We start from the raw sequence: 57,671 nt of genomic DNA on the forward strand, positions 1-57,671 counted from the left end.
TGTTCCGGGAGTGGCTCACTGCGGCCCGCGCGGCCGGCGTCCTCAAGCACAGGTTACCGCCCTCGCCTCCACCACCCCCGACACCTCACCGGCCGCGGCGGGGCTCCCAGGGGCCCGGCCGCGGCCGTCGTCGTGTGCGTGGCCCCTGCCCCCGGCGCCGACGCGCACCACAAGAGGCGAGGCCCCACGCCCGTCCCTACGCTGAATGGGTGAAGCGCCCCGTTTGATCCGGTTGCTCCGGGCCGGAGCGGCGGGGTGGCCGGGTGGCCGTACCAGCCGAGCGAGGCGGGCCGTGATGAGTGACGCGAGCCAAGAGGGAGGACCCGCTACCCCTCCCAGGACCACTGCTCCCCGCTGGGCCGCACCGGCGAAGCCCGATCCACGGCGCTGGTGGGGCCTCGTGGTGATTGCGATCGCGCAGCTGATGGTGGTGCTGGACGCGACCATCGTGAACATCGCCCTGCCGTCGGCCCAGCGGGATCTGGGGATGTCGGACGCCAACCGGCAGTGGGTGATCACCGCGTACACGCTGGCGTTCGGCGGGCTGCTGCTGCTCGGCGGGCGGATCGCCGACCTGGTGGGACGGAAGAAGACGTTCATGATCGGACTGGTCGGGTTCGCGGTCGCGTCGGGGCTGGGCGGGGCGGCCACCGGGTCCGGGCTGCTGTTCGGGGCGCGGGCGCTTCAGGGCGCCTTCGGGGCGCTGCTGGCGCCGTCCGCGCTGTCGCTGCTCACCACGACGTTCACCATCGGGAAGGAGCGAAGCAAGGCTTTCGGGATCTACGGCGCCATCGCGGGCGGTGGCGCGGCCATCGGGCTGATCGCCGGCGGGCTGCTGACCGAGTACCTGAACTGGCGCTGGTGTCTGTATGTGAACGTGCCGATCGCGGCGCTCGCCTTCATGGGCGCGGCGGTGTTCCTGCACGACAAGCCGGAGCGGGGCCGGGTACACCTGGACATTCCGGGCGCGGCGCTGGGCTGCGGCGGCCTGGTCGCGATCGTGTACGGGTGCAGCGAGGCGGAGCCACGGGGGTGGGGCGACGGGCTGGTCATCGGGCTGCTGGCGGGCGGGGTGGCGCTGCTGGCCGCCTTCGGCTGGTGGCAGTCGCGGGCGCCGCATCCCCTCCTGCCGTTGCACATCGTGCGGGACCGGAATCGCGGCGGCGCCTTCCTGACCATGGGGCTGGCGGTCATCGCGATGTTCGGGATGTTCCTGTTCATGACCTACTACCTCCAGACCGTGCTCGGCTATTCACCGGTCCGGACCGGGATGGCCTTCCTGCCGATGGTGGCGGCGATCGTGATCGGCTCGACGCAGATCTCGGCGCGACTGCTGCACCGGATCCCGCCGCGCTTCCTGATGGTCCCGGGCGCGCTGCTGGCCGCCACGGGGCTCTTCACCCTGCGGTATCTGACGGCCGAGCCCGCGTATGTGTCGCATGTGCTGCCGGCCATGCTGCTCGTCGGGCTCGGCATGGGCCTGATCTTCATGCCGGTGATGGCGACGGCCACGTCCGGGGTGGCCCCGCACGACTCCGGGGTCACCTCCGCGACCGTCAACACGGCGCAGCAGGTGGGCGGTTCGATCGGTACGGCGCTGCTGAACACCATCGCCACCTCGGCGAGTGCGGTGTTCATCGCGGATCACCTGACGGACGCGGCCCGGAAGGGCGGCGGGCTCGGGCTCACCCCGGCGGTGCGGGACCAGATCGTCAAGGCCGGGGTGGTGCACGGGTTCAACGTGGCCATCGGGGTGGCGTCGGCGATCATGCTGCTCGCCGCGCTGGTCGCCGGTCTGCTGGTCAACGGCCGGGCGCCGAAGCCCGGCCGGTCCCCGGCGGCGGACGGCGCCGAGTCGGCGGACGCGGCGGTGTGAGCGCGGGCCGCGGCGGTCGGCGGAGGGGGTGAGCACAGGCTCGGTCCGGCGCCGAAATACCCGCGCGGCCACCCCTGCCCCGTCCAGTACGATATTGACGTTCCGTAAAGCAAATCCTCACTCACCGTAGCGACTTGGGAGCAGCCGGCAATGGCTCGACACCTCATCACCAGCGCCCTTCCGTATATCAACGGGATCAAGCACCTGGGCAACATGGTGGGGTCCATGCTCCCGGCCGACGTCTATGCCCGGTATATGCGGCAGCGCGGGCACGATGTCCTCTACATCTGCGCGACGGACGAGCACGGGACCCCCGCCGAGCTGGCGGCGAAGGACGCGGGCCAGTCGGTCGACGCGTTCTGCGCCGAGCAGCACGACAAGCAGAAGGCGATCTACGAGGGCTTCGGCCTCGAATTCGACTACTTCGGCCGGAGCTCGTCGCGGGAGAACGTGGAGCTGACGCAGCACTTCGCGCGCAAGCTGCACGAGAACGGATTCATCGAGGAGCGGGCGATCCGCCAGGTCTTCTCGATCGCCGACGACCGCTTCCTGCCGGACCGCTACATCGTCGGCACGTGCCCGCACTGCGGCTACGACAAGGCGCGCGGCGACCAGTGCGAGAACTGCACCCGGGTGCTCGACCCGACCGACCTGATCGACGCCCGCTCGGCGATCAGCGGCAGCGGTGACCTGGAGGTGCGCGAGACCAAGCACCTCTTCCTGCTCCAGTCGAAGCTTCAGCACGAGGTCGAGGGCTGGCTGGAAGGCAACGGCAGCAAGGAATGGCCGACGCTGGCCTCGTCCATCGCGCACAAGTGGCTGACCGAGGGTCTCCAGGACCGGGCGATCACCCGTGACCTGGACTGGGGCGTTCCGGTGCCGGCCGATGTGTGGCCCGAGCTGGCGGCCGAGGGCAAGGTCTTCTACGTCTGGTTCGACGCGCCGATCGAGTACATCGGCTCGACGAAGGAGTGGGCGGACGTCGACCCGGAGAACCGCGACTGGAAGTCGTGGTGGTACGAGGCCGAGGACGTCCGGTACACGGAGTTCATGGCCAAGGACAATGTGCCGTTCCACTCCGTGATGTTCCCGGCGACCCAGCTGGGGACCCGCGAGCCGTGGAAGAAGGTCGACTTCCTCAAGGCGTTCAACTGGCTCAACTACTACGGCGGGAAGTTCTCCACCTCCCAGCGGCGCGGCATCTTCACGGACGCGGCGCTGGAGCTGCTGCCGGCCGACTACTGGCGCTACTTCCTCATCGCCAACGCCCCGGAGTCCGACGACACCTCCTTCACCTGGGAGCTGTTCGCGTCCTCGGTCAACAAGGACCTGGCGGACACCCTCGGCAACTTCGTCAACCGGGTGCTGTCGTTCTCCCGGAAGCGGTTCGGTGACGAGGTGCCCGCGGGCGCCGAGGCCGGGGCCGCGGAGCAGAAGCTGGGCGAGGAGATCGCCGGGCTGCTGGCGGAGTACGAGGGCCACATGGAGGCCCTTCAGTTCCGCAAGGCCGCGGCGTCGCTGCGCGCCCTGTGGAGCGCGGGCAACTCCTACCTGGAGGAGAAGGCCCCGTGGCTGGAGATCAAGACCGACAAGGACGCCGCGGCCCTGACGCTGCGGACGGCGATGAACCTGATCCATCTGTACGCGATCGTCTCCGAGCCGTTCATCCCGTCGTCGGCCAAGGCGATGCGGGGTGCCTTCGCGCTGGAGAACGACACCGCGGTGTGGGTCGCGCAGGAGGAGGCGAAGGCGCTGGCCTCGGTGCCGGCCGGAACTCCCTTCACGGTGCCGCCGGTGCTCTTCGCGAAGATCACCGAGGACGACCTGGCGGCATACCGCGAGCGCTTCGGCGGCGCGGAGCAGTGATCCCCGCCTGACCGCGGACGTCTCCGCGGCCGGCACAGCACACCTGCACGCCCGTCCGGCCCTCGGGCCGGGCGGGCGCCCGCATGTGCGGGCCCCGACGGCCCGGACGCCACGGCTCAGGGCCGGGTCGGCGGGGATACGAAGGCGTGCAGTGACTTCAGGCCCGGCGTCGGCGGCAGCGGGACCGGGCGCCAGCCACGTGCGTAGGCCGGCGGCTTGCGCCCGTCGACCAGGACCGCGGCGGGCCGGGACGCGGCCAGCCGGGCCAGGCCCGCGGGGGTGATGCGGGCGTCGTGGCCCTGCGGCTGGCGGGACGCACAGCCCGCCTGGTACGCCACCCGTACCGCCTCCTCGCCGCTCACCACACAGGGCGGCCGCAGACCGGCCGCTTTCAGCGTCCCGGAGATCCGGCCGATACCGGTCTGGGCGCGCGCGGTGCTCCGCACCATCTTGTGCAGGATCGCCAGCTGGATGGCCTCATGGCCGGTCAGCGTGAGGACGAGGACGGCCACCGCCCAGGCGTGCCGGCGGCGCGGCAGCCGGGTCAGCCAGTACAGGAACCACGCGGCAGGCATCAGCAGCAGGGCGTAGGCGGGCAACAGGAAGCGCGGCGCGGCGTAATTCACCGTCAGCAGGTAGGGAGCGGCGAGGCAGAGGCCGGCCAGCGCCGGGACGACGAGCGGAGCCGGTCCGTTGCGGTGCAGCGGACCGACCGGATCGCGCAGCCGCACCGCGGGCCACACCGGGCCGTGGCGGTCCGGCTCGCCGACGGGCTCACGGCTGCCCGGCCGGACCGGCGCCAGCCCGAGCGGCTGCGGCCCCCCGCCGCGCTCCGCGGACGCCCACGCCGGACCGTACCGGTGCAGCGCGGCACCGGACTCACGGGCCCGCAGCGCCACCCATACCGCCCCGATGACCGCCAGGGGCAGCAGGAACCACCACACCGCCGTCACCGGGTGGTCCCAGGCCAGCTGGCAGGGGCGGCAGAGCGTCTTGCCCTGAAGCGAGCGGGCGTGGTCGTCGAAGGACAGATGCCAGCCCAGGCCGCCCTGGATCCGCCCGGCCTGCCGCAGCCGTGCCACGAGCCCGCCGTAGGACTGATACGCCTCCGCGACCCACTCGGCGCACCCCAGGACCAGCCCGGCCGGCAGCGCCAGCAGCACGGCGGGGCGCCGCCAGGACGGGACACACAGCGCCGCGGCGAAGAGCGGCACGGCCAGCCAGACGGCGTCGGTGGGGCGCATCAGCGCGGCCACGGCCACCGCGACGCCGAGTCCGGCCGCCGCGCTCCGGCCGCCGCGGGGGGCCAGTTGCCGGGACGGCTGCCGTACGGCGCGCAGAAAGCAGCCGGTGGCGACGAGCGCGGCGTAGGCGACCCACAGGTTGGGCATCGCCTGTGGGCCGTAGAAGAGCGTGATCCACAGACCGGCGAACAGCGCGCCGCCCAGCGCCGGTACGGGAGCGGGCAGCAGTCGCCGCCAGACGCACAGGCTGATCAGGAGCCCGGCGCCGGAGAGCACCGCCAGGTAGCAGTGCAGCACGGTGGCCGAGGTCGTGAGCACCGCGGCCGGAGCGAGGAGGAAGCTGACGCCGCGGGCGCGGGGGGCGCTGAAGAACGCGGCCGGCGTATGGCGGTCGACCTGGCTGACGTAGACCGTCTCGTCCCATCCCAGGCCGGGGGTGGTCAGGGCGCCATAGACCAGGAGGGCGGTGAAGGCGGCGGCCACGGCGGTGAGCCACCACAGGTCATGGGCCGCGACGGAGCGCGTCGCGCGGGCCCGCGGCCCCGGGCCGGCCGGAGCGGAGAGGAGGCTGGCTTGCTGCATGAGCACCACAGTGCGGGCGCTGCCGGAGCCCGGCCACACGAGTGGAGCGGTCGGGGCACCCGGGCCGCCACCCGGCGCCCGTTCCCGCGCCGGGACGGCCGGCCGCCGACGCCCGCTCGGCAAGCACAGAGGCCCCGGACGGGCCGGGGCGGCGTTTCACGTGAAACGCCGCCCCTCAGCCTGTCCGAGGCCCCTTGCCGTCAGCGGCGCCTACTTCACCGGCGGCTTGCGCAGGGAGAGGTGCAGCTCCTTGAGACGCGCCTCCTCGACCTCGCTCGGGGCGCCCATCAGCAGGTCCTGGGCGTTGCCGTTGAGCGGGAAGGCGATGGTCTCGCGGATGTTGGGCTCGTCGGCCAGCAGCATGACGATGCGGTCGACGCCGGGGGCGATGCCACCGTGCGGCGGGGCGCCGAACTTGAAGGCCCGGAGCATGCCGCCGAACTCGGCCTCGACCGTCTCCTTGTCGTAGCCGGCGATCGCGAAAGCCTTGTACATGACCTCGGGCTCGTGGTTACGAATCGCGCCCGAGGACAGCTCGGTGCCGTTGCAGACGATGTCGTACTGCCAGGCCAGGATGTCCAGCGGGTCCTTGGTCTCCAGCGCCTCCAGGCCGCCCTGCGGCATGGAGAACGGGTTGTGCGAGAACTCGATCTTGCCGGTGTCCTCGTCCTTCTCGAACATCGGGAAGTCGACGATCCAGCAGAACCGGAACTCGTCCTCGACGAAGTGGCCGGCGCGCTTGGCGACCTCGACGCGGACCGCGCCCATGATCTTGGAGACCTCGTCGAACTCACCGGCGCCGAAGAAGACGGCGTGGCCGGGCTTGAGGTCCAGGGCGACGACCAGCGACTTGATGTCGTCCTCGGTGAGGAACTTGGCGATCGGGCCGGTGAGGGCGTTGTCCTCGCCGACGCGGACCCAGGCCAGGCCCTTGGCGCCCTGCTGGACGGCGAAGTCGCCCAGCTGGTCGAAGAACTTGCGCGGCTGGTCGGCGGTGTCCGGCACGGCCAGGGCACGGACGTGCTTGTCGGCGAAAGCCTTGAAGCCGGAGCCGGCGAAGACGTCGGAGACATCCACCAGCTCCAGCTCGGCGCGAAGGTCCGGCTTGTCGGAGCCGTACTTGAGCATCGCCTCGCGGAACGGGATGCGCGGGAACGGGGAGGTGACCGTGCGGCCGTTGCCGAACTCCGTGAAGAGTTCGGTCATCAGCTTCTCGACGGGCTGGAAGACATCCTCCTGCTCGACGAAGCTCATCTCGACGTCGAGCTGGTAGAACTCGCCCGGCGAGCGGTCCGCGCGGGCGTCCTCGTCGCGGAAGCAGGGCGCGATCTGGAAGTAGCGGTCGAATCCGGCGATCATCAGCAGCTGCTTGAACTGCTGCGGGGCCTGCGGCAGCGCATAGAACTTGCCGGGGTGCAGACGGGAGGGGACCAGGAAGTCGCGGGCGCCCTCGGGGGAGGTCGCGGACAGGATCGGGGTCGCCATCTCGTTGAAGCCGAGGGCCACCATCTTGTGACGGATGGCGGAGATGACCGCAGTGCGCAGCATGATGTTGCGGTGCATCCGCTCGCGGCGCAGGTCGAGGAAGCGGTATTCGAGGCGCTTCTCCTCGTTGACGCCGTCGTCCGCGTTGATCGTGAAGGGGATCTGGTCGGCGGCGCCGAGCACCTCGACCTCAGAGACCTCGATCTCGATCTCGCCGGTCGGCAGGTCGGGGTTGACGTTGTCGGCACCGCGCGCGCTGACCTTGCCGTCGATGCGGACGACGGTCTCCTTGGTCAGCGAGCCGAGGGCCTCGTTGGCCGGCGTACCGGGGCGGGCGACGAGCTGGACCAGACCGTAGTGGTCACGCAGATCGATGAAGAGGATGCCGCCCAGGTCACGTCGATTGTGCAGCCAGCCGCTGAGGCGGACGTCGGTGTCGACGTCCGTGGCTCGGAGCTCGCCGCAGTTATGGGACCGGTACCGATGCATCGCTCATCCAAGTCGTCGCGAGTGTCGAGGTGAGGAGTTGTCGGGAGAGGGAGAGGAAAAGGAGTACGGGCTCTGCCGCCCGGTCGCTCTCCCCGTGGATCACCCGAAAGGCCACCCCAGGATTGACATAACCGCTCCAGGTTACCGTCCCGGCCCGCACGCCTTCGTTGACATATACGCATCAGCGCCGTGGGGACCGGCCCGATGCCTCCCGACTGGGACGATGGTCACGTTCCGGCTCGCTGGTGGGGTGCCGCCAAACACACCTAAAGTGAGGCAATGCGCACCGAGGATCTCCTGGCCGCCATCGCGACCGGCCTGTGGCGCTGGGACCACGCATCGGGACGGGTGACCCTCGACGCCGAAGCGGCCCGGCTGCTCGGGCTGCCCGCCGCACCGGCGGAACTGACCCAGGCCGCGGTGCGCTCCCGTTTTCATCCCGTCGACTTCGCCGAGATCAACGGGATCGTGCAGCTCGCGGTCGCCGAGCGGACGCTCGCCGAGGCGCGGCTGCGCATCGTGGACGAGCACGGGCGGGTGCAGCGCATCGTCCGCTCCCGCTCCCGCCCCCGGATCGTCGACGGCGACTTCGAGCTGGTCGGCACCCTCCAGGAGGTGCCCGAACCGCAGCCCGGGACCTCCGCCGCGCACACCCCGATAACCGGCGACTGGCGCCGCTCCCGTGAGGCGTTTCTGCTGGACGCGGGCCGGGCGCTGGCCGAGGCACGGTCCACCGCCGAGGTGCTGCGGGTCGCGGCCGGGCTGTCCATGCCGGGGTTCATGCCGGACGGGCTGGCGGTCTTCGGCATCGAGGGCGACCGGCTGCCGGTCATCGGCCAGCACGGCTACGCGTCCGGCGATGAGCGGCCGTTCGCCGACATGCCGCTGACGGCCGACCACCCGGCCGCCGAGGTCGTCCGCACCGGCCGGGCCAGCTATCTGCCCACCCCGGAGGACTACCGCCGCCGCTACCCCGCCACCTGGCCGCTGGCCGCCCGCTTCCGCCGGACGTCCTGGGCGTTCCTGCCGCTGGTGAACGCGGGCCGGACGATCGGCGCCTGGATGGCGGCGTTCGCCCAGCCGGTGGCGTTCACCCCCGATGAGCGCTCGGTGCTGACCACCGTCGCCCGGATGCTGGCCCAGGCGCTGGCCCGGGCCGGTATGCAGGAGGAACAGCAGGAACTGGCGCTGGGGCTCCAGCGCAGCATGATGCCGACGGTGCAGCCGGACATCCCGGGGATGACGGTCGCGGCCCGCTACGTCCCGACCGGCGGCGGGCTGGAGGTCGGCGGCGACTGGTACGACATGATCCCGCTGCCGTCCGGCCGGATCGCGCTGGTCATCGGGGATGTCCAGGGGCACGACGTACGGGCCGCGGGCCTGATGGGGCAGCTGCGGATCGCGCTGCGGGCCTACGCGTCCGAGGGCCATCACCCCGATGCGGTGCTCTCCCGCGCCTCCCGCTTCCTGGCCGGGATCAATGAGACCGAACTCCGCGGCGACGGCGCGGACCAGCGCTTCGCGACCTGCCTCTACATCGAGGTGGATCCGGCGACGGGGCTGCTGGACATCGCGCGGGCCGGCCACCCCGATCCGGCGATCCGGATGAGCGACGGCACGATGCTGGTCCGGCCCACCGCGGGCGGGCTGCCGCTGGGCATCGTCCCGGACGCCGACTACCCCACCACCCGGCTCGTCCTGGAGCCCGGCGAGACCATGATGGTGTGCACCGACGGGCTGATCGAGACCGGCGGCCACGATCTGGAGACCGGCTGGGCGCGGCTGCGCGACGTCCTGGAGGCATGGCAGGCCGACGAGGACGGCGAGAGTCTGGAGCGGCTGGCCGACGCGCTGGTCCAGGCCGTGCACGGGCCGCCGTCGCACCACACCACCGGGCCCCTGGTGGACCGCCGCGAGGACGACATCGCCGTACTGCTGCTGCGCCGCGAGGGCGCCGGCTGCGCGGTCGGCACCGGCGGCCTGCTGACGCCGCGGCCCGTCCGGCGCACCGTGCTGTCCATCGCCCAGGCCGAGCCGGAGCGGATAGCCGAGGCCCGCCGGCAGGTCCGGGACGTGCTGCACGACTGGGCCGACCCGGACCAGGTGGACTCGGCGGTGCTGATGGTCTCGGAGATGGTCACCAATGTCCTGCTGCACACCGACGGGGATGCCGTGCTGGTCGCCGAGATCACCGGTGAGCGGGGCGCCCGGCGTATCCGCGTCGATGTCGCCGACAGCAGCGATGAGCTGCCGCACCGCCGCAGCCCCGGCGAACTGGCGTCGTCGGGGCGCGGTCTGATGCTGCTGGAGCTGCTGGCCGGGGCGTGGGGCGTGGATCCGCGCGGGGACGGCAAGTCGACGTGGTTCGAGCTCTACGAGGAGGCGGCGGAGGCGGCGGGCCCGCTGTCGTCGGAGTCCGAGCCCGCGGCGTAGTGCACCCGTAGCTCGTGGAGCACGCCGGTCGCGGCGGCGGTCAGCGGTACGGACAGCAGCATGCCGAGGATGCCGGCGACGCTGGCGCCCGCGGTGATCGCCAGCATCACGGTCGCCGGATGCATCTGGACCGTACGGCTCTGGATCATCGGCTGGAGTACGTGCCCCTCCAGCACCTGCACGGCCAGGACGACGCCGAGCGCCCACAGCGCGATCACGAAGCCGCGGTCGGCCAGTGCCACCAGGATCGCCACCGCGCCGGAGATGAAGGCGCCGAAGTAGGGGATATAGGCCCCGACGAAGACCAGCGCGCCCAGTCCGACGGCGCCCGGCACCTGAAGGATCAGCAGTCCGACGGTGATGCAGATGGCGTCGATCAGCGCGATGAAGGTGGTCCCGCGCATAAAGCCCTCGATGCTCTGGAAGCCGCGGCGGGCCATCCGCTCCAGCTGCGGTGCCGAGGTGCCGGGCGCCCAGTCCCGCAGGGCGCGTACCGCCTTGTCGGAGTCGCGCAGGAAGAAGAACGTCAGCAGCAGGGCCAACACCGAGGCGGCGAGGAACTGGCCGACGACGCTGACGCCGGCCAGCAGCCCGGAGGCCGCGGTGCCGCCGAACTTGGCGACCAGCTCCTTGGACTTGGCGGCGAGATCGTCGAGTGAGGTACCGGCCGCTCCGAAGTGCTGGGAGAGGTCCCGGGCGGCGTTCCTGAGCGAGGCGATGATCTGGTCCCCGGTGTCGACCAGCGCGCTCACGACGATGTATCCGGCGCCGCCGACCACCACCACGAGGACCGCGCAGGTCAGTCCGGCCGCCAGGGAACGGTTGAGCTTCATCGCCACCAGCCGCCGGTAGAGCGGCCCGAGCAGCCCGCTGCCGAGCAGCGCCAGCAGTACGGGCGTCACGGCCGCGCTCAGTTCGACGCACAGCCATACCCCGAGGGCCAGCACGGCCGCGATCAGCAGCGCCACCAGACACCAGGCCGCGGCACGGCGGGCCTCGATCGGCAGCAACGGGCTGGAAGGCTGCGGCCGTTCACCCTTGGCGCCGGGCCGGTTCTCGTCCGAGTCGTTTCGCACCCGGACAGTCCACCATGGCGGCAGGCCCGGGGCGGCTCCGGGAAGACGCCGGGGGCGGCGTTTCACGTGAAACGCCGCCCGGCTGCCGAGGTGGCGTCAGCGCTCGCCGGCGGGGATCGTGCCGAGCCGGCCGGCCTGGAAGTCCTCGACGGCCTGCGCCAGTTCGGCGTGGGTGTTCATCACGAACGGGCCGTAATGCATCATCGGCTCGCGGATCGGCAGCCCGCCCAGCAGCACCACCTCGAAGTTCGGGCTGCGCGACTCCTGGGACTCGTCCGCCCGGATCGTGAGCGAGTCTCCGCTCCCGAACACGACCGCCTGCCCCATGCGGAACGGGCGCCCCTCCGCACCGGCCGTACCGCGTCCGGCCAGGGCGTAGCCGAGGGCGTTGAAATCCTTCCGCCAGGGCAGGGTCAGCTCGGCGCCCGGGTTCACCGTCACATGCATCATCGTGATCGGCGTATGCGTGACGCCCGGCCCCTGGTGGCCGTCGAGGTCACCGGCGATCAGCCGCAGCAGCGCGCCACCGTCGGCCGAGGTCAGCAGCTTGACGTTGCCGCCACCGATGTCCTGGTAGCGGGGGGCCATCATCTTGTCGCTCTTCGGCAGGTTCACCCACAGCTGGAGGCCGTGGAAGAGACCACCGGACATGACCAGCGACTCCGGCGGCGCCTCGATGTGCAGCAGCCCCGAACCGGCCGTCATCCACTGGGTGTCACCGTCGTTGATGACGCCACCGCCGCCGTGCGAGTCACGGTGCACAAAGGTGCCGTCGATCAGATACGTCACGGTCTCGAAGCCCCGGTGCGGGTGCCAGGGCGTGCCCTTGGGCTCTCCCGGCGCGTACTCCACCTCGCCCATCTGGTCCATCATGATGAACGGGTCGAGGTGCTTGTAGTCGATCCCGGCGAACGCACGGCGCACCGGGAACCCCTCGCCCTCGAATCCGCTCGGAGCGGTGGCTACGGCCAGCACGGGACGGGCGTGCGCCGCGACGGGCGCCGCCACACGCGGCAGGGTCAGCGGATTCTCAACGGTCACTGCGGGCATGACGGCCTCCTCGGTCACTAAAAACTTAGTTGAACAGTGAACAACCCGCAAGGCCCACGGCATTCCCGGCCGCATTTCCCCAGGTCGAGAGGGTTCCGGTGCGCCCCCGACACACTTCGGGCCGGCCCCTCGGAGGGACCGGCCCGTGACTCGACCGCGGCAGCGGCGGTCCCCCGCCGCATGCCGGGACGGCTAGCCGTACATCCGCCGCATCGCGAAGTCGACCATCTGCTCCACGGCCTTCGCGTCGAAGACCATCCGGTGGTCGCCCTCCATGTCGAGGACGAACCCGTAGCCGGTCGGCAGCAGGTCGAGCACCTCGGCGCCGGTGATCACGAAGTACTTGGACTCCTTGCCCGCGTACCGCCGCAGCTCCTTGAGCGAGGTGAACATCGGGATCACCGGCTGCTGGGTGTTGTGCAGCGCCAGGAAGCCTGGGTTGTCACCACGCGGGCAGTAGACCTTGGACGTGGAGAAGATGCCCTGGAAGTCCTCGGCGGACATCGAGCCGGTAGTGAAGGCGCGCACCGCGTCGGCGAGGGAGGGCGGGGACGGCTCGGGATACAGCGGCTGCTCGCCGTAACCCCCGGGGGCCGGTTGTTGCGGCGGGGGCGCTCCGTACTGCTGCTGCCCGGCACCGGCGTTCTGGTCGTAGCCGTACATGCGCCACAGCGTACTGAGTCGGCGATTCGCCGGGGGACGCTCGTCACAGATGGGCGGTAGGGGTTGATTCTTATTACCGGTGGGTAGCATCATCGTAGGTACTTGCTACTTGCTGGTATTGCGTTTGAGGTCCTCCCTCCCGAACCCTTACGGAGCCGTATCCATGGGGCACTACAAGTCGAATCTCCGCGACATCGAGTTCAACCTCTTCGAGGTGCTCGGCCGTGACAGCGTGTACGGCACCGGACCGTTCGCGGAGATGGATGTCGACACCGCCAAGAGCGTGCTGTCCGAGATCGCCCGGCTGTCCGAGAACGAGCTGGCCGAGTCGTTCGCCGACGCCGACCGCAACCCCCCGGTCTTCGACCCGGACACCAACACCGCGCCGGTTCCGGACACCTTCAAGAAGAGCTACCAGGCGTTCATGGACGCCGAGTGGTGGCGGCTGGGCATCCCGGAGGAGCTCGGCGGCACCACCGCGCCCCGCTCCCTGCTCTGGGGCTTCGCCGAGACCATCCTGGGCGCCAACCCGGCCGTGTGGATGTACGCGTCCGGCCCCGCCTTCGCCGGCGTCCTCCACGAGGAGGGCACCGAGGAGCAGCACCGCATAGCCCAGCTGATGGTGGACAAGCAGTGGGGCTCCACGATGGTGCTCACCGAGCCGGACGCCGGTTCGGACGTCGGCGCCGGCCGCACCAAGGCCGTGCAGCAGGCGGACGGCACCTGGCACATCGAGGGCGTCAAGCGCTTCATCACCTCCGGTGAGCACGACATGTCCGAGAACATCGTGCACTTCGTCCTCGCCCGCCCCGAGGGTGCCGGTCCGGGCACCAAGGGCCTGTCGCTCTTCATCGTGCCGAAGTACGACTTCGACTGGGAGACCGGCGAGCTGGGCGAGCGCAACGGCGCCTACGCCACCAACGTCGAGCACAAGATGGGCCTCAAGGCGTCCAACACCTGCGAGATGACCTTCGGCGCCAACCACCCGGCCAAGGGCTGGCTGCTCGGTGAGAAGCACGACGGCATCCGCCAGATGTTCAAGATCATCGAGTTCGCGCGGATGATGGTCGGCACGAAGGCCATCGCCACCCTCTCCACCGGCTACCTCAACGCGCTGGAGTACGCCAAGGAGCGCGTGCAGGGCCCGGACCTGGCGGCCTTCACCGACAAGACCGCGCCGCGCGTCACCATCACCCACCACCCCGATGTGCGCCGCTCGCTGATGACGCAGAAGGCGTACGCCGAGGGCATGCGCGCCCTGGTGCTCTACACCGCCACGGTCCAGGACGAGATCATCGTCAAGGAGGCCGCGGGCGAGGACGCGAGCGCCGCGATCCGCCTCAACGACCTGCTGCTGCCGATCGTGAAGGGCTACGGCTCGGAGAAGTCCTACGAGCAGCTGGCGCAGTCGCTCCAGACCTTCGGTGGCTCCGGCTACCTCCAGGAATACCCGATCGAGCAGTACATCCGGGACGCCAAGATCGACACCCTCTACGAGGGCACCACCGCGATCCAGGGCCAGGACTTCTTCTTCCGGAAGATCGTCCGCGACCAGGGCCAGGCGCTCACCGCGCTCTCCGACGAGATCAAGAAGTTCCTCGCCGACAACACCGGCGGCGAGGAGCTGGAGCAGGCCCGCGGCGAGCTGGCCAAGGCGGCCGCCGACCTGGAGGCGATAGTCGGCGCCATGCTGACCGATCTCGCCGCGACCGAGAAGGACGTCAAGTCCATCTACAAGGTCGGCCTGAACACCACCCGCGTGCTGATGGCCTCCGGCGATGTCGTCATCGGCTACCTGCTCCTCAAGGGTGCGGCCGTGGCCGCCGAGAAGCTGGCCGGCGCCCCGGCGAAGGCTGTGCCTGCCAAGGATGTGCCCTTCTACACCGGCAAGATCGCCGCGGCGAAGTTCTTCGCGCACAACGTCCTGCCGGGCGTCGGCGTCCAGCGCGGTCTGGCCGAGTCCGTCGACCAGTCGCTGATGGAGCTCGACGAAGCCGCGTTCTGAGAGGGAATTCCGCGGCCCGGCTGCGGCGTTTCTCTTAGAGGTCTCTCAGATTGACCGTTCAGACTGACGGGGCCCGCCTCTCTTCCCCCGGAGAGGCGGGCTCTGTCGTGTCCGGGGAAGTGAGCCGAATGCCAGGACATCGCAGCGGGCGCGCTTCCGTATGCCGGGACCCCGGCCCGTTACACCCGGAATCCACCACTCCGCAACGCTTCCCGGCCCGGAATGCAGAAATCCTGGCCGGAAGGGTGCGCAGTCGCGCCGCATGCGCACCGGGAATGGGGGGTCCGGCTCCTTATGCTGAATCCATGACCAACTCCGCCCGCTTCGATCGCGGCCATACCGACGACCTGATGACCTATCTCGCCGCCAGTCCGTCGCCCTACCACGCAGTGGCAAATGCGGCGGAGCGGCTGGAGAAGGCCGGTTTCCGGCAGGTCGCCGAGGTCGACGCGTGGGACGGCGAGAGCGGCGGCAAGTACGTGCTGCGCGGCGGGGCGCTCATCGCCTGGTTCGTGCCCGAGGGCGCGAACGCGGCCACTCCGTACCGAATTGTGGGGGCTCACACCGACTCTCCCAATCTGCGGATCAAACCGATTCCGGACACCGGCGCCCGCGGCTGGCGGCAGATCGCCGTGGAGATCTACGGCGGCACCCTGCTCAACACCTGGCTCGACCGCGATCTGGGGCTGAGCGGGCGGGTGACGCTGGCCGACGGCAGCCATCGGCTCGTCCATATCGACCGGGCACTGCTCCGGGTGCCACAGCTGGCCGTGCACCTCGACCGCTCGGTGAACTCCGAGGGCCTGAAGCTGGACAAGCAGCGCCACATGACGCCGATCTGGGGCCTGGGCGAGGTGGCCGAGGGTGGTCTGATCTCCTTCGTCGCCGAGGAGACCGGTGTGCCGGCCGACGACATCAAGGGCTGGGATCTGATGGTCCACAGCATCGAACCACCCGCCTACCTGGGCCGCGACCGCGAGCTGGTGGCCGGCCCGCGGATGGACAACCTGCTCTCCGTGCACGCCGGTACCGCCGCGCTCACCGCCGCGGCGGCCGCCGGGAGCGCCCTGAGCAGCATTCCGGTGCTGGCCGCCTTCGACCACGAGGAGAACGGCAGCCAGTCCGACACCGGCGCGGACGGCCCGCTGCTCGGCACGGTCCTGGAGCGCTCGGTCTTCGCCCGCGGCGGCTCGTACGAGGACCGGGCGCGGGCCTTCGCCGGCACCCTCTGCCTGTCGTCCGACACCGGGCACGCCGTGCACCCCAACTACGGTGAGCGGCACGACCCGGGCCACCTTCCGATGCCCAATGGGGGACCGATCCTCAAGGTCAACGTCAATCAGCGCTATGCCACGGACGGCAGCGGACGGGCCGTCTTCGCGGCGGCCTGCGAGCGGGCCGGGGTCCCGTGGCAGAGCTTCGTGTCCAACAACTCGATGCCGTGCGGGACCACCATCGGGCCGATCACCGCGGCCCGGCACGGCATCTCGACGGTCGACATCGGCGTGGCCATCCTGTCCATGCACTCGGCGCGTGAGCTGTGCGGCGCCGAGGACCCGTATCTGCTGGCGAACGCCCTGACGGCCTTCCTGGAGGGCTGAGTTGGAGTTCTCACTGCTCGGCCCGATCGCCGTGACGACCGGCTCCGCGGAGCTGTCGCTCGGGCCCGCCAAGCGGCGCAGTGTGCTGGCGCTGCTGCTGTTGCAGCCCAACACCACCGTCCCACTGGAGCAGTTGATCGACTCCCTGTGGGAGGACGAGCCACCCGAACACGCCCGTACGGTCGTCCAGGGGCATGTCTCGCGGCTGCGCGCCACGCTCGCCGAGGGCGGTGCGGAGGCGTACGGCATCGAGCTGACCACGCACGGCTCGGCCTATCTCCTGCGGCTGCCGGAGGAGCTGATCGACGCTCACCGGTTCGGTGAGCTGGTGGCGCTGGCGCGCCCCGAGGCAGCACCGGGCGATGCCGTTCCCCTGCTGCGCGAGGCGCTCGGCCTGTGGCACGGGCCCGCGCTGACCGGCACGGTCACCAGCCCGCCGTTCGCGGCCGCCGCCCATGCACTGGAGGAGCGGCGGCTGACGGCCGTGGAGGCGCTGGGGCGGGCGCACGGCGCGCTCGGCGAGCACGAACAGGCCGCGGCCATCCTCTACTCCGCGGCCGTCAACAACCCGCTGCGGGAGGGCCTGATCGCCGGGCTGATGCGGGCACTGTTCCGTACGGGACGGCAGTCCGATGCGCTGGAGTGGTTCCACCGCACCCGCCGGCTGCTCAACGAGGAGCTGGGCGTCGATCCCGGCGAGCGGCTGCGCGGCGCCTACGAGGAGATTCTGCGCGCGGAGGCGGCCGGCGGGGGACGGGCCGAGCCGGCGGGCGGGGCGCGAGCGGCGGGTGCGGCTTCCGCCGGGGCTCCCGGAGGAAGCCGTTCCGCGGCGGACCGTGGGCCGAGGCCCGTTGCGGGCGCGGAACGGGGACCCGTACCGGACGCCACCGGCGCGGTGGACGCGCGTAGCGGCGAGGCCGTGCCGGGCGGCGACGGGGCGCGGACGGACGGCGCCCGTGCCGGGTCCGGCTCGGGACGGGCCGGTGCGGCACCGCGGCTGCTTCCCCGGGCGCCGGCCCGCTTCCTGGGACGGGAGCAGGAACTCGCTGCCCTGACGGCCGTGCTGACGGACGGTGGGACCGGGGAGAGCCCACTCGCGGTCGTGGCGGGACCGGCCGGTGTCGGCAAGACCGCCTGCGCCGTGCAGTGGGCACATCTGCGTGCCGGATCCTTCCCCGACGGCCAGCTCTTCGCCGATCTGCGCGGCTTCGGCGAGGGCGACGAGGCACCGCCGGCCGAGATCCTGCGCGACTTCCTGCTGGCGCTCGGCACACCGCCGGAGCGGGTGCCCGGTTCGGCGCAGGCCGCGTCCGCGCTGTTCCGGTCGCTGGTCGCGGAGCGCCGGCTGCTGGTCGTCCTCGACAATGCGCGCAGCTCGGCGCAGGTACGGCCGCTGCTGCCCGGCGGCCCACACTGCGCCACGGTCGTCACCAGCCGCAGCCGTCTCGACGGGCTGGTCGCCACCGACTGCGCCCGGCCGGTCGGCCTCCAGACGCTCGGCCACGAGGAGGGCGCGGCGCTGCTCGGTGCCATGCTCGGCCCGGAGCGGGTCGCCGAGGACCCGGCAGCCGCACGTGAGCTGGTCGATCTGTGCGACGGGCTGCCGCTGGCGCTGCGGGCCGCGGCCGCCCAGCTGACCGCCCGGCCGCGCTGGCGGCTGGCCCGGCTGGCCGCGGCGCTGCGGGACGAACGCCGGCGGCTGGCGCTGCTGTCCGCGGAGGACACCGGCATCGCGGCGGCCCTGCGGATGTCCGTCGCCCGGCTGTCGGCCGACGACGCACGGTTGCTCAGCGCGCTCGCGACCAGCGCGGACGGACACCTCAACGCGTCGCTGGCGGCGGCGCTCGCCGGCTACGACCCGGAGCGCACCCAGGACGGCCTGGACCGGCTCGCGGAGATGCATCTGGTGGACGAGGAGGCCACCGATGTCTACACGATCAGCACGCTGACGCAGCTGTTCGCACGGGACGAGCGCGGGGAGAGCGGCGAAGGGGGCAAGCACGGTACGGGTGACGGAAGCAAGGGGAGCGACGGGCGCGGCTGAGCCGGTGGCCGCGCCTGTGCGGGCACGTTAGGCGCACGTTAGTGGCACGCCAGCGGCGGGCGGCAAGGTGGTGGTCACACCGCAGGACAGACCACAGGCCAGACCGCAGGGCGTAGCGCCGGCGCGGCACGGGCCACCGACCGGGGGAGACCGGAATGCCGCGCAGCCACCACCGCTCCGAGACCGTCATCGAGACCGGCGCCTCCCGGCCGTCCCGTGCGGTCCGCCGCCGTACGCTGCGGGTCGCCGCGGCGGGACTCACCGCCGTCGCCGCGCTCACGCTCACCGCCTGCGGCGGCCAGGACAACCCGCTCCAGACCGGCGCCGCCAAGCCGTACAACCCGACGCCGCAGGTCGCCGAGGAAACGGTGGCGAAGGGCGACGGCGGCCCCCAGGGCGGTCCCCGGCCCGACGGCGGCCGCGCGGAGCAGACCTCGGCCCGGCACGGCGGCTCCGGTGCGGGGGCCGGAGCGAACGGCACGGGGGACAGCGGCACCAGGGCGAACGGCAGTGGGGCGAGCACCGGCAAGGCGGGCAAGAGCGGCGACACCTCCGGCATCCGGCACACCGCCTGCGACGCCGCGAAGATCCAGATCGTCGCCAAGCCGCTGAAGCGGCCGGTCAACCATCTGCTGCTGGAAGCCACCAACACCTCCGGCGCCACCTGCGACCTCTACTACTCCCCCTACCTGCGCTTCGACGAGGCCCAGAGCCCGCTCGCCGAACTGCCGGACAGCAAGCCGCAGTCCGTGGTCACCCTCGCCCCCGGTCAGTCCGGCTACGCCGCTGTGAAGACCTCGTCCGCCGATGGTTCCGGCACGAACGGCCACACCATGACCTCGCTGTCCGTCAGCCTCCCCGGCCGCGACGGCAAGGGCAGCATCGGCGGCTCGAGGACGGTGGCACTGCCCGGCGGCTCCGTGTACCTCGACGACAGCGCCTGGGTGACCTACTGGCAGTCGGACATGAGCGCCGCGACGGCGTGGTGACCCCCGGCCGGTGACACGTCACTCCGCGCTCCGCGAGCCGTGACCCGGTGCCCGACAGACCGTCAGCCGTCTGACGCGGGCTGAGGAGACCGGCCGCAGAGCCCCCTTGAACCAGGGCGCCCGCATCCCCCAGCGGGCGCCCTTTTCGTTGTCCGCCGTCCGCTGTCCCGTCATGTCTCGTCCCGCGCCCCGTCCTGTCCCGTGCTCCTGACGTCTTTGCAGGTCACAGCCGTGCGTACGGCCGGGACATCCCAGGGGACGAGGAACCTCCGGGCCGCCACGATGCCCCGCTCCACGATGGTCTCCGCCGCCGTGAGCACGACCGTCCGGCGGCGCACCGACCGGCCAACCGGCCCTAAACGGAGGGGAATCGGCATGTACGAGCACAGCAGCACGCACCCGGCGGAGACCACCACCCCCACGGACCAGACCCCCGCCCGCACGACGCGTCGGCGGGCCCCGTTCCGCAGGACCGTGTGGCGCAGGGTCCTGCCCACGGTGGCCGCGGCCGGCATCGGCGTCACCGGGTTCGCGGGGCTCGCCCACGGCAGTGACGTGGGCAGCGCGACCACCGGCGGGCAGTCCACGACCGCCACCGGGCTCTCCCACGACGGCTCCGCCCGTGCCGGCTCCGTACGGCCGGCCGCCGCCGACTTCCCCACGTGGGGCACCCGTTGGGTGGTGCACGCCACCGCGGACACCGGCTCCCCCGCCGTCGGAATGATCAACAAGACGGCGCCGGGCCAGGACCGGATCACCGCCGACTACCAGGTCGACACCGGCCGCAAGGTCTGCGAAGGCAGCTCCTGCTCCACATTCATGGCACACCTCACCGGGCCGGTCAGCGGCTTCCTCAGCGTGGTCGCGGTGGACGTCCCGCAGGACCGGCTGCCGGGCGTGCCGGTCCAGGGCGGCGGTGGGCAGCCGCAGCCGCAGCCCGGCGGTTCGCGGGAGGAGATGCTGAACCGCGCCGCCACCTGGCTGACCGCCAACAATGGCGCCCAGGTCCCGTACAGCCAGGCCAAGGTCTGGAAGGACAGCTACCGCCAGGACTGCTCGGGCTATGTGTCGATGGCGCTCGGGTTGCCGACGCCCGGCACCAACACCGTGGGGCTGGCCACCGACCGCGGCCTCACCCGGCCCGTCTCGCTCGGGGAACTCAAGCCCGGTGACCTGCTCATCGACGCCTCCGGCGACAACAACACCCGCCATGTGGTGATCTTCGAGAAGTGGAACAACGACGCCCACACCTCGTACACCGCCTATGAGCAGCGCGGCGACCACGGCACCGACCACCGGACGCTGACCTACGGTCTGCCCGGCGGCGACGCCGAGTTCAAGCCCTACCGTCCGGTGAAGTTCGGCGACTGACGCCGACCGGGGCGCGAGGTCTGAGGACCGTGCTCGGCCACGGCCAGGCCCGGAAGATCTCACGCCGTTTCACGTGAAACGTCACTATCCGATCCGGGTGCGATCCGGATCGTGTCACGAGGGGCACTTCCGGCACAGGGGAGCGGAAGTGCCCCTCGCGCGCGCATGCCCGCTGTGCTGGAATGCGAGACGTGCCTGGCCATCAGAACCACGCCGATCATGTCCGCCGTAAGCCCTTGGCCCCGCTGCCCGACGAACTCTCCGGCCCGGTACGGGACTTCGTCAGCTCCTTACGCCGTATGCACGGCGAACTCGGCTACAGCCTGAAGCAGTTGGAGAGCCGACTGCCTGCCAGCCGCTCCTCGCTCTCCCGCTATCTGCGAGGTCAGAGCCTGCCCGACGAACGGCTGCTGGTGCAGTGGTGCACGCTCTCCTTCACCGGTGAGGACCGGCTGCCCGCCCTTGTCGACCTGCTGCACCGCGCCCAGGAGGCGGCGGACGCGGGAGCGCGGGCGACGGAGCGGGACGGTACGCCCGGCGGCAAGACCCGGGCTGATGCCGACGATTCGACCGGCGCAGGGACGGAAGGCGGGGCCGCGGCGACGGGCAGGCGGCGCCGGAGGCTGGTGCTCGCCGGGCTCGGGACCGCCGCGGTGCTCACCGCCGCAACGCTGGCCGTACCGGCACTGATCAGCTCCAACGGATCGCCGGACAGTGGCAGTGACGGCCGGGCGCCGGGCGCGCGGAGCGCGGCGTCGGCCACCGGGTCGGCCCGGCTCACCGTCCACAACGTCGAACGGGACTGTCAGCACCGGCGGACCGAGAACTGCGCACTCGGGCTGGCCCGCGATCCGTACCGGCTCTATCGCCGCTCCAACGTCGTGGGCCATGTATGGCACGACGACGTGCTGCGCGCGGTCTGCCGGATCGCCGACGGAATCACGGTCACGGATGAGGTGGGCGGCCACAGCAGCATGTGGTTCCGGGTCGAGCACGACGGCAGGCAGGTGTGGATGCCGGCCATCCGCATTCGCCCGGAACAGGTCGAGAACACCACGCTGCCCGGCTGCCCGGACTGACGCTTCGGCGCCCCGTTCGGGACCGGATCCTCGTCACCCAGAGGCTGATCTTCACCCCCGCCACGCACCGGGGCCACCCACAGACAGCACCTATGACCTGCGATAACGCCATATCGCCGGGCCCCCCGACAAACCCACCCTGGCGCATCCACCGGCAATGGATATCGTGGCCGTGCCATGACAGACACACCTCGCTGACACCGCAGCAACTCACTGGGGGAACCACCCATGACCGCACGCCGCTCCCGCCACCGCTCCGCCGCATACGCCGCGCTGGCCCTCGGGCTGGCCGGCTCGCTCGCGCTGACCGGCTGCAACAGCCACTCCTCGAAGAAGTCGAAGAAGTCGTCCTCCTCGTCTTCCAAGAGCAAGAAGCGCAAGATCATCGGCGGCGGTGCGGCCGCGGCGGGCGCGGGAGCGGCATCGCGGCGGGTGCCCGACTGCTACCCCAGCACGTACAAGGTCACGTTCTCCCAGCAGACCGGCCCGAAGAGCCATGTGGCCGTGAAGTTCAAGAACTCCACCAGCCGCGACTGCAAGCTCTACAACGCGCCGCTGCTCCGCTTCAACAACGCCAAGAAGCCGCTGCCGCTGCTCCAGGGCACGCCCGGCCACCTCGACGGCACCCGCATCACCGTGCCCGCCCACGGCTACGCCTACGCGGTCATCCCCACCAACACCGCGGCCACCAAGGGCACCGAGCAGAAGTCGGTGGCCATCGACTTCATGGGCATCTCGGCGAGCTCGGCCACGCACGGTCCGGCCACCGTCGACTTCGCGGAGAAGCGGCTCCACATCTCCGTCGGCAAGAGCAAGGTCACCAACTGGAGCTCCAGCATCCACGGGGCGCAGCTGGCGGGCGGCGTCGGCAAGTAGCCGCCGCACCGGCCGGCCCCGGAGTGACGGCCGGCGGCCGGCCGCGGACCGGGCCCGCTCGACGGGCCCGGGATCCTCGCTCCTACTCGGCGTCCAGCCCGGCCAGGACGAGCCCCAGCCGGGCCACCCCGCCCTCGGCGATCTCAACCGGGACGCCCCAGTCCTGCTGATGCACATGGCAGGCGGGGTACTCGATGTCCGGGGCGTCGTCGCAGGACGCGGCCATCGCCGAGACATGCAGCACGCCCTCGGTCATACCGTCCGCGAGCACCAGTTCCCGGGTGAGGTCGGTGCCGGCGCCCGCACCGTCGGCGAGCAGCTCCGGTGGTGTCGCGCTGACCAGCAGCCGCGTCGAGGGACCGTAGCGGGTGTCGAGCTTCTGGCCGGCCGGGGCCTGGAAGACCACCTCCAGCCGCAGCGCGCCCGGGGCGACCTCGGTGGCCGCGCGCTGGGTGCGATGCGCCACCGACTCGACGCGGATCGCCTCCTCCGGCAGCCGCAGCCGGGTCAGCCGGTGCCGCGCCGACTCCACCACCACGAGGTCGCCGTCGACGAGCACCGCGTCGGACGGCTCGCGCAGATCCTTCGCCAGCGTCGTCACCTCGCCGCTCGCGGGGTCGAAGCGGCGCAGTGCGTGGTTGTAGGTGTCCGCGATGGCGACCGAGCCGTCGGGCAGCGCGGTCACCCCCAGCGGGTGCTGGAGCAGTGCCTGGCCGGCGGCGCCGTCGCGGTGCCCGAAGTCGAACAGGCCGGTGCCGACGGCCGTCCGGATGACATACCCGTCGCCCGCTTCGGCGGGCTCCACCCAGCGGACCGCGCTGGTCTCCGAATCCGCGATCCACAGCCGGTCGCCGGCCGCCGCGAGCCCGGACGGCTGGGCGAACCACGCCTCGGCGGCCGGGCCGTCCACCAGGCCCTCGTTGGTGGTACCGGCCGCGACCTCGACCGTGCCGGCAGCCGGGTCGTACGTCCACAGCTGGTGCACCCCGGCCATCGCGATCCACAGCCGGTCCTGCCACCAGGCGAGGTCCCACGGCGAGGAGAGGTCCACCTCGCGCGCCGGGCCCGAGGTCGGCGAGCCCTGCCACCACTGCTTGCCGGTGCCGGCCACCGTCTCCAGCGCGCCGCTGTCGGGGTCGAGGACACGGATGGCGTGGTTGACCGTGTCGGCGACGGCCACCCTGCCGTCGGGCAGCAGCGCCAGGCCCTGCGGCTCGTTGAAGGAGTCCTCGGTCAGCCCGCGCTCGCCGGTGCCGATCCGGCGCAGCACCTGCTCACCGTCCGCCGCCAGCTCCACCAGCTGATGCCGGGTGGTGTCCGAGACCAGGAAGCTGCCGCCCGGCAGCCGGATCGCCTTGCCCGGGAAGCGCAGATCGGAGGCCACCGGCTCCGGCGGTACGTAGGGACCGTCGCCGCGGTGCAGGGTGCCCTTCGCCTCGTGCTCGGCCTCCAGCTCCTCGACGAGCTTCTCGATGGCGTGCGCATGGCCCTCGCCGGCGTGCTGGGCGACGACATACCCCTCGGGGTCGATCACCACGAGCGTCGGCCAGGCTCGCACCGCGTACTGCTTCCAGGTGGTGAGCTCGGGGTCGTCGAGGACCGGGTGTTCGACGCCGTAGCGCTCTACGGCGTCGACGACGGCCTGGTGCTCGGCCTCGTGCACGAACTTCGGGGAGTGCACGCCGATGATCACGACGGTGTCGCGGTGCCGCTCCTCCAGCTCCCGCAGCTCATCCAGGACATGCAGACAGTTCACGCAGCAAAAGGTCCAGAAATCCAGGACGACAATGCGTCCTCGCAGGTCGGAGAGGGTCAGATCCTTGTTGCCGGTGTTCAGCCAGCCGCCCTTGCCGGTCAGCTCGGGGGCGCGGACGCGTGCACGTGAAGCCATGTGGACATTCAACGTCACTCCGGTGCGTGCGCATTCCGCAGGGCCCGGAGGGAACACGTCAGCCATGCAGCGATCTCCCGGGGACGCGTCCCCGCGCACCGGCAAGTACGTGGTACGTGACCGCATCTTCGGCATCGGTGACGACTACTGGATCGAGGACGAGCACGGACGGCACGCCTACCTGGTGGACGGAAAGGCGCTGCGGCTGCGGGAGACCTTCGAGCTGAAGGACCCCGAGCGGCGGGTGCTGATCACCATCCGCAAGAAGATGCTCAGCCTGCGCGACACGATGACCATCGAGCGGGGCGACGAGCCGCTGGCCACGATCCGGCGCAAGCGGCTCTCGCTGCTGCGCAACCACTACCGCGTCCAGCTGGTGGACGGCACCGAGCTGGACGTCAGCGGAAAGATCATGGACCGGGAGTTCGCGATCGAGTACGACGGCGAACTGCTCGCCGAGATCTCGCGGCGCTGGCTGACCGTGCGCGACACCTATGCGGTCAACGTCGTCCGGGAGGACGCGGATCCGGCGTTGCTGATCGCCATCGCGGTGTGTGTGATCCGGCTGGCGGAGCGGGAGCGCGGGGAGGACTGAGAAGCACGCGTTCCGGGCGTACGGCGCACCCCTCTGCGGCCGGGAAACATCGGCCTACGATGGTCGTCCGAAAGCACTGCCGGGGTGCCCGTGCGCAGCGTAACTTAACTGCACAGACAGCAGCCCGCGTACGAACCGTCCGAGGGGTCCCGTGACCGTCCATCCCAGCCTTCAGTCCTCCATCGATGCCTGGACTCACTCCATAGAAGCGATAACCGAGCTGGTGACTCCGCTCGTCGAAGGCGAGTGGAACAGGGCGACGGGCCTCCCAGGATGGTCCGTGCGTGATGTGGTCTCCCATGTCATCGGCCTGGAATGCGAAATGCTGGGCGACCCGCGGCCGATTCACACGCTGCCGCGCGATCTCTACCACGTACGCAGCGAGTCGGCGCGTCGTATGGAGGTGCAGGTCGACGTCCGTCGGCACCACACCGCGCCGGAGATGCTCAGCGAGCTCGAATACACCGTCATCCGCCGCTCCCGGCAGCTGCGCAACGAGTCCCGTCAGCCGGACGCCGAGGTGCGCAGCCCGCTCGGCGAGGACCGTACGCTGGAATTCGTGCTTCAGCAGCGGGCGTTCGATGTCTGGGTGCATGAGCAGGATCTGCGCCGGGCGCTCGGCAAGCCCGGCAATCTCGACTCCCCCGGCGCGCATGTGACGCGCGATCTGCTGGTGAAGGTGCTGCCCGGCATCGTCGCCAAGCGGGCCCAGGCGCCCGCGGATTCAGCGGTGGTCTTCGACGTCAGCGGACCGCTGGAATTCCTGCGGACGGTCCGGATCGACGCCCAGGGCAAGGCCACCATCGACGGCAGCGTCTCGCTCGGTCCGACCGTGACGCTCGCCCTGGACTGGGACACCTTCCACCAGCTGGCCTGCGGCCGGGTGCGTCCGTCGGCCGTCACCGAGCAGATCAAGATCGACGGCGACGCCGAACTGGCAGCGGCGATCCTGGACCACTTCGCGGTCACGCCGTAGCACCAGGGGTGGGCGGACGGCGTCCCGGCGGGTCTCCGCCGCTCCGCGTCGCTGCCCGTGAGCCGGCCGGAGAACGAGAGCCGGCCCCGGAGTATGAGCCGTTTCACGTGAAACAGCCCTGTCCGTTCCACGTGAAACGGACCCGGCCGCGTGGCCGCCTCAGGCCGGCACGTGAACTGCCTCGACCCGGCTGACGACCAGCCGTTCGCGCTCGCGACGTGCCGCACGCCGGCGCAGCCGCAGGATCTGCGAGACGCCGAGCGCCTCCAGGACGAACATCGAGGCGAAGGCGATCCGGTAGTTGTCCCCGGTCGCGTCCAGCAGCACACCGACGGCGAGCAGGGTCGTCATCGAGGCGGTGAAGCCGCCCATGTTGACGATGCCGGAGGCGGTGCCCTGGCGCTCGGGCGGGTTGGCGGGCCGCGCGAAGTCGAAGCCGATCATCGAGGCGGGGCCGCAGGCGCCCAGCACCGTACACAGCACGATCAGCAGCGCCATCGGGGCATGATCGGCCGGCCAGGCCAGTACGAGCCCCCACATCAGCGCCGTGGCGCCCACGGTGCCCAGCGCCAGCGGGGTCCGGGCCGCGTGATGGCGGGCGATGACCTGGCCGTAGACCAGCCCGACCGCCATGTTGGAGAGCACCACGAGGGTGAGCAGTTCACCGGCGGTGCCGCGGGACAGCCCCTGCGCCTCGACGAGGAACGGCAGGCCCCAGAGCAGCAGGAACACCATCGCGGGGAACTGGGTGGTGAAGTGCACCCACATGCCCAGCCGGGTGCCGGGCTCCCGCCAGGCGTCCGCGATCTGCCGGCGCACGAAGCCGGCGCCGGTGTGGGCGGCGGACGCGGGCGGCGGCTCGAAGCCCTCGGGGTGGTCCTTGAGGAAGAGCAGCAGCACGATCAGCACGACGATGCCGCCGGCCGCGCTGGCGGCGAAGGTCGGGGTCCAGCCGAAGGAGTGCAGGAAGCGGGCGAGGACGAGCGTGGAGACGAGGTTGCCCGCCATCCCGACCAGCGCGGCGATCTGAGCGATCATCGGGCCGCGGCGGGCCGGGAACCACCGGGCACCGAGCCGCAGCACACTGATGAAGGTCATCGCGTCCCCGCAGCCGAGCAGCGCACGCGAGCCGAGCGCCATGGCGTACGACGAGGAGAGCGCGAAGCCGAACTGGCCGACGGTGTAGAGCACCACGCCGATCGTCAGCACCCTCTTGGCGCCGAGCCGGTCGACCAGCAGCCCGACAGGGATCTGCATCCCCGCGTACACCAGCAGCTGGAGGATGGAGAACGTCGACAGCGCCGAGGCGTTGATGTGGAAGCGGTCGGCGGCGTCCAGCCCGGCCACGCCGAGGCTGGTGCGGTAGGTGATCGCGACGAAGTAGACCGCGACGCCGATGCCCCAGACCGCCATCGCCCGGCGGCCGCCGGGCGGGTCCGCGGGCATCAGCCGGGCGCCGCCGCCTATGCCGGAGCCGCCGTCCGACCCGAGGGAGCCACCGGCGCTTCCGCTGCCGGCGCTCATCGCACGTCCCCCTGCGCGAGGTTGCGCACCCAGCTGACGTGACGCTGCACGACATCGGTCGCGGCGTCCGCGTCACCGGCGCGCAGCGCCTCCAGGATCTCCGCATGCTCGGTGATGTTCTTGGCGATCCGGTCCGGATGGGCATGCATCACCGCGACACCCATCCGCAGCTGACGGTCGCGCAGCTGCTCGTAGAGCCGATCCAGGATCTGATTGCCGGCGCTGCGCACGATGGCGGCGTGGAAGGCGCGGTCGGTGACGGACACGGCGGCCAGATCGCCGGAAGCGGCCTGCTCCCGCATCGTCTCCAGCAGCTCGGTCAGCTCGCCGACCAGCGCCTCACTCGCGGGCACCGCCTTGGCCGCGGCGTGCTTCTCCACCAGCAGCCGGGTCTCGACGACATCGGCGATCTCCTGCGCGGAGACCGGCAGCACCAGCGCGCCTTTCTTGGGGTAGAGCTTGATCAGCCCCTCGACCTCCAGCCGCAGCAGCGCCTCGCGCACCGGCGTCCGCGACACCCCCACGGCGTCGGCCAGCTCGCCCTCGGTGAGCAGCATGCCGCCCTCGTAGCGGCGCTCCAGGACGGCGTCCTTGATATGGGCGTAGACCCGCTCGGCGGCGGGCGGCTGCTTGGCGGCGGACTCTCTGGCAGGCGCGGTGGGCGTGGACGCTGAGGGCATGCGCACAGGATAGATACAACAGGTATGCGTTCGACACCGCAGTCCGCGATACGGACAAGAGGGTCACGTTTTCGCAGGTGGCGGCGTTGTGGGGCCGTCACGGCGGCGGAGGGCCGGTCAGCGCCCGGTGTGCGCCCCGGCCCGTCCGCCGCCCTGCGCTGCCCTCAGCCCGGCATCCGCCCCTGCGCGACCAACCGGTTCACCACCTGCTCGTGGGCGGGGGCACAGCGCTCCCGCGCTTCCTGCCGGTCGAACCAGGCGTATTCGGCGATCTCCCGGCCGGGGGCCGGTGCGATGTCCTGGGGCCCGCCGGTGAAGCAGGTCATGTGCAGCCGGCGCCCGTTCTTCCCGTGGGCGACGGCATGGATGACAAAAGCCTCCGACAGCTCCTCGGCGGGCACCACCAGGCCGAGTTCCTCACCGAGCTCGCGCGACAGCGCCTCCCGGGCGGTCTCGCCGGGCTCGTACTTGCCGCCCGGGAGATAGAAGGTGTCGTTCCCGCGCGTCCGTACGCTCAGCAGCCGCCCCTCGCGCAGATGCAGCCAGCTCACCGACTTCAGCGGTGCGCCGCGCTCCAGGGCGATCAGCGGATGGCCGGTCTCCTCGTCCGTCCGCCGCCCGCGCTCCGTGAAGCCGAGGTGCGCGTAGAAGCGGCGGGCCCGGCCGTTGCCCTCGAAGACCTCCAGGGTCAGCGCGCCGTGCAGGGCCGCCGCATGCTCCAGCAACTCCCGCCCGGCTCCGCCGCCTTGGGCCTCCGGCGCCACGAACAGCCCCCCGACCTCGGTCCCGGGCCGGTCCCCGTTCCCAGGCCGGCCGGTCAGCAGCCCGAGCAGCCCGATGACCCGGCCCTCGCGTTCGGCCACCCAGTTCTCCGCCTGGACGAGGTACACCTCACGAAGGAGGCGGGCCCGTTCGCCCGCGCCCTCCCCGTCGAGGAACGGGTGCGCCTCGCGCGCGGCCCGGGACCACAGATCGATGACCACGTCCTGGTCAGCGGGGCGATACGGCCGGATGATCATTTCGCTGTTCATTTCGCCGACCGTAAACAGCGCGTCCGACCGCGGCAAACCCTTTACCCGGCACCGGCGGAAGAGGGACTCGCGGGATGTCGGGTCCCCCTCAAGTCGTACAGGAGTCCCTACCTGCCGCGTACGGACCACGGCGAATCTCATGGGTGAATAGAGGCACGGAGCCGGGGAGGCTCCGACACCCGAGGGGGAGTGGACCATGCAGCCCAGGACGAACGCCGGCCGCCGTACGCGGAACACCGTCGTGCTGGCTTTGATCGTCGCCGGTCTGTGGGCGGGCATCGCCCTGACCCGCGGCGCCGCACGCGCCGACGGCTCCGGTCCGGCCGGGCCGGTGGGCCACTTCAGCCGCGCGGTGGAGCTCATCCGCGGCTGACCGGCCCGCCGGTCGCGCGCGGCCCCGGTGACACCCTGCGCGGCTCGCCGCGATACGTACCGAACGACCAGAGGTTGCCCTCGGGATCGCGGACACCGAATTCCCGCGAGCCGTAGTCGGTGTCGCTCAGCTCCTCGATGATCTCCGCGCCGGCAGCTCTGGCGCGGGCACACACCTCGTCGGGGCGGTCGGTGCGGACCCACGACTGCTCGTCCACAGGGCCGGCGCGGACCCGAGGCGGCGTTTCACGTGAAACGCCGCTCCGAACCGCCCGGCCCCGCCTTCCGGCTCATCCCCAGGTGATGAGCCGCTTGGGCCGCTCCAGCACCGCCGCGATGTCCGCGAGGAGCTTGGAGCCCAGCTCGCCGTCGATGAGCCGGTGGTCGAAGGACAGCGCGAGGGTGGTGACCTGGCGCGCCTTCACCTTGCCCTTGTGGACCCAGGGCTGGAGCTTGACCGCGCCGAAGGCGAGGATCGCCGACTCCCCCGGGTTGAGGATCGGCGTACCGGTGTCGACGCCGAAGACGCCGACGTTGGTGATGGTGACCGTGCCACCGGTCATCGCCGCCGGCGAGGTCTTGCCCTCGCGGGCGGTGGCGACCAGATCGCCCAGTTCCGCGGCGAGTTGGGGAAGCGTCTTGACTCCGGCGTCCTTGATGTTCGGGACGATCAGCCCACGCGGGGTGGCCGCCGCGATCCCGAGGTTCACGTAGTCCTTGTAGACGATCTCCTGCCGCGCCTCGTCCCAGGCCGCATTGACCTCCGGGTGGCGCTTGAGGGCCACCAGGAACGCCTTGGCGACCAGCAGCAGCGGGTTGACCCGCAGCCCCGCCATGTCCGGGTCCTGCTTGAGCTCCTGGACGAGCTTCATCGTGCGGGTCACATCGACGGTGATGAACTCCGTGACATGCGGCGCGGTGAAGGCGCTGGCGACCATCGCCTGAGCGGTGGCCTTGCGTACGCCCTTGACGGGCACCCGGCGCTCACGGGCGGCGGCGTGGACGACGCCGGTCTCCGCCGGGGCGACCGCCTCGGCGACGGGGGCCGGAGCCTCGGCCGGTGCGGCCGGAGCCTCGGCCGGGGCGGCGGCCGCGTGCACGTCCTCGCGGGTGATGATGCCGTCCGGCCCACTCGGGACGATCGTCGCCAGATCGATCCCGAGGTCCTTGGCCAGCTTGCGCACCGGCGGCTTGGCCAGCGGCCTGCCCGCGGACCCGGCACTCGTGCCGTTCGCGGCCGGAGCCACGGGGGCGGCCGGTGCGGGCGCCGTGCGCGCGTTCAGCTCCGCCTGGAGCGCGGCGCTCACGGACTCCGGCTGGGCCGGAACGCCCGGCTGGGGCTTGCGGGCCCGGCGCTTGGTCGAGGACGGCGCGGCGCCGTAGCCGACCAGCACCGCCTGCCGGCCCTGCGGCTCGGCCTCCTCCTCGGCCTTGGCGGCCTCCTGCGGCGCCTGGACCGCGGCCGGTGCCGTGGCGGGCCCGGCACCGGGGTCGGTGTCCACGGAGATGATGACGGTGCCGACATCGACGGTGACGCCCTCGCCGAAGTTCAGCTCGTGCACCACCCCGTCGTAGGGAATGGGCAGTTCGACGGCGGCCTTGGCGGTCTCGACCTCACAGACGACCTGGCCGTCGGTGACGGTGTCGCCGGGCTGGACGTACCACTTGAGGATCTCGGCCTCGGTCAGCCCCTCGCCGACGTCGGGCATCTTGAACTCGCGGAAGCGCTGAGCGTTGGCGGTACTTGCAGTCATGGTCACGAACTCTCCTCAAACCCTCAGTACGCCAACGCACGATCAACGGCGTCGAGCACCCGGTCCAGTCCCGGAAGGTACTCGTCCTCCAGACGGGAGGGCGGATACGGGGAGTGGAAACCGCCGACCCGCAGGACCGGGGCCTCCAGGTGGTAGAAGCACCGCTCGGTGATCCGGGCGGCGATCTCGGCACCGGCGCCGAAGAAGACGGGGGCTTCATGGACGACGACGAGCCGGCCGGTCTTCTGCACCGAGGACTGCACGGTGTCGAAGTCGATCGGGGAGAGCGAGCGCAGGTCGACGACCTCGAGCGACTTGCCCTCCTCGGCCGCGACATTGGCGACGTCCTGGCAGACCTTGACCATCGGCCCGTAGGCGGCCAGCGTGAGGTCGGAACCGGTCCGGGCGATCCGGGCCTTGTGCAGCGGGTCCGGGATCGACTCGGTGTCCAGCCGCGACTTGTCGTGGTAGCGGCGCTTGGGCTCGAAGTAGATGACCGGGTCGTCGCCCGCGATGGCCTGCTGGAGCATCCAGTAGGCGTCGGAGGAGTTCGAGGGAGAAACGATCTTGAGGCCCGCGACATGCGCGAAGAGCGCCTCGGGGGACTCGGAGTGGTGCTCGACCGCACCGATGCCGCCGGCGTACGGGATGCGGATGACGACCGGCACCTTGACCTTGCCCAGCGCGCGGGCGTGCATCTTCGCGAGCTGGGTGACGATCTGGTCGTAGGCGGGGAAGACGAAGCCGTCGAACTGGATCTCGACGACCGGGCGGTAGCCGCGCAGCGCCATGCCGATGGCGGTGCCGACGATGCCGGACTCGGCGAGCGGGGTGTCGATCACCCGGTCCTCGCCGAAGTCCTTCTGGAGCCCGTCGGTGACCCGGAAGACGCCGCCGAGCTTGCCGACGTCCTCGCCCATGACGAGGACCTTGGGGTCGGCCTCCATGGAGGCACGCAGCGACTCATTGATCGCCTTGGCGATGGTGATCTTCTCGAAGACGGCCATGGTCAGTTCCCCTCCGCGACAAGATCGGCATCGGCGAACGACGCCTGGTACGCGGCGAACTGCGCGCGCTCCTCATCGACGAGCGCATGCCCGTCGGCATAGACATTCTCGAAGATCGCCATGGTGTCCGGGTCGGGCATGGCGCGTACCGCATCGCGGACCCGCTTGCCCAGGGCCTCGCGCTCCTCGTCGATCGACGCGAGATACGCCTCGTCGACCAGGCCCTCGGCCTCCAGGTAGGTCCGCAGCCGCAGGATCGGGTCCTTGGCCTCCCAGGCAACCCGCTCCTCGTCCGCCCGGTACTTCGTCGGGTCGTCGGAGGTGGTGTGCGCACCCATGCGATAGGTGAACGCCTCGATCAGCATCGGGCCCTGGCCGGTGCGCGCCCGCTCCAGCGCCGCCTTGGTCACCGCCAGACAGGCCAGTACGTCATTGCCGTCGACGCGTACGCCGGGGAAGCCGAATCCGCGGGCGCGCTGGTAGAGCGGCACCCGGGTCTGCTTCTCGGTGGGTTCGGAAATCGCCCATTGGTTGTTCTGGCAGAAGAACACGACCGGGGCGTTGTAGACCGCGGAGAAGGTGAAGGATTCCGCGACATCACCCTGGCTGGAAGCGCCGTCACCGAAATAGGCGATGACCGCGGAATCCGCGCCGTCCTTCTGCACACCCATCGCATAGCCGGTGGCATGCAGCGTCTGGGAGCCGATGACGATCGTGTACAGGTGGAAGTTGTTGCTGTTGGGGTCCCAGCCGCCGTGATTGACCCCGCGGAACATGCCCAGCAGGTTCGTCGGGTCGACACCGCGGCACCACGCCACGCCGTGCTCGCGGTAGGTCGGGAAGACGTAGTCGTCATCGCGCAGCGCGCGGCCGGAGCCGATCTGAGCGGCCTCCTGGCCCAGCAGCGAGGCCCACAGGCCCAGTTCGCCCTGGCGCTGGAGGGTGGTCGCCTCGGCATCGAACTTCCGCGTCAGCACCATGTCGCGGTAGAGGCCGCGCAGTTCTTCGGCGGAAAGGTCGATCGAGTAATCCGGGTGCTCGATCCGCTTGCCTTCGGGCGTCAGCAGTTGTACGAGCTGATCCTGCTCCGCCTCATCGGGCCGGCCGGAGTTCCGGGCCTTGGCCGGGGACGCCTTCTTGGCCGACGTCGCCTTTTTGGCGGTGGTGCGCTTGCTGCTGCCGCGGGCGTTTTTCCGCTGCGCAGTGCCTTCCACGGTCACGTGCTGCTCCTCCGTCTGTCCGGCCCCCGGGGTCCGCCGGTGGCCGTATTGCGGCTCACCCGGTATCCGATACGGCGCACGGGGTTGTGTGCGATCGCGGCCGGATCCGGGTGGAACAAAGCTCCCGGACAGTGGCCTGCTCATTGCACGTTACCCATTGTCAAAGCCGAAGTGGAAACGGCGTTGACCTGCGATTTTGCTTGGATTTCCAAGTAAATCGCGAAGGTTTGGAACAACTCCTGGTCACAGCGTTGCAGGCCGCCGGGACAACGGCACGTTATATCGGTGACCTGGAGCACGGGAAGAGTTGATGTGTGAGACTGAGTGGGTGCGCGAAGACGGAAAAATCACGGTATTCCTGCTCGACGACCACGAAGTTGTCCGGCGCGGCGTCCACGAAATGCTCTCGGTCGAGGAGGACATCGAGGTGGTCGGCGAGGCCGGCACCGCCGCAGACGCCCTGGTCAGGATCCCGGCGACCCGTCCGGACGTGGCGGTGCTCGATGTCCGGCTGCCCGACGGGAGCGGGGTCGAGGTCTGCCGCGAGATCCGTTCACAGGACGAGGACATCAAATGCCTGATGCTTACCTCGTTCGCGGATGACGAGGCCCTTTTCGATGCGATCATGGCCGGTGCGTCCGGTTATGTCCTCAAGGCCATCCGGGGGAACGAACTGCTCTCCGCGGTACGCGAGGTGGCGGCCGGGAAGTCACTGCTCGACCCCGTGGCCACCGCCCGGGTGCTGGAGCGGCTGCGCGACGGCAACGCCGCGAAGGGCGACGACCGGCTGGCGAGCCTCACAGACCAGGAGCGCAGGATCCTCGATCTGATCGGCGAGGGAATGACCAATCGCGCCATCGGCGAGCGGCTCCATCTCGCCGAGAAAACGATCAAGAATTACGTTTCCAGTCTGCTGTCCAAGCTCGGAATGGAGCGCCGCTCCCAGGCCGCCGCCTATGTCGCCCGAATGCAGGCGGAACGGCACTGAACAGCCCGCGGAATGACGGCGCGCGCCCCGGCGCACCATCTCGCGGATGCGCTGCGACCACTGCTACCGGCCAGCCCCGCCGACCGTGAACCGGCGCGCCGTCCGCCGCTGCGCGCACCCTGCGTAATGCTTTCCGGCACACCCACTCCGACGGGCGTAGTTGATCTAACATCTGGCGCGTGCTGCGCTCATCTGTAGTCCGGACGGCGGCGACGCCCGACAGAGACACCCTCGGATCCCTGCTCCGCCACTACGCAGGAGCCGGTGCGCCGCTGTCCTGTGAACCCGTCGCCGAGGGCCTGCTCAACCACGGCTACTTCCTCGCCACCACCCGCGGCCGCTACTTCCTCAAGCACCACCTCGACGGCGACCACGCAGCCCTCACCCGCCAGCACCGCGCCACCTACCGCCTCGCCGCGCTGGGACTGCCGGTCGCCCCACCCGTCGCCCATACGGACGGCCGCACCGTCACGGTCCTCGACGGCCGCTGCTACGCGCTGCACCCCTGGGTCGAAGGCCGACACCTCGGCGGCGCCGCGCTGACCCGCGACCAGTCCCGGCGGCTCGGCGCGCTGCTCGGGCTCGTGCACACCGCGCTGGAGGAGGTCATGGCGGACGAGCCACATCCGCCCCGGCCACCCTGCGCGGACGCCGGCGCCGACCCCGAGCGGACCTTCGAGACGATCGACGAGCTGCTGGCCCTGGCCCGCGGCGCCCGGCCGCGCACCAGCTTCGACGAGCTCGCCGAACACCGTCTGCTGGAGCGCCGGGCCCTGCTGGCGCAGCAGGCGCACCGCCGGCCGGCCCCGGGCGCGGAGCCCCCCGCGGGCTGGGTGCACGGCGACTTCCACCCACTGAATGTGCTCTACCGGGGCACCGAGCCGACCGCGATCGTCGACTGGGACCGGCTGGGCGTGCAGCCGCGCGCCGAGGAGGCGGTACGCGCCGCCGCGATCTTCTTCGTACGCCCCTGCGGCACGCTGGATCTGGGCAAGGTGGCGGCGTACGCGGGCGCCTACCGCAGGGCGTGCGGGGCCGGAGCCGAGGAGCTCGCGGCGGCCGTCCACCGGGTGTGGTGGGAGCGGCTGAACGACTTCTGGATGCTCACCTGGCGCTACCAGCTGGGCGACCGCCGCACCGATCCACAATTCCCGGCGGCGGCCGCCCTGGCCGTCTGGTGGACCCGCGAGTACCGGGCCGTACGGAACGCCTTCACCCGCTGAAGCGGGGGGCGCCCGTCAGCCGGTCGCGCCCGCGGTCACGCCGGTGTCCGCGCCGCCGTCGGCGGCGCCCCCGTCGCCGGTGCCCCCGTCATCGGTCCCGCCGGTGGGGTCGGTGGGATCGGTGGGGCCGGTCGGCGGCTCGGACGTCGGAGGCTCGGACGTCGGCGGCTCCGAGGTCGGCGGCTCCGAGGTCGGCGGCTCGGACGTCTCCGGCGTGCTGGGCTGCTCGCTCGGCGGCTCGGAGTAGGTGCCGCCGTCACCGGTGTCCTCGGGCTCGGTCTCCGGAGTGCTCGGCTCCTCCGTCGGCGGCTCGCTCGTCTTGTCGTCCTCCGTCGGCGTCGGCGACTGCGAGGTGGGCGTCTCGTGCTTCTTGCTCTCGCCGCCGGTGTTCTGGAGCGCGAAGGCCACACCCACCGCGATGGCGATCACTGCCAGCGCCGCGATCAGCCAGATCTTGCCGCGACCGCTCTTGGTCCCCCGGGGCCCGCCGTCGAAACCGCCGTCGTCGTCCCGCATACCGGGCGTCAGGATCGGCTGCGCCGTGGTCTGGCCGGCGTCGGGGTGCGGCAGCGCCGTGGTGGCCGCGGTGCCCATGGCCGGGGAGAGGCCGCCCTCGTGCACGGCGACCGGGCCGGTGCTCCAGGTCCCGGTGTGACCGCCCTGCTCATGCAGCATCTGGAGCGAGTACTGGACCAGGCCGCGCATCTCCTCGGCGGACTGGAAGCGGTCGTCGGGGTCCTTCGCCAGCGAGCGCATGACCAGGCCGTCCAGCTCCGGCGGCACCGCGTCGGCGGTCTGGGACGGCGCCACCGGCATGTCCTGCACATGCTGGTAGACGACCGAGAGCGGGGTCTCGCCGGTGAACGGCGGCCGCAGCGTGAGGAGTTCGTAGAGCAGACAGCCGGTGGCGTAGAGGTCGGAGCGGGTGTCGACGGTCTTGCCGAGCGCCTGCTCCGGGGAGAGGTACTGGGGGGTGCCCATGACCATGCCGGTCTGGGTCATGGTCGACTGGGCGCCGTGCAGTGCACGGGCGATGCCGAAGTCCATGACCTTGACGGCGCCGCTGTTCGTGATGATCACGTTCGCGGGCTTGATGTCACGGTGCACGATGCCGTGCTGGTGGCTGTAGGCCAGCGCCTCCAGTACACCGGAGACGATGATCAGCGCCTGGTCCGGCGGCGGGGCGTCGGCGTTGAGCAGCAGATCGCGGATGGTGTGGCCCTCGACCAGCTCCATCACGATGTACGGCACGGTGTTGCCGCCGACCAGGTCCTCACCGGAGTCGTAGACCGCGACCACGGCGTGGTGGTTCAGCCCGGCCACGGACTGTGCCTCCCGCGTGAACCGGGCCTTGGAGACCGGGTCCTCGGCGAGGTCCGAGCGCAGCAGCTTCACGGCGACGGTGCGGCCGAGACGGACGTCCTCGGCTGCGAACACCTCCGCCATGCCACCGCGGCCGAGCCGTCGCGTGAGCCGGTAGCGGCCGTCGCCGACCAGCCCGCCGTTGCCCCACATCTCCGGTGCGTCGGGGATATTGGAGCCGGTGGCCTCAGGATCGGACGGGCCCTGGGGGCTCTGCGTCGGTGCCATCGGTCCTCGCCGTCGAATCGATCCGCATGAGAGCGGTAAGGTCATCGGTCTTCGCTAGAGCACGCTACAGGTTCCACGACCCCCACCGATCCGTCGTGGACCGGCCATCACACCCGCCGGACGCCATATATCGCAAGTTCACCGGGGGTAATCGGGCGCCAAAACGTCGCACCGCCGTGACGGGATCTTGCACATCTGGTCACGGAACGGGCACACGGCTTGACGTGTCCGGGGCCTGCGGCAGACTTGGCTGCGAAATTGCAGATTTTGATCGCTATACGTACGCGTAGTGCGGCCTAGGGGGAAGCGGAACGATGAGCCAGGACGGCGCTCAGGGCCAATTCGAGGGCCGTTCGGTCGGCGGGGGACGTTACCAGCTTCGTGATCTTCTCGGCGCGGGCGGAATGGCTTCCGTACACCTCGCCTACGACAGCGTCCTGGACCGCGAGGTCGCGATCAAGACGCTGCACACCGAGCTCGGCCGCGAGCAGGCATTCCGCGAGCGCTTCCGCCGCGAGGCCCAGTCCGTGGCGAAACTCACGCACACCAATATCGTCTCCGTCTTCGACTCCGGTGAGGACGAGCTCGACGGCGCCATGGTGCCGTACATCGTCATGGAGTACGTCGCGGGTCAGCCGCTGCGCTCCGATCTGGACACCGACGTCGCCCAACATGGCGCGATGCCGACAGAAAAAGCCTTGAAGATCACGGCCGATGTCCTGGCGGCGCTCGAGGTCAGCCATGAGATGGGCCTGGTCCACCGGGACATCAAGCCCGGCAATGTGATGCTGAACAAGCGCGGCGTCGTCAAGGTCATGGACTTCGGTATCGCCCGTGCCATGCAGTCCGGTGTGACGTCCATGACGCAGACCGGCATGGTCGTCGGCACCCCGCAGTATCTGTCGCCCGAGCAGGCGCTGGGCCGCGGCGTGGACGCCCGCTCCGACCTCTACTCCGTCGGCATCATGCTCTTCGAGCTGCTGACCGGCCAGCTGCCGTTCGACGCGGACTCCCCGCTCGCCATCGCCTACGCCCATGTCCAGGAAGAGCCCCCGGTCCCGTCGAGCATCAACAGCTCGCTGCCGCCGGCCGTGGACGCACTGGTGGCCCGTGCGCTGAAGAAGAACCCCAACGAACGGTTCCCCACCGCCGAGGCGATGCGGGACGAGTGTCTGCGGATCGTCGGGTCCGGGCAGTCCGGTTCGACGCCGCTGATCATCAGCGAGGGTCCGCGGGCCCGCACCAGCGGTGCGTCGGTCTCCTCCGCGGTCTTCCCCACCGCCTCCGGCAACCCGCACACCCCGGCCCCGCCGAGCGTGCAGCAGCCGTACCAGCCGACGCAGGCGGCCCCCTTCGGCCCCTCGACGCCCCCGCCCCTGCCGCCGAACAACACCTACCCGACGCCCGCGCCGGGCCCCGTTCCGGGTCCGGCGCCGTTCAATACCGGTGGCTACCAGCCCTCGGCCTACACCCCGCCCCCGGTGACGGCCCCGATGCCGTCGGCCGGCGGTCCCGTCCGGCGGAAGAACAACAGCGCGGTGATCGTCGTCTCGGCGGTCATCGGGGTCGTCGTGGTCACCGCGATCGCGATCGGCATCGGTCTGAGCGCCGGCTCCAGCGACGACAACGGCGGGGACCTCAGCCCGACGTCGGCATACTCCGACACCTCCTCGCCCACCGAGAGCGTCCGGCCCGAGGACAAGACGGCGACGATCCTGACGTCCGAGTGCACCAACCCGACCAAGAGCTCCGTCGACCCGCGCAAGATCCTCGTGCCTTCGTTCCGCTTCAAGAATCTGGACTCGGTGAAGAAGTGCATCGAGGCGGCCGGCTGGAAGTACAAGGTCGTCGCCCACGAGGACAGCTCGCTCTGGGGCAAGAACACCGTCACCAACCAGAGCCCGTCGTCCGACTGGTGGTACCCGAACAAGAACGACGCCATCGAGCTGACCGTCTCCACCGGTCGCAGCGGCTGACGGCGTACGGCCCACGGGCCTCCCGTAATTGTCGGTGGGGCCGCCACGGGTAATGCGTGCCGGCCCCTTCTGTCCGTCCTGGTGCCACGGCCGGCCGGTGTGCTCCGGCCGGCCCCACGGGCCCCGTGCTCAGAGGTACGGGCCCGAGCGGGCGCCGCCGTGACCCGGCACGCCCTCCTCGCCCTCCATCGATACAGCCCCGGGCGGCAGCGCACGGCGCATCGACTCCAGCTGGGCACGAGCCGCCATCTGCTGGGCGAACAGTGCGGTCTGGATGCCGTGGAAGAGGCCCTCCAGCCAGCCGACCAGCTGGGCCTGGGCGATCCGCAGCTCCGACTCCGTCGGCACCGATTCATCGGTGAACGGCAGCGACAGCCGCTCCAGCTCCTCGACCAACTCGGGTGCCAGGCCGTCCTCCAGCTCCTTGACCGAGCTGGAGTGGATCTCCTTGAGCCGGACCCGGCTCGCCTCGTCCAGAGGAGCGGCCTTCACCTCCTCCAGCAACTGCTTGATCATGCTGCCGATGCGCATGACCTTCGCAGGCTGTTCGACCATGTCCGTCAAGGGGGTCTCCCGGGATTCTTCGCCGTCTTCCCCGCCGCCGGAGCCCGCACCGCCGCCGAGCGCCATGCCGTCCGGGCCGACCACCAGGACGTGCGGATTCTCCTGTGACCGTTCATTCATCGGCATATCCATGCCGCCATTCTCTCGTACGCGGGCTCCAGACAGGTGGTGCCCCGGGGAGAAGGTGATCCACCCTTCCGAGCGGAGCGGCCGCCGCTGTTTCACGTGAAACAGCGGATTCTCGCCGTTTCACGTGAAACCACCGAAATCATCAGCCACGGCGCAGCCGCAGCGCGAAGAAGGCCAGCCCCAGACCGGTGAGAGCAAGGCCGGCACCCATCGGGAGCACCCGCTCGACCGGCGCCACGGGGGTCTCCATGGCGTACGGGGCCGCCGTGGCCGCCGCATCGTCCTCCGTGCTCTCCCGTGCGGAGCCACCCCCCTCCGGGGCGGGCGTCGGGAGGGGCGGCAGGGCCTCGTAGGTGCGCCGGCTGAACCGGTCCGCGACGTCGTAGCGGTGCGAAGGAGCGGGCCGTGACGGGGTGGCCGCTGCCGCGTGGGATTCGGATGCCGTGGGCTTGCGGTGCTTCTTCGGGGCGCGCCGACCGGGCCGCGCGTGCGCACGGTCGGTGTCGGACGATCCCGCCGCGTCCGGGTGCCGATGCCTGCCGGGCCTCGGGAAGTCGGCACCGCCGCCGTCGGGCCCCGAGATGGAGTACGGCGGGCCCGGCACGGGGAAGCCTGGGCCGAACGAGTGATGCGGGTGGTGGTGCCACCGTCCGTGCCCGCGGAGCCCACCGAAGTGGTGGTGATGCGACGGCCGGTGCGGGACGCCCGGCAGGGCGTCCGGCAGGCCGGGGTAGCGGTCCGGCAGCGCCGGAGCCCCCGGGTGGCCCCGGTGTCCGGCACGCACCCGGCCCCCTCCGGCCCCGGGCCCCTCGACCGGCGGCGGGCCGATCGCGAAGTCATCGAACCCGTCCAGACCGAAGCCGTCCGTGCCACCGGGGAGGTCGTCGGGCTGATCGCCCGGGCGGGCGAGAAGCGGGGGACGGTCGACCGGAGTGGCCCGCCGGTCCGCGGCCGCCGCGGAGGTGGCTCCTATCGGTACGGGCAGCACGACGGCAGCCACCAACAGACCGGTGGCGATGCGCGAACGGAATCCTGGAGCGACCACAGTGCCCCTCCCGTGCCGAGCCGTCGAGTGACCTGCCCAGCGTCACATGTGATGAGATTCACGGCATCTTGGACATGTCGGGCGGGTTACCGGGCGCATACGCGGGAGGGGCGGGCGCGAGGGGCCGGGGGCGGCCGGGGGTTCAGACCGTCAGTACGACCTTGCCGACATGGGCACTCGCGTCCACGACCCGGTGGGCCTCGGCGGCGTCCGCCATCGGGAGGCCGCGGTCCACGACCGGCCGGACCTGACCGTTGGCGATCAGCGGCCAGACGTGTTCGCGCACCGCGGCGACGATGGCCGCCTTCTCGTTCAGCGGGCGGGCGCGCAGTCCGGCGCCGGTGATCGCGGCGCGCTTGGCCATCAGGGCGGCGAGATTCAGCTCCGCCTTCACCCCGCCCTGAAGCCCGATGATCGCCAGCCGGCCGCTGACCGCCAGCGCCTTGACGTTCCGCTGGAGGTACTTGGCGCCGATGATGTCGAGGATGACGTCCGCGCCCGCGCCGTCGGTGGCCTTGCGGATCTCCTGGACGAAGTCCTGTTCGCGGTAGTCGATGAGGATGTCCGCGCCCAGCTCGGCGCAGCGGGCCAGCTTCTCGGGGCCGCCCGCGGTCACCGCGACCCGTGCGCCGACAGCCTTGGCGAGCTGGATCGCCATGGTGCCGATGCCGCTGGCACCGCCGTGGACCAGCAGCGTCTCGCCGGGCCGCAGGTGCGCGATCATGAAGACGTTCGACCAGACCGTGCAGGTCACCTCGGGCAGCGCGGCGGCCGTGACCAGGTCCACACCGGACGGCACCGGCAGCACCTGGCCGGCCGGGACGGCGACCTTCTCCGCGTATCCGCCGCCCGCCAGCAGCGCACACACCTCGTCGCCGACGGCCCAGCCGTGCACCCCGGGGCCGAGCGCGCTGATCCGCCCCGAGCACTCCAGACCCGGGTAGGGGGAGGAGCCGGGCGGCGGGTCGTAGAAGCCCTGGCGCTGGAGCAGGTCCGCGCGGTTCACGGCGCTGGCCGCGACCTCGATCAGGACCTCGCCCTCGGCGGGCTGCGGATCGGGCACGTCCGCCCAGACAAGTGCTTCGGGGCCACCGGGCTCCGGGATTGTGATCGCTCGCATGGGCGCGAGGCTACTCGCCGTCCGCGCACGGAGCGAAGGTGCGGGGGCCGACGGCTACCACCGGGTCGGCCATCCGCCCCCGCACGACGTGCGGTTATTCATCCACGCGGCGCATCGGGGCGACGCCGGTGCCGGGGAGGGTCGGCTTGGCGGACTGCTTGCCGGAGTGGTCCGCCGTCTCCGCCGGGGCCGCCCGCACGATGGTGATCAGACGGTCCGTGCTCTGGAGCGGACTGGCCTCCGGATCGTCGTAGCCCAGGAGCCGGTGGCCACGCAGCACGGACACGACCAAGTCGTCGGTGTCCCGTACGGACTTGCCGACCTCCGCCTTCACCACCGTGCGTTCCACCAGGTCGAGGCCGCTGCCCTGCTGGATGAGGTCCTCCATGACGGTGCCCGCGCTGGGGCTGTGCACGGAGAGCCCCAGCAGTCGGCCGGCCGCGCTGGCCGACGTGATCACGGAGTTGGCGCCGGACTGGCGCAGCAGCGGGGCGTTCTCCTCCTCCCGCACCGCCGCGACGATGTTCGCCCGCTTGTTGAGCTGACGGGCGGTCAACGAGACCAGCACGGCGGTGTCATCGCGCTGGGTGGCGATCACGACCTGGTGGGCGCGCTGGACCTCGGCCCGGAGGAGCACATCGCTGCGGGTCGCATCGCCGACCACCCCCGCGAACCCGTCGGCCACCGCCGCGTCGATCACTTTGCTGCTGGGGTCGACGATGACGATGCGGTCGCGGTGCAGCCCCGTCGCACACAGGGTCTGGGCGGCGGAACGGCCCTTCGTCCCGAAGCCGACGATGACGGTGTGGTCGCGCAAGGCGTTTCTCCAGCGTTTCAGTTGCCACTGCTCGCGGGTGCGCTCGGTGAGCACTTCCAGTGTGGTGCCGACCAGGATGATCAGGAACAGCACCCGGAGCGGCGTGATGAGCAGGATGTTCAGCAGCCGCGCGTGGTCGCCGTACGGGACGATGTCGCCGTATCCCGTGGTCGAGAGCGTGACGGTCGCGTAGTAGAAGCAGTCGAGCAGGTCGACCCGGCCGTCGGCGTTGTCGTGGTACTCGTCGCGGTCGATCCAGACGATGAGGACCGTCGCGAGCAGCACGAGCAGCGCCATCAGCAGCCGGCGGGCGACCTGCCGCAGCGGCGGCTTGGGGGCGCGGCGCGGCAGCAGCACCCGGTGCGAACGGTCCTCGGGCACCTCCCGCGCCGCGGCGTCCTGGGACGGGAGCTTCACGCGCGGCCTCCGGTGGCCTGAGGGGGGTCGTACGGGTCCCCGGGGGCGGCCCAGCCGGGCGTCCAGCCCGCCGACCAGCCCGCTGACCAGGGGAGTTCCAGGATTTCGAGCTCGGTGCCGCGCTCCGCGCCCCCGGGCGGGACGACGGCCAGCGCATCGGCGGCGGCGATCCCGCGCAGCATGGCCGGGCCGTGGAAGCGCAGGGGTACCGCCGTCAGCCCGTGCCGCTCGTCGTCGCGGTAGGCCACCGGGACGAGCCGGGTGTCCTGCGGATGCCCGGGGACCGCGGCGGCCAGCGGTGTGCGGTACGGCGCGGCGGGAGGGCGGGCGGCGAGCGTACGGAGCAGCGGTTCGGCGAGGGTGAGCAGGCCGGAGACGGCGGCGAGGGGGTTGCCCGGCAGGCCGACGAGATGCCGGCCCGGGGCCAGGCGGGCCAGCAGCATGGGGTGCCCGGGGCGTACCGCCACCCCGTCCACCAGCACCTCCGCGCCGAGCCCGCGCAGCGTGGGGTGCACATGGTCGACGGGGCCCGATGCGGTACCGCCCGTCGTGACCACCACGTCGGCGGTGGAGTCGGCGAGGGCGGCGTACAACGCGTCGGCGTCGTCGGCGAGATGGCGGGGCGGCGCCGCGTCGACGCCCAGCGCGTGCAGCCAGGGGGCGAGCATCGGGCCGAGGGCATCGCGGATCCGGCCGTCCCGTGGCAGCCCCTCGTCCAGCAACTCGTCACCCAGGACGAAGACTTCGGCGCGCGGTCGGCGGTAGGCGGTCAGCTCGTCGTAGCCGGCCGCCGCGGCCAGGCCGAGGACGGCGGGGGTCACCAGGGCGCCCGCGGGCAGCAGTTGGTCGCCGCGGCGGCACTCCTGGCCGCGCGGGCGGATGTCCTGGCCGGGCGGCGCGGGCCGTGGTGCGTACAGCCGTTGTCCGCCGTCGCTCAGCTCACGGACCTCACCGTGCTCGCTGCGCAGTACGGCGGTGGCGCCGGAGGGCACGCGCGCGCCGGTGGCGATGGGGATCGCATGGCCGTCGAGGAGCGCCTCGGCGGGGGCGTGACCGGCGAGGATGCCGGACGGGGGACCCGCCGCGGATGCGTCGGCGGGCCGGTCCAGGCGCCAGGGGCCGGGGCCGGCGACCGCCCAGCCGTCCATCGCGGAGGTGTCGAACGACGGCAGATCGGTGAGCGCGGTGAGGGGTGCGGCGAGCGTACGGCCGAGCGTCGCGCCGAGCGCCGAGGTCTCGGGCGCGGGCGGGCCGGGGGCGGCGCGCTCGGCGAGGCGGCGGGCGGTGTGCCAGGGGACGGCGGCCGGGGTGGGGCGCGGGCCGGGGCCGGTGGGAGGCGCGGGGTCCACGGGGCCGGAGGGGCCGCTGCGGGCGGCGGCGGGGTCGTCCGGCGCGAAGGGGTCGTCCGGTGTGTACGGGGCGTCGCCGCCGCCGGTCGCGGAGGAGGCGGCCGCCACGGCCCCGCCGGCGGCGTACGGTGCGGTGACGGTCGTGATCCCGGGCCCGGCCCCGGGCCGTACGCGCGGCGGTGCCGTGCCGTTGGCCAGCGCGAGCGCATCGTCGAAGGGGTCGCCGCGGCTCTCGTCCGAGGGTGCGTCCCACGGTCGGCCCACCATGCCGCCGGCCTCCCCGCCCCACTCCCCGTCGGTCATTCCGCGGGCTTCGTCTCGGCACCCGTGGCGCCGCCGGCGTCGGACGCGTCCTCGGCCTCGGCCGCCCAGCGGTGGGCCAGCGCGGCGGCCCGGTCGGACAGTTCCTGCACATCCCGGCCCTGGTGGCCCGCCGCATAACCGATCAGAAAGGTCGTCAGCGGCGCGGCGGGGCGGGCCACGCCGTGGGCCGCGTCCCGCGCGAGATCGAGAAGCGCCGCCGTGTCGACATCGAGCTCGATGCCCAGTTCGGCCTTGACTGCGGTGATCCATTCGTCCAACACGTTCCCATGCTCCCTGATACGGGCGCGTGCCGCGCTGATGTCTTCCCAGGTGTCGCAGTCGAAGGAGGCCGTGGCGGTGGGGTCCGGGACCCGTTCGAGCACCAACTCGGCCAGCAGCGCGCGCAGCGGGAGTCCGGCCAGGCTGCCGTGTGCCGCCCGTATCCGTGCCAGCGCGCGGCGCAGCGGCTCGGCCCGGTAGGCGGCCACCAGCGGCTGGTCCCGTCCCGAAGCGTCCCGGAGCATCGCCCCGTCGCGCGGCGCGGGACTCCCGCCCGGTCCGGCAGCGCCTGGCGTATGCGTCGCCGCCGCCAGGAGGCCCCGTGCCGTCCCGGCCGTCAGAAACGGGAGATCGGCGGAGAGGACGAGCACCGTGGGGGCGGTGGTGTGCCGCAGACCGGCTTCCAGTGCGGCGAGCGGGCCGCCGCCGGGCGGGTCCTCCAGGGCGTGGACGACGGTGCGGGTGGTGGGGCGGGCGGGGCCGACCACGACGGTCGTCGCCGCGTCGGGGCAGGCGGCGAGCACCCGGTCCAGCAGCGGGCGGCCGCCGACGGACAGGGCGGGTTTGTCCGCCCCGCCGAGCCGGCGGGCGGCGCCGCCGGCCAGCACGACGAGGTCGTGGTCGGTGTGCTCGTTCACCCCTTGAGTATCGCCGGGGGCACCCGGTTCACACCGCTGCCGGACCGACAGCGGATATCGGCTCCGCCACAGCGGGCGCGGCCGGTGCGGCCGGTGCCCGGGGCGGCCGGTGGCATCGCTGCCGCCTCCGGCCGCCCTCCCGTCACAGCGTCCGGAGCAACAGTGCGGGCTGCTCCACACAGTCGGCCACGAACCGGAGGAAGCCGCCGGCGGTGCCGCCGTCGCACACCCGGTGATCGAAGGTGAGCGAGAGCTGGACGACCTGCCGGACGGCCAACTCACCTTCGTGCACCCAGGGTTTGGCGGCTATCCGGCCGATGCCGAGCATCGCCGCCTCGGGGTGGTTGATGATCGGCGTGGAGCCGTCGACGCCGAACACGCCGTAGTTGTTGAGGGTGAAGGTGCCGTGCGTCAGCTCGGCCAGGGAGAGCCCGCCGGCCCTGGCGGTTTCGGTGAGCCGGGCGATCTCGGCGGACAGCTCCTCGACCGTACGGGCATGGGCGTCCCGTACGACCGGCACCACCAGGCCGCGGTCGGTCTGCGCCGCGAAGCCCAGATGGACGGCGGGCAGCCGGACGATCTCCTGGGCCTTGGTGTCGACGGTGGAGTTGAGCGCCGGGAACCGGGCGAGCGCGGCCGTACAGATCCGGGCCAGCACGGCCAGCAGCGACACCTTGGGGGCGCCCGGCACATTCATCGCCCTACGGGCGGCGAGCAGCTCGGTGGCATCGGCCTCCACCCAGCAGGTCGCCTCCGGGATCTCCCGGCGGCTGCGGCTGAACTTCTCGGCGGCCGCACCGAGCATCCCCTTCAGCGGGATGCGCTCCTCACCCGCCACGGCACCGGTCCCGGTCGCGGCCCCGACGGCCGTCGCGGCCCCGGCCCGCGCCACGCCCGTCACACCGGCACCGGTCGTCGCGTCAGCACCGACAGTGGTGGTGGCTGGCCCGGCGGAACCGGCCGTCTCCCGCTCCTGCCGCGCCCGGATCGCGCACTCGACATCCGTACGGAGGATCAGACCGTCCCGTCCGGAGCCCGTCAACTCCCGCAGATCCAGGCCGTTCTCCCGCGCCATCCGGCGCACCAGCGGGGAGATGACGGCCACCGTACGGCTGTCGTCCTCCACCGCACCGGCCCCGGCCGACCCAGCTGCCCCGGTGACCCCGGTGACGCCGACCGCCCCCAGGGCCGTCGCCCCGGCGGCAACCGCCCCTGAACCACCGGGCGTCCCTTCGGCGGCCCCGGTCCCGGCCGAGCCGTCCGCCACCCCGCCGGGCGGCCGTGGCACTCCCGCCATGGGGCCCGCTCCGGGCCCCGGCCGGATACGGCGCCGACGCGCCGCCGCCGCACTCGTGCCGTACCCGACGAGCACATTCCCGGACCCGGCATCCGCCGCGCCGTCCGCGGGCGCCCCCGAGGTCCCACCGGCAGCCGGGGCGGTCGACGCACCCGCACCGGGCGCACCGCCTTCCGCACCCGCCCCGGAGTCCGGTCCCGTCCCCGGGCCGGCCGCCGCGAGGTCATCCGGCACGGCCCCCACGGCGACGGTCACCAGCGGTGCCCCCACCGGGACCTCGGCCCCCTCCTCGCCGAAGCGGGCGGTCACCACGCCCCCATACGGGCACGGCACCTCCACCATCGCCTTGGCGGTCTCGACCTCCACCACCGGCTGGTCGATGGCCACCACCTCGCCGACCTCGACCATCCAGTGCACGATCGTCGCCTCGGTGAGGCCCTCCCCCAGGTCGGGCAGGGTGAACTCGCGGACCACGGCCATCACTCACCACGTCCCTCGGTCCAGTCCGACTCCCACTGGAGGCGGGCGACGGTGTCCAGAATCCGGTCCACGCCCGGCAGGTGGTGCCGCTCCAGCATCGGCGGCGGATACGGGATGTCGAAGCCGGCGACCCGCAGCACCGGCGCTTCCAGGTGGTGGAAGCAGCGTTCGGTGATACGGGCAGCGATCTCGCCGCCGGGGCCGCCGAAGCCGTTGGACTCATGGACGACCACGGCCCGACCGGTCCGCCGCACCGAGGAGCAGACCGTCTCGTCGTCGAACGGCATCAGGGACCGCAGATCGACCACTTCCAGGTCCCAGCCCTCGGCGCGGGCGGCCTCGGCGGCCTCCATGCAGACCGGGAGCGACGGGCCGTAAGTGATCAGCGTGGCGCTGCTGCCACGGCGCCGGATCTCGGCCCGGCCCAGGGGCGCGACCTCGGTGGGCGCGTCGGGCGACCAGTCGGCCTTGGACCAGTACAGCCGCTTGGGTTCGAGGAAGACGACCGGGTCGTCGGAGGCGATCGCGGCGCGCAGCAGTCCGTAGGCGTCCTCGACGGTCGCCGGGGTGACGACCTGGAGCCCCGGGGTGGCGAGGTAATACGCCTCGGAGGAGTCGCTGTGGTGCTCGACGCCGCCGATTCCGCCGCCATAGGGGACACGGATGGTCAGCGGCATCGTGAGCGCGCCGTGGGTGCGGTTGCGCATCCGGGCGACATGGCTGATCAGCTGCTCGAAGGCCGGGTAGGCGAACGCGTCGAACTGCATCTCGACGACCGGCCGCAGCCCGTACATCGCCATACCGACGGCGGTGCCCAGGATGCCGGCCTCGGCGAGCGCGGTGTCCGTGCAGCGGTCCTCGCCGAATTCCTTGGCGAGGCCGTCGGTGACCCGGAAGACGCCGCCCAGGGTGCCGACGTCCTCGCCCATGACATGCACGGACGGGTCGTCGGCCATGGCGTCGCGCAGCGCGCGGGTCAGCGCCTGCGCCATGGTGGCGGGCTTGCGCGCGGTCGCCGGAGCGGTGGTCGTCATGGCCTGGCCTCCTCGGCGGACCCGTCGGTGCCCGCTGCGTCCTCGGTGTGTCCGGCGGCCTCGGCGTCCAGCTCGGCGCGCAGCTGTGCTGCCTGGGCACGCAGTTGGCTGGTCTGCTCGGCGAATACATGGGTGAACAGGTCCATCGGGTCCACCTCCGGGTCGGCGTTCATCCGCTCCCGGAGGTCGGCGGCCAGCTGCTCGGCACCGTCCCGGGTGGCGCCGACGAAATCATCGGTCAGCAGATCCCGGGCGGCCAGCTCATGCTCCAGCAGGGCTATCGGGTCGTGTGCCTTCCAGGTCTCGACCTCGGCATGGCTGCGGTAGCGGGTGGCATCATCGGCGTTGGTGTGCGCCTCGATGCGGTAGGTGACGGCCTCGATGAGGGTGGGGCCACCGCCCCGGCGGGCCCGCGCCACGGCCTCGGTGAGCACCTCGTGCATCGCGGGGGCGTCATTGCCGTCGACCAGGCGGCCCGGCATGCCGTAGCCGACCGCTTTGTGGGCGAGGGACGGAGCGGCGGTCTGCTTGGCGAGCGGCACGGAGATCGCGAAGCCGTTGTTCTGCACGAGGAAGACGACCGGCGCCTGCCAGACCGCCGCGAAATTCAGCGCCTCGTGGAAGTCGCCCTCGCTCGTGCCGCCGTCGCCGACCATGGCCATCGCGACCACCTCGTCGCCCTTGAGGCGGGCGGCGTGCGCCAGGCCCACGGCATGCGGGAGCTGGGTGGCGAGCGGGGTGCACAGGGGGGCGATGCGGTGTTCGTGCGGGTCGTAGCCGTTGTGCCAGTCGCCGCGCAGCAGGGTCAGGGCCTGTACGGGGTCGAGCCCGCGGGCCACGGCGGCGAGGGTGTCGCGGTAGCTGGGGAAGAGCCAGTCCCGGTCTTCGAGGGCCAGCGCCGCGGCGACCTCGCATGCCTCCTGGCCGGTGGAGGACGGGTAGACCGCGAGGCGTCCCTGCCGGGTCAGGGCCGTGGCCTGGGCGTTGTACCGGCGGCCGCGGACCAGCTGGGTGTACAGCCGGGTCAGGAGTCCGGAGTCGAGCCGGGCGGCGGCGTCCGTGCCCAGGAGGCGGTAGGGCTCCGCGTCGGGCAGGAGAGGCGTGGGGTCGACGCGTGGCTGCCAGGCGGGCGGCGGACCGGCCAGGCTGCTCGTGTTCCTGCTGCTGCCGGGCTGCTCAAGGACCGTCATGTCGAGCACCTCCTCGGATCGAAGGGGGTGGCGCCAGGCGCCTCATAGGGGTGGTGGGCGGACGGCGGGCGGGCAGGATGGAATCGGCCAGGGCGGGTACGCCCTGCCCTACCGATTGTTCGGTCGCTGATGCATTTTGGCTACAGGCGGGCTCAGCCTGTGGACAAACGGTTCTCCACAGCTTGAGATGAAGCCAGGGCGTCCACCAAGGGGAGGCGGGACCATATGCCGGACGAACAGATGGCCAATTTCGGCGGACAACCGGCGACGGCAGCCGGCCCGCCACCGACGCCCTCCGCCCCGCCCTCGCCGGCCGCGCGCCCGCTGGACACCATCGACCGCTCGATCCTGCGCATGCTCCAGACCGACGGCCGGGCCTCGATACGCTCCGTGGCCGAGCGGGTGCATGTCTCGCGCGCCAATGCCTATGCCCGGATCAACCGGCTGATCGACGACGGGGTGATCCGCGGCTTCAGTGCCCTCATCGACCAGGAACGGGCAGGTCAGGGTGCCTCCGCCTACATCACGCTGAAGATCGTGCAGAACTCCTGGCGGACCGTGCGCAAGCAGCTCACGGCGCTGCCGGGGGCCACGCATATCGCGCTGGTCAGCGGCGATTTCGATGTGCTGCTGCTGGTCCACACCAAGGACAACCGCGAGCTGCGCGAGCTGGTCCTCACCCGTATCCAGTCGATACCGGAAGTCCTCAGCACCCGCACCCTGCTGGTCTTCGAGGAGACCGATCTCGGCCCCGAAGAGGAATGACCGGCCGGGCCGCCGCCGGGGCTCACCGGGCGCCGCCCCTCAGGGGAGGCCGGGATCACGCCCCTCAGGGCAGGCCAGGACCGGGCCCCGGGATCACGGTTCCCAGGGGCCGTCCGATCGCGCGGATCAGGGCTTGCGCAGCCCCGCGAACGCCGTACGCACCACGGCCTCGGCGACCTCGTCACGGCTCGCCGAGCCGCCCCGCCCCGGCCGGTACCACTCCACAATCGAGTTGATCATGCCGAAGAGCAGCCGGGTGGCCAGCCGGATGTCCACGTCGTCCCGTAGGTCGCCGTCGGCGGCGGCCTGCTTGAGCAGGTCGGACACCTCGTGGTCGAACTCCCGGCGGCGCTCCATGGCCCACCGCTCGGTGTCCGTGTTTCCGCGCACCCGCAACAGCAGCGTCACATAGGGGAGTTCATCCATCAGCACCTCGGCCACGCGCCGGGTGACATGCTCCAGCCGCTCGATCGCCCGCCCCTGGCGGGCGCCCGGCTCCTCCAGCACGCCGAACAGCCCGTCCAGCGCACGGCTTATGGCACGGTGCAGCAGCTCTTCCTTGCTGCGCACATGGTGGTAGATCGAGGACTTCGAGATACCGGCCGCTTTGGAGAGGTGCTCCATGGACGTGCCGTCGTAGCCGCGCTCGATGAACACCTCGACGGCGACCGCGAGCAGCGAATCGGGCGTATAGGTGTCGCGCTTGGCCATGGTCATGATTAGAGCACCAATTCCTCGAGGTCCGCACGGCGCCGCAGCGCCCAGGACGGTACGTAGCGGCCGCCTGCATCTTGGTGGTGCATCGAATCCAGCAGATCCCACACCCAATGGGCGCCCAGCCGCTCGACCCACTCCATGGGGCCGCCGGGGTAGTTCACGCCCAGCCGCATGGCCGTGTCGATGTCTTCGGGAGTGGCGACGCCGCGGGCCGCGGCGTCCACGGCGAAGTCGATGATCATCGCGACCGTCCGCGCGACGATCATTCCCGGGACGTCCTCGATCACGCTGACCTGCTTGCCCAGCGCCTGGAACAGCCCGACGGCCTCCGCGAGGTCCTCCTCGGAGACCGTCGCCGACGGCGCCAGGGCGATCCGGGTCGCGGCACGGTAGTCCAGGGAAAGGTCGAAGCGGATGTGGTTCTCGTAGACGCGGGTCGTGGCCGGATAGCCGTTGGTCAGCGCCAGACAGGCCCCGCCGGGAAGACGGAGGAAGCCCTCCGACACCCCTGGTGTGCGGTCGCGGGTGACCTTGATGCCCGCCTCCTCGATGAGCTCGCGCAGCACCGCCGCGGGACCGGGCAGCTTCGCGTGCAGGCCGACGGCCTCGGGCGCCGGGCAGGGCTCCGCGGTCCGCGGTTCCGGCCGGTGCGCACCCTCGGAGTAGTCGAACCATCCGCGCCCCGACTTACGGCCGTGCAGCCCGGACTCGACCAGCCGGCGCTGCGCCAGGGACGGGGTGAACTTCGGGTCCTGGAAGAACGCCTGCCACACGGAGTGGGTGACCGCCTCGTTCACGTCCTGTCCGATGAGGTCGGTCAGCTCGAAGGGCCCCATCTTGAATCCGGCACCCTCGCGCAGCACCGCATCGATGGTGGCGGGGTCGGCGACCCGCTCCTCGTACGCCCGCAGGGCCTCGGCGTAGAAGGGGCGGGCGACGCGGTTGACGATGAAACCGGGGGTGTCGGCACAGCGCACCGGCCGTTTCCCCCAGGCCGCGGCGGTGTCGTACGCCGTGGTGGCGGCCGCCTCGTCGGTGGCGAAGCCGCTGATCACCTCAACCAGGGGGAGCAGCGGCGCGGGGTTGAAGAAATGCAGGCCCACGCAGCGGCCGGGGTGGCGCAGCCGGCCCGCGACCGCGGTCACGGACAGCGAGGAGGTGTTGGTGGCCAGCAGGCAGTCCGCCGTGACGATGTCCTCCAGGGCGGTGAACAGCTCCTGCTTGGCCGGAAGTTGCTCCAGGATCGCCTCGATGACCAGTGCGGCGTCGGCCAGCTCCGTGAGCGCGGTGGCGGGGGAGAGGCGCGCGCGGGCGGCGTCCCGCGTGTCCGCCGGGATCCGGCCTTTTTCGACGAGCCGGTCCAGCCGGCTCCCGATCGCCTCGGCGGCCTGTGCGGCGCGTCCGGGGGCGGTGTCATAGAGGAGTACGCGATGGCCGGCGACCAGCGCCACCTGCGCGATTCCCTGTCCCATGGTGCCGGTGCCCACCACTGCCACGGTGCTGCTGGTCCCGAGTGCCGTCATGCCAGCTGATCCTCCCCGACCGACATTTCCACAGGCTGGCCGGGCCCTCTTGCCCCGACCGATCGTTCGGTTACTCTAACTCCGTTGCCTTGTCCGCTCCCAGCCCCTTATCCACTTCCGCCCAGCTCGACGAGGAGTTGGTCATCGATGGCCGCCGAAATGACCGCAGCGCAGTTGATCGAGAAGCACCGCCCGACCCTCGACCAGGCGCTGGAGGCGATCCGCACCCGCGCCTACTGGTCCCCGCACCCCGAGCACCCGAAGGCGTACGGCGAGACCGCCGCCCCTGACGGGCTGGCCGCCTTCGAGGCGCTGCGCGGCAAGCGGTTCGAGCTCGACCAGCCCGGCACGGACGACTGGACGGGCGAGGAAGTCTCGCCGTACGGCCCGGAGTTGGGCATCAGCTATCCGCATCCGGATGTGGACGAGCTGCTGCCGGCAATGCGCGCCGCGCTCCCCGTCTGGCGGGACGCCGGTCCCGAGGCGCGGGCGGCGGTGTGCCTGGAGATCCTGGCCCGGATCAGTGCGCGCACCCATGAGTTCGCACAGGCCGTGATGCACACCAGCGGACAGGCTTTCATGATGGCGTTCCAGGCGGGCGGGCCGCATGCCCAGGACCGCGGCATGGAGGCGGTGGCGTATGCGTATGCCGAGCAGGTCCGCACACCGGAGCAGGCGCCGTGGTCCAAGCCGCAGGGCAAGCGTGACCCGCTCGAACTGACCAAGAGCTTCACGTCCGTGCCGCGCGGTGTCGCCCTGGTGATCGGCTGCAACACCTTCCCGACGTGGAACGGCTATCCGGGCCTGTTCGCCTCTCTGGCGACCGGTAACCCGGTGCTGGTCAAGCCGCATCCGCGCGCCGTGCTGCCGCTGGCGATGACCGTCAAGGTGGCCCGCGAGGTGCTCGCCGAGGCCGGTTTCCCCGCCGACCTGGTGTGCCTGGCCGTGGACAAGCCGGGTGAGGGCCTGGCCAAGACGCTGGCCGTCCGCCCCGAGGTCCGCGTCATCGACTACACCGGCTCGACCGCCTTCGGCGACTGGCTGGAGACGCACGCCCGGCAGGCGCAGGTCTTCACGGAGAAGGCCGGCGTCAACACCGTCGTCATCGACTCCACCGACGACTACAAGGGCATGCTCAGCAACCTCGCGTTCTCGCTGTCGCTCTACAGCGGCCAGATGTGCACCACCCCGCAGAATCTGCTGATCCCGCGGGACGGCATCGGCACGGACGCCGGGCCGAAGTCGTACGACGAGGTGGTCAGCGATCTCGCGGGCGCGGTGAGCAGCCTGCTGGGCGATGACGCACGGGCCAACGCCCTGCTGGGCGCCATCGTCAATCCGCAGGTCAAGGAGCGGATCGACGCGGCTGCCGGGCTCGGTGAGGTGGCGCTGGCCTCCCGTGAGGTGGCCAACCCCGAGTTCCCCGGGGCCACGGTCCGTACGCCGGTGATCGTCAAGCTGGACGGCGCCAAGCCGGACGACGAGGCGGCCTATCTGTCGGAGTGCTTCGGCCCGGTGTCCTTCGCGGTGGCCGTCGACTCCGCGGCCGACGCGGTGGATCTGCTGCGGCGCACGGTCCGCGACCAGGGCGCCATGACGGTCGGCGCGTACACCACCTCGCCGGATGTCGAGAAGCTGGTGGAGGAGGCGTGCCTGGAGGAGTGCGCCCAGCTGTCGCTGAATCTGACCGGCGGTGTCTATGTGAACCAGACCGCGGCGTTCTCGGACTTCCATGGCTCGGGCGGTAACCCGGCGGCCAATGCGGTGCTGTGCGACGGCGCCTTCGTCGCGAACCGCTTCCGGACGGTGGAGGTGCGCCGCCCGGCGTGACCGGTGCGGGTGGGCCCGGGACCTGCTCCTGGGCCCCGGCCGGGCCGTCGGCGGGCCCAGGGCCGGTCAGAGGGCGCCCGGCCCCTCGATCCGCGCATGGCGGCCGATCCAGGCATGCATCGCGATGGCCGCCGCGGCGCCCGCGTTGATCGAGCGGGTCGATCCGAACTGCGCGATCGAGCAGACCAGCGAGGCGTGCCGGCGCGCTTCCTCGGTCAGCCCCGGCCCCTCCTGGCCGAAGAGCAGCACACAGCGGCGCGGCAGCTCGGTCGTCTCCAGGGGGACGGAGCCGGGCAGGTTGTCGATCCCGATGATCGGCAGCTCCTCGGCCGCCGCCCAGGCGGTGAGGTGCGCGGTGTCCGGGTGGTGGCGGACGTGCTGGTAGCGGTCGGTCACCATCGCGCCCCGGCGGTTCCAGCGCCGCTGCCCGACGATATGGATCTCCTTGGCCAGGAACGCGTTCGCGGTCCGGACGACCGAGCCGATGTTGAAGTCGTGGCCCCAGTTCTCGACGGCCACATGGAAGTCATGGCGGCAGGTGTCGAGGTCGGCGACGATCGCCTCGCGCGTCCAGTAGCGGTAGCGGTCGATGACATTGCGGCGGTCGCCGTGGGCGAGCAGCTCGGGGTCGAACCGCTCGTCCTGCGGCCAGGGCTCCGGGTGCGGCCCGACGCCGATCTGCGGCCCGTACCCCTCGTCGTACTGGAGGGGCTCGGCGGGGGCGGTTTTCTCGCTGCTCACCCCACGAGCGTATGGCCACCGCCGCTGTGCTCCGTACGGGTATCCGGCTCACCACCGGCCGGCTGGGCCGGCCCGCCGCGCGAGAACAGGCGTTCCCGCAGTCCGGAGAAGCGCGCGGAGAGCCAGGTCAGGAAGTTCGTCGGCAGGAAGACCGCGTCCGCGGTGATCATCGCGAGCGAGAAGAACGGCAGCCCCAGCAGGATCGAGATCGAGAGGTGTTCACAGATCATCACGACCAGCAGCACATTCTTCAGCCGGCGGTTGAAGAGCGTGAACGGGAAGGCGACCTGCACCATCACCGTGCCGTAGGTGATCAGCATGATCATCACGCCGTTGCTGCCCAGCAGCTCGGACAGCGCCGGCCAGGGGGAGAAGTAGTCCAGGTGCATCGGGAAGTAGACCGCGGTGCCATCCTGCCAGCGGCTGCCCTGGATCTTGTACCAGCCGGCGGTGGCGTAGATCAGGCAGACCTCGACCATGATCACCAGCAGTGCGCCGTTGTGGGCGAGCTTGGCGAGCGTGTCCAGTACGACGCGGGGCTCGCCGGGCGCGTACCGCTGCACCGCCCACCACAGCCCATGCGTCACCCACAGCCCCCACAGCACCAGGCTCCAGCCGAGGTGCGGGAACGGACCGCCGTCGAACCAGCTGAGGCCGTAGTTGCCGCCCAGCTGGGCGACGGCCAGCGCGAGGCCGAGCAAGGCCCACAGGATGACGCCGGGCAGATCGCGGGAGGCCGGGCCTTCGGGTCCGTCCACGGCGGCCGCGGCCCGCTTCGCGCGGCGCGCGTCCAGCGACCAGACCTGCCCGCACCGGGTCAGCACGAGATACATCGACATCAGATGGATGACGTTGTCGCCGCCGTCCCCTATGAAGATGCTGCGGTTCTGGAGCGAGATCACGCCGACCATGAAGAGCACCGACATGGTGCGGGTGCGCCAGCCGAGCATCAGCAGCGCGGCGGCCACGATGGCCAGCAGGTAGACGCACTCGAACCAGCCGTGGGAGTCGGACCAGGGCAGCACGGAGAAGGCATGGTTGCCGTCCAGCAGCCGGCGCGCCATGTCCAGGCTCCAGGGGCTGTCGGGCCCGTAGAGGACCGCGCGGTGCGGCCACTCCCGGAGCAGGAACAGCAGCCAGGTCGCCGAGAAGCCGATCCGGATCACGGCGGTCTGGTACGGGGCCAGCGCCCGGCCGGTGGCGTACCGGAAGCCGCGGCCGATGGCCCGCTCGATCCGGGTCTCTTGGTAGGGCTCGGGCGCCTGGGATGCCGGTGCTTGCTGAGGCACGTCGGCCGGCTCGGTGGGGTGCGCGGGCTGCTGTGCGCCGGGCGTCTGCTGAGGCTGCTGGGGCGTCGGTGACGTCACTGGTGGGTCGCCCCCTCGGGCAGGTCGGCTGCGGTGACCTGCCACCAGGGCAGCACGCGGAACACGGGCTTGTCGCTGATCTTCTCGGTACTCCACGGCGGCGGGCGGACCGCCGTCGTCTGCGAGCGGACCTGCATCCGCTCGACCCGGCCGCCGCCCCGGGTCCACTCGTCGTCCATCCGGAACAGCACGAGCCGCCGGATGTAGCGCTCGGACAGCTCACCGCGCAGGCCGACCGGGCGGTTCTGCGCGTTGTGGGTGTTGACGAAGAGCTCCCACCCGCGGCGCAGCTGGTTCTGCTGGGTGTGGCTGGGCATCGGGTTGTGCCGGATGGCCTGGCCGTCTTGGGCGGTCAGATCGGTCCAGCCGGTGGTCCGTGCGGTGCCGTCCTGGGTGCGCAGCTGTGCGCGGACCTGGACCGCGTTGTTCTGCTGGAGGGGATTGGGCGCGAACAGCTTCCAGTTCTGCTCGTACTCGGGATAGACATAGTCGCTGATCAGGGCGCCCTGC

46 protein-coding genes (1 of these 46 running past the window's edge) are annotated in these 57,671 nt (G+C 71.5%); 18 read left to right on the forward strand and 28 right to left on the reverse strand.

Going from position 1 to position 57,671, the window contains the following annotated elements; translation table 11 throughout:
- Positions 1-295: 295 nt before the first annotated feature.
- The gene (locus ACFWJW_RS23245) at positions 296-1,876 is read left to right on the forward strand and encodes an MFS transporter (protein ID WP_387244538.1); all 1,581 of its coding nucleotides are present in this window, start codon (positions 296-298) and stop codon (positions 1,874-1,876) included.
- A gap of 150 nt (positions 1,877-2,026) precedes the next feature.
- Complete coding sequence (metG, locus tag ACFWJW_RS23250; RefSeq protein WP_387244541.1) at positions 2,027-3,742, forward strand: methionine--tRNA ligase; 1,716 nt, start codon at positions 2,027-2,029, stop codon at positions 3,740-3,742.
- Between the two features lie 116 nt (positions 3,743-3,858).
- On the opposite strand, the gene ACFWJW_RS23255 is transcribed toward metG, so the two are convergent.
- Together ACFWJW_RS23255 and aspS are read right to left on the reverse strand one after the other, a co-directional pair.
- The gene (locus tag ACFWJW_RS23255) at positions 3,859-5,568 is read right to left on the reverse strand and encodes a hypothetical protein (RefSeq protein ID WP_387244544.1); all 1,710 of its coding nucleotides are present in this window, start codon (positions 5,566-5,568) and stop codon (positions 3,859-3,861) included.
- 210 nt (positions 5,569-5,778) lie between these two features.
- The gene (gene aspS, locus ACFWJW_RS23260) at positions 5,779-7,542 is read right to left on the reverse strand and encodes an aspartate--tRNA ligase (RefSeq protein WP_387244547.1); all 1,764 of its coding nucleotides are present in this window, start codon (positions 7,540-7,542) and stop codon (positions 5,779-5,781) included.
- A gap of 279 nt (positions 7,543-7,821) precedes the next feature.
- Here aspS and ACFWJW_RS23265 point away from each other — a divergent pair, with 279 nt between their 5' ends.
- Positions 7,822-9,975: a SpoIIE family protein phosphatase gene (locus ACFWJW_RS23265; RefSeq protein ID WP_387244550.1), complete on the forward strand. Its 2,154-nt coding sequence runs from the start codon at positions 7,822-7,824 to the stop codon at positions 9,973-9,975.
- On the opposite strand, the gene ACFWJW_RS23270 is transcribed toward ACFWJW_RS23265, so the two are convergent.
- The 3 genes from ACFWJW_RS23270 to ACFWJW_RS23280 form a co-directional block, all read right to left on the reverse strand.
- Positions 9,915-11,051 (reverse strand): AI-2E family transporter, encoded by a 1,137-nt coding sequence (locus ACFWJW_RS23270; RefSeq protein WP_387244553.1) that lies wholly within the window; start codon positions 11,049-11,051, stop codon positions 9,915-9,917. The two genes, ACFWJW_RS23265 and ACFWJW_RS23270, sit on opposite strands and share 61 nt — an antisense overlap.
- A gap of 96 nt (positions 11,052-11,147) precedes the next feature.
- The gene (locus ACFWJW_RS23275; protein WP_387244556.1) at positions 11,148-12,101 is read right to left on the reverse strand and encodes a pirin family protein; all 954 of its coding nucleotides are present in this window, start codon (positions 12,099-12,101) and stop codon (positions 11,148-11,150) included.
- A 192-nt stretch (positions 12,102-12,293) separates the two neighbouring features.
- Positions 12,294-12,764, reverse strand: coding sequence for an SseB family protein (locus ACFWJW_RS23280; RefSeq protein WP_042151201.1), 471 nt, complete (start codon positions 12,762-12,764; stop codon positions 12,294-12,296).
- Positions 12,765-12,927: 163 nt separating this feature from the next.
- On the opposite strand from ACFWJW_RS23280, the gene ACFWJW_RS23285 reads away from it, so the two are divergent.
- From ACFWJW_RS23285 to ACFWJW_RS23315, 7 genes are all read left to right on the forward strand, one after another.
- The gene (locus ACFWJW_RS23285) at positions 12,928-14,769 is read left to right on the forward strand and encodes an acyl-CoA dehydrogenase (RefSeq protein WP_387244560.1); all 1,842 of its coding nucleotides are present in this window, start codon (positions 12,928-12,930) and stop codon (positions 14,767-14,769) included.
- 305 nt (positions 14,770-15,074) lie between these two features.
- On the forward strand, positions 15,075-16,370 hold the full coding sequence (locus ACFWJW_RS23290; protein ID WP_387244562.1) for a M18 family aminopeptidase: 1,296 nt from the start codon (positions 15,075-15,077) through the stop codon (positions 16,368-16,370).
- A gap of 1 nt (position 16,371) precedes the next feature.
- Positions 16,372-18,414, forward strand: coding sequence for a BTAD domain-containing putative transcriptional regulator (locus ACFWJW_RS23295; RefSeq protein WP_387244565.1), 2,043 nt, complete (start codon positions 16,372-16,374; stop codon positions 18,412-18,414).
- A 155-nt stretch (positions 18,415-18,569) separates the two neighbouring features.
- Entirely contained in the window at positions 18,570-19,403 is an 834-nt protein-coding gene (locus ACFWJW_RS23300; protein ID WP_387244568.1) for a DUF4232 domain-containing protein, read from the forward strand.
- Positions 19,404-19,778: 375 nt separating this feature from the next.
- Positions 19,779-20,774 carry a hypothetical protein gene (locus ACFWJW_RS23305; protein ID WP_387244571.1) on the forward strand — a complete coding sequence of 332 codons (996 nt, stop codon included), beginning with the start codon at positions 19,779-19,781 and terminating at the stop codon, positions 20,772-20,774.
- 182 nt (positions 20,775-20,956) lie between these two features.
- Entirely contained in the window at positions 20,957-21,853 is an 897-nt protein-coding gene (locus tag ACFWJW_RS23310; RefSeq protein WP_387244574.1) for a helix-turn-helix domain-containing protein, read from the forward strand.
- 228 nt (positions 21,854-22,081) lie between these two features.
- Complete coding sequence (locus ACFWJW_RS23315; protein WP_387244577.1) at positions 22,082-22,729, forward strand: DUF4232 domain-containing protein; 648 nt, start codon at positions 22,082-22,084, stop codon at positions 22,727-22,729.
- A gap of 82 nt (positions 22,730-22,811) precedes the next feature.
- Here the strand turns inward: ACFWJW_RS23315 and ACFWJW_RS23320 are convergent, their stop codons facing one another.
- Entirely contained in the window at positions 22,812-24,620 is a 1,809-nt protein-coding gene (locus ACFWJW_RS23320) for an NHL domain-containing thioredoxin family protein (RefSeq protein ID WP_387244580.1), read from the reverse strand.
- A gap of 64 nt (positions 24,621-24,684) precedes the next feature.
- Between ACFWJW_RS23320 and ACFWJW_RS23325 the strand changes: the two genes are divergently transcribed.
- Both ACFWJW_RS23325 and ACFWJW_RS23330 read left to right on the forward strand, forming a co-directional pair.
- On the forward strand, positions 24,685-25,215 hold the full coding sequence (locus tag ACFWJW_RS23325; protein WP_387244583.1) for an LURP-one-related/scramblase family protein: 531 nt from the start codon (positions 24,685-24,687) through the stop codon (positions 25,213-25,215).
- A 151-nt stretch (positions 25,216-25,366) separates the two neighbouring features.
- Complete coding sequence (locus ACFWJW_RS23330; RefSeq protein ID WP_387244586.1) at positions 25,367-26,191, forward strand: maleylpyruvate isomerase family mycothiol-dependent enzyme; 825 nt, start codon at positions 25,367-25,369, stop codon at positions 26,189-26,191.
- Between the two features lie 159 nt (positions 26,192-26,350).
- Here ACFWJW_RS23330 and ACFWJW_RS23335 read toward each other — a convergent pair whose 3' ends face one another.
- The 3 genes from ACFWJW_RS23335 to ACFWJW_RS23345 form a co-directional block, all read right to left on the reverse strand.
- Positions 26,351-27,604, reverse strand: a complete 1,254-nt coding sequence (locus ACFWJW_RS23335; RefSeq protein WP_387244741.1) for a nitrate/nitrite transporter — start codon at positions 27,602-27,604, stop codon at positions 26,351-26,353.
- A 107-nt stretch (positions 27,605-27,711) separates the two neighbouring features.
- On the reverse strand, positions 27,712-28,395 hold the full coding sequence (locus ACFWJW_RS23340; RefSeq protein WP_387244588.1) for a GntR family transcriptional regulator: 684 nt from the start codon (positions 28,393-28,395) through the stop codon (positions 27,712-27,714).
- A gap of 164 nt (positions 28,396-28,559) precedes the next feature.
- On the reverse strand, positions 28,560-29,426 hold the full coding sequence (locus tag ACFWJW_RS23345) for a GNAT family N-acetyltransferase (RefSeq protein ID WP_387244591.1): 867 nt from the start codon (positions 29,424-29,426) through the stop codon (positions 28,560-28,562).
- A 196-nt stretch (positions 29,427-29,622) separates the two neighbouring features.
- Here ACFWJW_RS23345 and ACFWJW_RS23350 point away from each other — a divergent pair, with 196 nt between their 5' ends.
- On the forward strand, positions 29,623-29,799 hold the full coding sequence (locus ACFWJW_RS23350; RefSeq protein WP_167536116.1) for a hypothetical protein: 177 nt from the start codon (positions 29,623-29,625) through the stop codon (positions 29,797-29,799).
- Here the strand turns inward: ACFWJW_RS23350 and ACFWJW_RS23355 are convergent.
- The 4 genes from ACFWJW_RS23355 to pdhA (ACFWJW_RS23370) form a co-directional block, all read right to left on the reverse strand.
- Positions 29,786-30,016, reverse strand: a complete 231-nt coding sequence (locus ACFWJW_RS23355) for a VOC family protein (protein WP_387244594.1) — start codon at positions 30,014-30,016, stop codon at positions 29,786-29,788. The two genes, ACFWJW_RS23350 and ACFWJW_RS23355, sit on opposite strands and share 14 nt — an antisense overlap.
- 72 nt (positions 30,017-30,088) lie before the next feature.
- Entirely contained in the window at positions 30,089-31,552 is a 1,464-nt protein-coding gene (locus tag ACFWJW_RS23360) for a dihydrolipoamide acetyltransferase family protein (RefSeq protein WP_387244597.1), read from the reverse strand.
- 23 nt (positions 31,553-31,575) lie between these two features.
- The gene (locus ACFWJW_RS23365) at positions 31,576-32,559 is read right to left on the reverse strand and encodes an alpha-ketoacid dehydrogenase subunit beta (protein WP_085923742.1); all 984 of its coding nucleotides are present in this window, start codon (positions 32,557-32,559) and stop codon (positions 31,576-31,578) included.
- A gap of 2 nt (positions 32,560-32,561) precedes the next feature.
- Positions 32,562-33,779, reverse strand: coding sequence for a pyruvate dehydrogenase (acetyl-transferring) E1 component subunit alpha (gene pdhA, locus ACFWJW_RS23370; RefSeq protein WP_327225698.1), 1,218 nt, complete (start codon positions 33,777-33,779; stop codon positions 32,562-32,564).
- Positions 33,780-34,107: 328 nt separating this feature from the next.
- On the opposite strand from pdhA (ACFWJW_RS23370), the gene ACFWJW_RS23375 reads away from it, so the two are divergent.
- Together ACFWJW_RS23375 and ACFWJW_RS23380 are read left to right on the forward strand one after the other, a co-directional pair.
- Positions 34,108-34,767, forward strand: a complete 660-nt coding sequence (locus ACFWJW_RS23375) for a response regulator transcription factor (protein WP_327228858.1) — start codon at positions 34,108-34,110, stop codon at positions 34,765-34,767.
- Positions 34,768-34,946: 179 nt separating this feature from the next.
- Complete coding sequence (locus ACFWJW_RS23380) at positions 34,947-35,990, forward strand: phosphotransferase (protein ID WP_386681649.1); 1,044 nt, start codon at positions 34,947-34,949, stop codon at positions 35,988-35,990.
- Between the two features lie 15 nt (positions 35,991-36,005).
- Here ACFWJW_RS23380 and ACFWJW_RS23385 read toward each other — a convergent pair whose 3' ends face one another.
- Positions 36,006-37,580: a protein kinase gene (locus ACFWJW_RS23385; RefSeq protein ID WP_387244602.1), complete on the reverse strand. Its 1,575-nt coding sequence runs from the start codon at positions 37,578-37,580 to the stop codon at positions 36,006-36,008.
- 314 nt (positions 37,581-37,894) lie between these two features.
- On the opposite strand from ACFWJW_RS23385, the gene ACFWJW_RS23390 reads away from it, so the two are divergent.
- Complete coding sequence (locus ACFWJW_RS23390; protein WP_387244605.1) at positions 37,895-39,556, forward strand: protein kinase; 1,662 nt, start codon at positions 37,895-37,897, stop codon at positions 39,554-39,556.
- Between the two features lie 129 nt (positions 39,557-39,685).
- Here ACFWJW_RS23390 and ACFWJW_RS23395 read toward each other — a convergent pair whose 3' ends face one another.
- From ACFWJW_RS23395 to pdhA (ACFWJW_RS23435), 9 genes are all read right to left on the reverse strand, one after another.
- Positions 39,686-40,252, reverse strand: coding sequence for a bacterial proteasome activator family protein (locus tag ACFWJW_RS23395; RefSeq protein ID WP_387244608.1), 567 nt, complete (start codon positions 40,250-40,252; stop codon positions 39,686-39,688).
- A gap of 139 nt (positions 40,253-40,391) precedes the next feature.
- On the reverse strand, positions 40,392-41,294 hold the full coding sequence (locus ACFWJW_RS23400) for a hypothetical protein (protein ID WP_387244611.1): 903 nt from the start codon (positions 41,292-41,294) through the stop codon (positions 40,392-40,394).
- 142 nt (positions 41,295-41,436) lie between these two features.
- A complete protein-coding gene (locus tag ACFWJW_RS23405; RefSeq protein ID WP_387244614.1) occupies positions 41,437-42,414 on the reverse strand; it encodes an NAD(P)H-quinone oxidoreductase in 978 nt (325 codons plus the stop codon).
- A gap of 94 nt (positions 42,415-42,508) precedes the next feature.
- Positions 42,509-43,648 carry a potassium channel family protein gene (locus ACFWJW_RS23410; RefSeq protein ID WP_387244617.1) on the reverse strand — a complete coding sequence of 380 codons (1,140 nt, stop codon included), beginning with the start codon at positions 43,646-43,648 and terminating at the stop codon, positions 42,509-42,511.
- Positions 43,645-45,300, reverse strand: coding sequence for a molybdopterin molybdotransferase MoeA (locus ACFWJW_RS23415; RefSeq protein WP_387244620.1), 1,656 nt, complete (start codon positions 45,298-45,300; stop codon positions 43,645-43,647). The genes ACFWJW_RS23410 and ACFWJW_RS23415 overlap by 4 nt, the downstream gene beginning before the upstream one ends.
- Entirely contained in the window at positions 45,297-46,217 is a 921-nt protein-coding gene (locus tag ACFWJW_RS23420; RefSeq protein WP_387244623.1) for a DUF6457 domain-containing protein, read from the reverse strand. Before ACFWJW_RS23420 ends, ACFWJW_RS23415 begins: the two co-directional genes overlap by 4 nt.
- A gap of 142 nt (positions 46,218-46,359) precedes the next feature.
- A complete protein-coding gene (locus tag ACFWJW_RS23425) occupies positions 46,360-47,994 on the reverse strand; it encodes a dihydrolipoamide acetyltransferase family protein (protein ID WP_387244626.1) in 1,635 nt (544 codons plus the stop codon).
- Positions 47,994-49,028: an alpha-ketoacid dehydrogenase subunit beta gene (locus tag ACFWJW_RS23430; protein ID WP_387244629.1), complete on the reverse strand. Its 1,035-nt coding sequence runs from the start codon at positions 49,026-49,028 to the stop codon at positions 47,994-47,996. The genes ACFWJW_RS23425 and ACFWJW_RS23430 overlap by 1 nt, the downstream gene beginning before the upstream one ends.
- A complete protein-coding gene (pdhA, locus tag ACFWJW_RS23435; RefSeq protein ID WP_387244632.1) occupies positions 49,025-50,218 on the reverse strand; it encodes a pyruvate dehydrogenase (acetyl-transferring) E1 component subunit alpha in 1,194 nt (397 codons plus the stop codon). The genes ACFWJW_RS23430 and pdhA (ACFWJW_RS23435) overlap by 4 nt, the downstream gene beginning before the upstream one ends.
- Before the next feature lie 225 nt (positions 50,219-50,443).
- On the opposite strand from pdhA (ACFWJW_RS23435), the gene ACFWJW_RS23440 reads away from it, so the two are divergent.
- Positions 50,444-50,983: an Lrp/AsnC family transcriptional regulator gene (locus ACFWJW_RS23440; protein ID WP_387244634.1), complete on the forward strand. Its 540-nt coding sequence runs from the start codon at positions 50,444-50,446 to the stop codon at positions 50,981-50,983.
- A gap of 126 nt (positions 50,984-51,109) precedes the next feature.
- Here the strand turns inward: ACFWJW_RS23440 and ACFWJW_RS23445 are convergent, their stop codons facing one another.
- Together ACFWJW_RS23445 and ACFWJW_RS23450 are read right to left on the reverse strand one after the other, a co-directional pair.
- Positions 51,110-51,700 carry a TetR/AcrR family transcriptional regulator gene (locus ACFWJW_RS23445; protein ID WP_387244637.1) on the reverse strand — a complete coding sequence of 197 codons (591 nt, stop codon included), beginning with the start codon at positions 51,698-51,700 and terminating at the stop codon, positions 51,110-51,112.
- 2 nt (positions 51,701-51,702) lie between these two features.
- Positions 51,703-53,223, reverse strand: coding sequence for a 3-hydroxyacyl-CoA dehydrogenase (locus ACFWJW_RS23450; protein ID WP_387244640.1), 1,521 nt, complete (start codon positions 53,221-53,223; stop codon positions 51,703-51,705).
- 147 nt (positions 53,224-53,370) lie between these two features.
- On the opposite strand from ACFWJW_RS23450, the gene paaN reads away from it, so the two are divergent.
- Positions 53,371-55,053, forward strand: a complete 1,683-nt coding sequence (gene paaN, locus ACFWJW_RS23455) for a phenylacetic acid degradation protein PaaN (RefSeq protein WP_387244643.1) — start codon at positions 53,371-53,373, stop codon at positions 55,051-55,053.
- Between the two features lie 66 nt (positions 55,054-55,119).
- On the opposite strand, the gene ACFWJW_RS23460 is transcribed toward paaN, so the two are convergent.
- The 3 genes in view from ACFWJW_RS23460 to ACFWJW_RS23470 are tightly spaced (each overlapping or abutting the next) and all read right to left on the reverse strand, a layout consistent with a single transcriptional unit that may run on beyond the window.
- A complete protein-coding gene (locus ACFWJW_RS23460) occupies positions 55,120-55,794 on the reverse strand; it encodes a TrmH family RNA methyltransferase (RefSeq protein ID WP_387244646.1) in 675 nt (224 codons plus the stop codon).
- On the reverse strand, positions 55,791-57,161 hold the full coding sequence (locus ACFWJW_RS23465) for an HTTM domain-containing protein (protein ID WP_387244649.1): 1,371 nt from the start codon (positions 57,159-57,161) through the stop codon (positions 55,791-55,793). The genes ACFWJW_RS23460 and ACFWJW_RS23465 overlap by 4 nt, the downstream gene beginning before the upstream one ends.
- Positions 57,158-57,671, reverse strand: partial view of a DUF5819 family protein gene (locus tag ACFWJW_RS23470; protein ID WP_387244652.1) — the 3' portion only. It continues 158 nt past the right edge of the window; only the last 514 of its 672 coding nucleotides appear in the window; its start codon lies off the right edge, out of view — the gene reads right to left on this strand; the stop codon is at positions 57,158-57,160. Before ACFWJW_RS23470 ends, ACFWJW_RS23465 begins: the two co-directional genes overlap by 4 nt.

It is taken from the genome of Streptomyces sp. NPDC127097, assembly GCF_042724075.1.
Lineage (GTDB): Bacteria > Actinomycetota > Actinomycetes > Streptomycetales > Streptomycetaceae > Streptomyces.

Bases quoted from the DNA above. Each gene is read 5' to 3' on its own strand.
- ACFWJW_RS23245 (WP_387244538.1), top strand. From the start codon at position 296: ATGAGTGACGCGAGCCAAGAGGGAGGACCCGCTACCCCTCCCAGGACC.
- metG (WP_387244541.1), top strand. From the start codon at position 2,027: ATGGCTCGACACCTCATCACCAGCGCCCTTCCGTATATCAACGGGATC.
- ACFWJW_RS23255 (WP_387244544.1), bottom strand. From the start codon at position 5,568: ATGCAGCAAGCCAGCCTCCTCTCCGCTCCGGCCGGCCCGGGGCCGCGG.
- aspS (WP_387244547.1), bottom strand. From the start codon at position 7,542: ATGCATCGGTACCGGTCCCATAACTGCGGCGAGCTCCGAGCCACGGAC.
- ACFWJW_RS23265 (WP_387244550.1), top strand. From the start codon at position 7,822: ATGCGCACCGAGGATCTCCTGGCCGCCATCGCGACCGGCCTGTGGCGC.
- ACFWJW_RS23275 (WP_387244556.1), bottom strand. From the start codon at position 12,101: ATGCCCGCAGTGACCGTTGAGAATCCGCTGACCCTGCCGCGTGTGGCG.
- ACFWJW_RS23280 (WP_042151201.1), bottom strand. From the start codon at position 12,764: ATGTACGGCTACGACCAGAACGCCGGTGCCGGGCAGCAGCAGTACGGA.
- ACFWJW_RS23285 (WP_387244560.1), top strand. From the start codon at position 12,928: ATGGGGCACTACAAGTCGAATCTCCGCGACATCGAGTTCAACCTCTTC.
- ACFWJW_RS23290 (WP_387244562.1), top strand. From the start codon at position 15,075: ATGACCAACTCCGCCCGCTTCGATCGCGGCCATACCGACGACCTGATG.
- ACFWJW_RS23300 (WP_387244568.1), top strand. From the start codon at position 18,570: ATGCCGCGCAGCCACCACCGCTCCGAGACCGTCATCGAGACCGGCGCC.
- ACFWJW_RS23305 (WP_387244571.1), top strand. From the start codon at position 19,779: ATGTACGAGCACAGCAGCACGCACCCGGCGGAGACCACCACCCCCACG.
- ACFWJW_RS23310 (WP_387244574.1), top strand. From the start codon at position 20,957: ATGCGAGACGTGCCTGGCCATCAGAACCACGCCGATCATGTCCGCCGT.
- ACFWJW_RS23315 (WP_387244577.1), top strand. From the start codon at position 22,082: ATGACCGCACGCCGCTCCCGCCACCGCTCCGCCGCATACGCCGCGCTG.
- ACFWJW_RS23320 (WP_387244580.1), bottom strand. From the start codon at position 24,620: ATGGCTTCACGTGCACGCGTCCGCGCCCCCGAGCTGACCGGCAAGGGC.
- ACFWJW_RS23325 (WP_387244583.1), top strand. From the start codon at position 24,685: ATGCAGCGATCTCCCGGGGACGCGTCCCCGCGCACCGGCAAGTACGTG.
- ACFWJW_RS23335 (WP_387244741.1), bottom strand. From the start codon at position 27,604: ATGGCGGTCTGGGGCATCGGCGTCGCGGTCTACTTCGTCGCGATCACC.
- ACFWJW_RS23340 (WP_387244588.1), bottom strand. From the start codon at position 28,395: ATGCCCTCAGCGTCCACGCCCACCGCGCCTGCCAGAGAGTCCGCCGCC.
- ACFWJW_RS23345 (WP_387244591.1), bottom strand. From the start codon at position 29,426: ATGAACAGCGAAATGATCATCCGGCCGTATCGCCCCGCTGACCAGGAC.
- ACFWJW_RS23350 (WP_167536116.1), top strand. From the start codon at position 29,623: ATGCAGCCCAGGACGAACGCCGGCCGCCGTACGCGGAACACCGTCGTG.
- ACFWJW_RS23360 (WP_387244597.1), bottom strand. From the start codon at position 31,552: ATGACTGCAAGTACCGCCAACGCTCAGCGCTTCCGCGAGTTCAAGATG.
- ACFWJW_RS23365 (WP_085923742.1), bottom strand. From the start codon at position 32,559: ATGGCCGTCTTCGAGAAGATCACCATCGCCAAGGCGATCAATGAGTCG.
- ACFWJW_RS23385 (WP_387244602.1), bottom strand. From the start codon at position 37,580: ATGGCACCGACGCAGAGCCCCCAGGGCCCGTCCGATCCTGAGGCCACC.
- ACFWJW_RS23390 (WP_387244605.1), top strand. From the start codon at position 37,895: ATGAGCCAGGACGGCGCTCAGGGCCAATTCGAGGGCCGTTCGGTCGGC.
- ACFWJW_RS23395 (WP_387244608.1), bottom strand. From the start codon at position 40,252: ATGGATATGCCGATGAATGAACGGTCACAGGAGAATCCGCACGTCCTG.
- ACFWJW_RS23405 (WP_387244614.1), bottom strand. From the start codon at position 42,414: ATGCGAGCGATCACAATCCCGGAGCCCGGTGGCCCCGAAGCACTTGTC.
- ACFWJW_RS23415 (WP_387244620.1), bottom strand. From the start codon at position 45,300: ATGACCGACGGGGAGTGGGGCGGGGAGGCCGGCGGCATGGTGGGCCGA.
- ACFWJW_RS23425 (WP_387244626.1), bottom strand. From the start codon at position 47,994: ATGGCCGTGGTCCGCGAGTTCACCCTGCCCGACCTGGGGGAGGGCCTC.
- ACFWJW_RS23430 (WP_387244629.1), bottom strand. From the start codon at position 49,028: ATGACGACCACCGCTCCGGCGACCGCGCGCAAGCCCGCCACCATGGCG.
- pdhA (WP_387244632.1), bottom strand. From the start codon at position 50,218: ATGACGGTCCTTGAGCAGCCCGGCAGCAGCAGGAACACGAGCAGCCTG.
- ACFWJW_RS23440 (WP_387244634.1), top strand. From the start codon at position 50,444: ATGCCGGACGAACAGATGGCCAATTTCGGCGGACAACCGGCGACGGCA.
- ACFWJW_RS23445 (WP_387244637.1), bottom strand. From the start codon at position 51,700: ATGACCATGGCCAAGCGCGACACCTATACGCCCGATTCGCTGCTCGCG.
- ACFWJW_RS23450 (WP_387244640.1), bottom strand. From the start codon at position 53,223: ATGACGGCACTCGGGACCAGCAGCACCGTGGCAGTGGTGGGCACCGGC.
- paaN (WP_387244643.1), top strand. From the start codon at position 53,371: ATGGCCGCCGAAATGACCGCAGCGCAGTTGATCGAGAAGCACCGCCCG.